This window comes from Tenacibaculum ovolyticum DSM 18103 (genome assembly GCF_000430545.1).
Taxonomy (GTDB): Bacteria; Bacteroidota; Bacteroidia; order Flavobacteriales; family Flavobacteriaceae; genus Polaribacter; species Polaribacter ovolyticus.
Window position 1 is genome coordinate 173,015 of the sequence record NZ_AUMF01000009.1, and the last position, 57,671, is coordinate 230,685.

Genomic DNA, 57,671 nt, shown 5'->3' on the forward strand with positions numbered 1-57,671 from the left:
GGGCGTAAAATTTACCACAGCCGTATGAACTTGCACTAAAGCTAAATTCGTATCCTTTATATTTTTCTTCTGAAGAAATTAACATCCATATTTTTTGTAACGAACTCATTAATAAGAGTTGTTTTATCTTTAAATCTTTTCCACAGTCAAAGACAAAATGAAAATTAACTTTTTTATTATCCTCTTTAATGTCTTTTAATTTCCTTATTAAAACATCTCTTCCATCTACATTTATCAGTTTATTATCGCTATGATTCCAAACATTTAAAGGTACAGTAGCCCATACAGAGTCCGTTGGTTGTTTCGATCTTTTATGATGTGCAGATACATCATATATAAATGCGTCTCCTATTTCACTTTTACTTATATGCTCATTATCTGTTTTCGTTTTTCCTAAAAAAGATAATGAATCTACTTTATTTATAGCATATACTTGTTGTTGGCCTATTTTTTTTAATAAAAAAGATGGAATCCACCCCATGGTTCTAGCCGTAGAGTCTTTTAACTGAAGAGTTGCTAAATTAGAAACCAATACTGCTTTTTTATCAACACTGTGTTTATACAAAAAAACAAATTGATTTAGCATTAACTTTTTAACACTCTTCTCTTTAAATAAAGGATCTTTAAATAGATGTACGGTATCTTTTTCAACAAATTTATCACTATTATACAAGGCCTTAACATCATGTACTCCTACAACATAACGTAACGGTTTGTAATTGCACCTACTTAGTTTTGAGTGTGCGTAATGTATTACATTGTTTTTATGAATCCAACCTACATATTTTGCGCTTTTACCGTCTTTAAAACTATATTTATCACCAAATATAAAAGAAAACATTCCTTTTGGCTTACCAAGTATTTCTGGGGCTGCTGTTGCGACTTTTAAATGATCGTTTTTTTGACCTAAAACATAATATGGAGTTAAAAAATCTTGATTCTCTCCTGACTCTTGTGAATATGGATCTAAATAAACAAGGTTTTCTGACCTATCTGAAAATACTTTATAAACATTTTCATCTATATACTGTCTTCCTGTTTTTCCTTTTACTTTTTCAAAGTTATAGCTATTTTTTATTCTCTTTTTAACAGTCGTGTAATTCTTAACTTGCCCAAAAATAGGAGTTACAACACCAGATAAGACACTTAAAAAAATCCCTAATAAGCATATCGTAAGAGTATTAAACTGCTTCTTTTTCTTGTACATTAAATGCATCATTGATTAATTATGCTTTGTGTTACTTGTATTTTTTTTACGCAATTAAAAGTATCTATCGCTACTTCATTAATAATTACGGTCTTTTTACCTTTACCTTCTAAATAGTGTAACCCTTGGCAATAACTATATAAATCATTGTATCTAGCTCCGTTAATCACTATAATCACCTCATCTCCTTGGTTACAAGTATACCTATTTTCTATATGTTTTAAACTTTTATAATAATCTCGTTTATTACTTATAGAGGCATCTGCTATCGTTTGCAATCTTCTTTTAATATCTTCTTGTGCCATAGATAAAGAATCTAAATGTTCAGATTCTTCAATTGCTTCAAATAATGGCAAAATTTGAATTAAATGGCTAACAGGGTATTTTGTAGTGTTTGTTTTTAGCTTTACATTATATATCCCTGGCTTTTTATAAACATAAATTACCTGACCTTTATAAGCATCTACCGTACCTGTTTCACCAAATTCCCAATACCAAGATTTTACACCTGGACTATACGATGAAAACACAAGTTCTTCTCCTACATATCCAACATCTACACCATGAATTACAGGAAGAGAATCTATTGCTTTTTCCTTTTTTAACGATATTACTTCTATAAATTTAGACATTTTAAATTTAGAGTCTACCTCTAGCGTTATACGGTACTTTCCTTTTTTATTGTAGATATAATTAACATCATGTGATCGCATTATTGTATCACCGTTACCCATATGCCATACCATATCTCTATTCTTAAAATCTAAACTATCATTTACTGAAAAGTTTAATTTTTCCTTTACCTCGTAGTGATAATTTCCATTAGAGTCATATATCGAAAAATCTATTGTATCAATGGCTGATTTATTTGGTAACAATACCGCTATAATTAATGTTATGATTACAGCAAGTGCAAGTATTATTAATATGATTTTTTTATTAAACCTCATTTTATTTTAAATATTAGCCTTACATTCATTAAGGTTATCCATTATAATTTTTTTGTTCTTTTTCATAGAACTATACTCTTCTCGTGTATCAAAATATATTTGCAAAATATTAGCTGATTGAATTCCAAAAAAGTATTTTGAATTCATTTTATTTTCTTTATACACAGATCTAACTTCAAATATTTTTTTATTTATTTCATCTTTTTTTTGTATCTGATGTATGTCAAATTTCATTACTTTTAATTCTTCATTAATCTTTTTTACTTTTTCGGTATATTCATTTTGCTTTTGTATAATTTTTTCATAATTACCTATTGTTTTTAATAACTCACCATTATTAACCGCAGGTATTTTCATTATAAATTTTGTTTGCAAAATATATAATAGAATAATTGACAAAGTAAATAGTAATATAAATTTTATCCTTCTCCAAAAAGATTCATCTAATGCATCTGTTTTCATATTTCTTATGTAATTTTCTCACACTAAAACTAGTACGTAATTCGTTTGGTTTTTATTTTTTTGACTTACCACCTTCTGACCTATATTTCTCTCTACATTTCTCTAATAACTCTTTATTGTATAAGTATTCTTCAGATTCATTTTCATAATCATCTACCACTTCCTGAATCTCTTTTATTTGTCTTAGTAATTCTGTATATAATTGAAACTGATATTCTATATCTGATGTTGTATTCTTTATTTCATTTTCAACATCAGTTCTCATATTAGATATTAAACCTTGAAATTGTTTATGCTCCCCCAGTGTTCTTTTTTTATTCTTCAATCGATACAAATACTTCGTCATTTCATCTATTTTAAAAGATATAAATGCTTGCTTTTCGAAAATATCATTATACTCTGAATGTTTTTTTTCTAAAACATTTATTCCCTTTTCCCCAGTATATATAGCAAATAGACTACTACAAAACAGCAGTGTAAGTGTTATTGAGAAAACTAACAAAAATCGCAATTGAGAAGCTCTTCTTTTTTTATAATTTAAAGGTTTCACGCGTTTATAATTTTTTAAACATTAGTAGATATTAGTCTGTTTTTAGATACATTAAAACTAATCTATTATAGACCAAGATTTGTTTTGAGGTTTCGTTTTAATACTCATACTCTCTTCACTAATTACAATATTATCTTTTCGTTGTCCTATATATTCTAAGTCACTTAATCTTTTCCATAATCGATCCATAATAGCCATAAAATAATCTACTTTATCTAACGTATCGTTTATTTCTTGATGATTATAATTCATATCGATTACGTTTCCTAATGTAGTTTCGAAAACTGAAGGTTTTATATCAATCCATTCATAGTAGTATTGCAGTAATTTTTCTTTTTCAGTTTCTTCCATAATGGTTAACTCATTTGACAAATAGTTCGCCAAAATAGATATTTTCTGAGCAATGTATACTGGTGGTTGTTCTTCTCCTATTTGATTAAATTCAAAAGTATGTTGACCAACAAAATCCATTACTTTACTCGTTAACAAAAATGTATTACGTACTAATGTATTACTCTGTTGTTTATCTCTATTTTTTTTGTTAATAATTACAGAGTAATTACGTAGTCTTACTAAAACTTGCCCTATATTTTTATAGAACTCGTGTAATGGTTTATAATATGCTATTCTAGATACAGCAGGTGTATAATCTTTATCTACAACAAAATTTCCGTTTCGCCAATACACTTTATTTGCTAGAAAAAAACTTGCATCCATAAAGCCATTATTAAATTGGTTTTTAGGTATTATTTTAAGTCCCACTTTTGGTAATACATATGGATGATGTAAAGGAATTACTTCTGGATCAGGTTCTCCTACAGGTAAAAGCTCAAACGGATTTACAGTTACCATAACATAAAACTCTAAATTACTATTAGTATCTATATCTTTAGATTCTATTTTTGCTGTAGGTACATCACCTCCATACATTTCTTTAGAAAAAGCTATTTTATATCCTGCCTTCGTAATAGCACTACAACCATGCAAAGCCAAAACTAATCGTTCTTCTGTAAGTGTATTAATCTCTATTTCTAGTGCAGGAAATTTTTCTTTTCCTGTTTCTAACAAACCATAATCATAACTATGCATTCTAGTTTTTACACTATCATTGATTGTGTTTATTGTATTAAAATAATTTTCAATAAAATGATCTTTGGTTAGCTTTACACCGTCTGTCCAATTGACTGGGAAATATTCTTTATTTTTCATCTGCTTATTTTTTAACTCTGATATATATTTATATCGTTATATATCTCGTATTATTCTGCTGTTGTTTTTGCTTCACCTTCTTTATTCTTAGAAACACGTCGTACATACAAAACAGTTTTGTTTTTTATTTTATTACCTATTACATCTCCATCAAAATCAAGCATTCTTGTAAAAATAGGCATTGGTAACCACTTGTTAGTATATAATATCCAACCATAAGGTCCGTTACCGTCTTCTAGTTCTATAATGTTATTTGGAAATCGTATGTTTTGATCGTCTATAAATCGATTAAACCATCTACCTAAGCTTACATCTTCTGGAAGTTTTACAGAAAAAGAAGCGTATTCCTTTGCTTCTGGTGATCGCTTAACTTTTACTGTTACCTGCATTAATCTAAAAGTATCTACGCTGTTCCAATACTCTTCATCATTAAGTTCATTATTAACAATCCATAGTTTATAAAACGGACTTGGTATTTGTAAATACATGCTTCTAGAAAACACATAAAAAGGCGGTACTAAAAACCACAAAACAGTTAACATAGCCCATAATTCATATCCTAATTCGTTTGCCCAAGAGAACACAAAATAGTATGCCCATGATGCTAATATTACAGCGATAAATAACCCCAATATCATTAACCATTTATTTTCTTTAAACCCTATGTCTTTAAAGAAATTTGTGGTAGAAAACCAGTTAAATAAAAAGCCTAGAAGTAAATAACAGCATATAGAAATAACTAACCCTCCCCATATAAATTCATACTTTAAAAACCCTAATAAACTAGGGAGTATTAACAATACTGCTAATAATAAAATAAAAATTATTAATTTTTTCAGCTTTAACACTGCTTTTCCTTTTGCAATTGTATTTAAAACTACCGTTGCAACAATCATAACGAGTGGTGCTAGTAAGTATTTTAAAAAAAAGAGTAATAATACATTCATTAGTTTATTGGTATATATATTTTAAATACTTAATATTATTTCTTGTTGTTCTTTTGCTTTTACTTTTACTTGTTGTTCTTTTTTATTAGCAGCCACTAACACCGTATCATACCCTAAGTAGTTTACTCCTAATTGAAACTCATTACTGTATAGAATTTGATGTTCTACTATAATCTCTCTATTAGAAAAAGTAAAAAATTCTAATATTTTTTTAATAATACTTCTATTTTTTTGCAGCTCCTTATATTCTTGATGTTCTTCTAGCAGCATAATAGCTTTAATATTGTCTTGTTCACTTATTACAGCTCCTTGAGTACCTATATCATATCCTAATATTCCTTCTCCCAAAGCCATAAAAGGGCTTTCATTTATTACACATAACTGATACTTTAATGCTACGCTAAACCCTAATATAGATCGCAATAGTATTTCTAATTCTGGTAAATTTTCTTTTAATTGCTCAGAATTACATAAATTAAGAAAAAGTTTATATAATTGTTCTTTTCGTAATGGAATGTCTTTTTTTATAATAGCTTTTGCAAAAGAAAATAAGTTTTCTTTTGCATAATCATCTGTAAAAATATTAAGATGCCTATTTGATAATTTTAGTTTTTCTTCAAACAAAAAAGTATCAAAAGGTATAAAAAAGTGAATATTTTCTTCTTCTTTTTTACGGTTTTCACGTATTGCATCTACCACCTCTTTATTACTCATCGAAGGTGTGCTAATAACTAATGGATGAAATAATATTTCGGGTAACTGATGGTAAATACTATTACGGCTTAAATGAATAAAAACACTATTCGCCTGGGGTATCATACTTAAAGGATCGTAACTAGTTAAATCTAGAACGTCTTTTGAAAATGCCCTACTATTCATACCATGATTTTGTATCCAAACATTACTGTTTTTCGAGTCTTTTAAAATGAACATAAGTTCACCATAAAACACTTCTGCTACAAAACTTGTAATTTCACTTTTCTTTATGTTATCCAAATCCATTACCATGAATTATTGCTTTTCCCAGATTAAACTATCGTCTTTATAATCTACCAACACAACATCATCAGAAATTACACTTTCTGACACAATCATTCTTGATATTGTTTTTTTAAGATATGTACGAATAACTCCTGATATCGGTCGAGCTCCATACGTTTTTGAATATCCTTTTTTAGATAAATATTTTAAAGCTTCTTCAGATAAATTAAGTGTTATGTTTTTTTGCTGCTTTAGTTGCTTTTGAAGGCTTTTAAATTGTAAACCAAAAATCATTTGTGCCACTTCTTCATTAATTGGAGCAAAAGGTACAACCTCAGTAATCCTTCCTAAAAATTCAGGTCTAAAGTGATCGCTCATTACTTCTATTAATTGATTTGAAGGTGGTATTTTATTTTCTTCGAATTGATCTGAAATCCATTGACTACCAATGTTAGAGGTGAAAATGATTATTGCATTAGAAAAATCTCCTTCACGTCCTAATTTATCATGAATATGTCCTTCATCCATAATTTGTAAAAAAACATCATATACAGAACTATGTGCTTTTTCAATCTCATCAAATAAAATAATCGAATATGGTTTTTCTCTTATTTTGTTAACTAACATCCCTCCTTCTTCATACCCTACATATCCTGGAGGTGCTCCATATAAAAGAGCTGCTGAATGTTCTTCTTTAAATTCTGACATATCAAAACGAATCATTGCGCTTTCATCATCAAAAAGTAATTCTGCTAAAGATTTTGTAAGTTCTGTTTTACCAGTTCCTGTTGGCCCTAAAAAGAAAAATGAACCTATTGGTTGTTTTGGATTACTTAAACCACTTCTAGATTCTATAATAGCATCTGATAAGGTGGTAATAGCATGGTCTTGTCCTTTTACTCTTGCTTGTAAACGCTCTTCAATATTTAAAAGTCGTTCTTTTTCTTCTGCTTGTATTTTTCCAATAGGAATTCCTGTTATACTTGCTACCATTGCAGAAATTTCATGTGCTGTAACTTCTTTAATTGGCTGTATTGCTATTTCTTTTGCTTCTGCTAAATACGCTTCTAAGCTTTGTACCAATACATCTTCTTCTTTTATAGCAAGAATATCATATTTACTTGAAATATTATTTAGTATTACAGGACTTACTTTATCTGTTGTTAGACGGTATAAAAAATAAAGATTGGTTATAGAGTCTTTCTCACCCAAAACCACACTTTTTAATTGTGCTTGTAATACTTCTATTTCTTTTAGCGAATTAGCATTACTAGTATGAACAGACGCTAGTGTTCTATCTAATAATTCTATTGCCCCATAAGGTAATTTGTTTTCTTTAAAATATCTTTTTGAGTATTGCACCGATTCGGTAATCGCTTCTTCTGATATTTTTAATTGATAGTATGCTGTTAATTTATATCTATGGTTGTCTAAACATTTAAGCAACACCATCATTTCTAGTTCTTCGAGCTTTATAACTTCAAGCTTACGATTAATAGAATGTTTCTCTACAGTTTTTCTATAGGCATCTGGATTAATAGATGCGATAAGGTTTATTCCTCCATTATTAAGTTCAGCTGAAATCAAATTACTAACCGCTCCAGATCCTCCTTGGGTTCCTTCAATTAGTACTTGTATATCATCAATAATAAAAAGACAATTTTCTAATTTCCCTATTTTATCAAAAGTGTCACTTAATTTCTTAGCTACATCACTTTCGTTAGCACTATTTGCTAATAACTTAGATGCGTTAAGTCCTATTATTTGCTTTTCAGAAACCAAAGGGTTTTCTGATTCTGCAATATGCTTAATTAAACCTTTAATAATTCCTGTTTTTCCAACACCAGAATCACCAACTAATAAAACACCTCTATTTTCTTGTCGTTCAAGACTTTCTAAAATACTTCTTATTTCTTTATCTCTCCCTAAAATTAAGGTTCCTTCGTCTAGATTTTTTTGGGTAATAAGGTTGGTACAATATGGTATTGACTCAATTAATTCAACCTGCTCGCTATCTGTTAAATTTTTTGAAGAAAAAACTGGAGATTCATATATCTTATAAAACTCTGCTTCAGTTACAGAAAGGGTTTCTAATTGTTTGTTTGTATATACAACACCTTCTCTAAGAATGGCTATAAATACACAAAGTCCGTCTATATAATCGGTACCTAATTTTAATTTTGACCTTTCTGACTCTTCAAATACTTTATCTACCTCACTATCTGGTAATGGTTCTGTTCCAGCTTGATCTTCTGATTCATAAATTTCTTTTCGCATTTCGAACCATTCTTGCAAGTAATCAACATCTTTACCCATACTAGATAATACGTCGCTTACTCCTGTCGATTCATATAGTAATGCTAGAGCTAAATGTGCCACCCCATATGTTGCGTGCCTATCTTTAGCTGCAAACGATTTCGCTAATCGTACTGCTGATACTAAACTTGCACTAAAATTATTCTCTATCATCAATTTTTTTTATATTATATTCACTCGATATGGCGTATTGTGTACAGATTTGCTTTCTAACTGTAACTCTAACGAATGGCCTAATCGTTTTTTATTTTCACTACTTAAATTACCTCCTTCATTTAATGAAACCTCTACATTTATAGTTCTAACTAATCCTTGTTTTTTGTTTACCGATATTCCAACTCCTGATTTTACCGATACACTTTTAAGAACATCGCCAATTGCTACATGTATAAATTCTTTAATATCTTCGTTAGAAACAATTCTATCTTTAGATAATAATCCATATCTAAAATTACTAATCTTTTCTTTTGCTCCTTTTTTTACAATTCCACCAACAGTATCTGTTAGTAATCGTATACTGTCAGACTCTAGTTCAATTGTTTGATATTGCGTTAGTAAAGTTCCTTCTTTTATATCATTTGCCAAACCAGCATTTGTAGTCCAATAAACACATTCATACGTGTCTGATGTTTTATATGGAATTGTTTGTAAGTAAACTTTTTCACTATTATTACTTACATCTTTAAATCTAAAATTTACTTTACGTTCTAGAGTATCTAACTTATCATTAAGGTCTTCTAAGTAACTATTTAATAAATCGTAGCCTACTGCCGAGAAAGAACTTCCTTCTTCCCTTACGGTTTGTATTACATCACTTAAAATAGATTTTGCATTACGTTCATCAAACTGCTCAATATCACCATAATAAAGAGAAAAAGCTCCCTCCATATTATTTATATCGTTTTTCAATGCGTTTTTATACTTTCTCCCTTGATTGTCAATAAGAGATTCTGCATTTAAAAAATATTCTTTTTCATTAAAATAAAGAGAAACTATTTTTCCATTTCTTTTTAAACTATGTTGCTTGTAAGATCTTTTTCTGTTAACAATAGGAAATGTATTTGTAGAAATAGCTATTTTTTCTAACTCTTCTTTTGTAAAAGCAATTGAAAATGTTATTTCTAACCAAAAAAGTTCTTTGTCATATTCTTCTATCTCTTCTTGGTTAAATAAATCCTTACATTTGTCTGTTAACTTTTTTCTTTTCTTAGCACTATTACTAAGATCTAAAGTATATAAGTAGTCTTGGTAATATTTTTGTATTGTAGCGTAATAATGTTCCTTATTTGTAGTTAAATCTTCCTCTTCTTGATATAGGTTTAGTTCATTACCTTCACTATCTTTCACCTTACTCATTTTAAGGTATGGATCGAGGTGAGAATCTTTTAATAAAATACTTATTGGTATTTTAGTGATATCGTTTAATAAAGACTCTTCTATATCAATACCAACCCAAATAGTATATTCTGGTATTTTACTTTCTTTATAAGAGTTTATAATATGTTTATATCCTTTATTTGTATCAAAAATTAACTGTCTGTCTAAAGCAGTACAATATACATTAGCTCTTAAAAGTGTTTGTTTTTTAATTGGTGTAAAAAAAACGTCATTTAATTCTCCCTTTACAATTTTTTGAAAGTATAATTGAGTCGTTTTTTCTATTTTACTAATCTGTTCTGATGGTTGAACGCTTAGTAATGTATGTGATGGTGTAGGCAATGACCAACTTTCATTAACCAATATTTTTGATATTCTTTCTAAAAGTTTAGCATCAGATACTTTTACTTCTTGATGTACTTTTGATAACTCATAAGAGAATACATCTAAAAACATCTCTACAACTGGATCTACTTTTTGAGTATTCTCGATACCCCACAGCTGCATAGATCGCATTTTCATGCGTTCTTTAATTTTTTTATAATTGTTATTAACCATATTTTTAGGTTATTAATTGAATTCTCATGATTGCATTCTATTTAGAACCTCCAGTTATAATCATCTCGTTAAACTCTTTTTTACTGAGATAAAGGACTTACGTACAAAGACGTATTAAAGTTAAAAGCAATTCCTGTTTGTATTATGTTTCCTGATACATTTATCACTGCTTTTCTTCTTACTTGAGAATACTTTTCTGAATCTATATCAGTATCAATTTCACTTAAACTTACACCTACTTTTATATCAGTAAGTCTTGTTTCGTATTTAACTATTGATTCTAGCAATGATACTCTCACACGTTCTTCCCATTCATAAATCTTCACTAATTGATTAAATTCGAGTTCCCATATATCTGATCCAAAATCTGTTCTTCCTGCTACCTCTCCATATCTACTGGTAATCTGCATCATAATATACTGAGCAATAGACTCTTCTATTAAACACCTATTTTGTGTTCCTCCTTGTAACATCCCAGAAAAATCTATCGGTAATTTTAAATACTTCATATGCTTTTAGATTTTAGTATATACAATCTAGTTTGTTTTAAAATATATAGTACAATACTTTATATAAAAAACAAATAACATATTATTGGAAAAAGGTGTGGTAATCAATTATAATTTAAAAGTCATCTTCTAATTACAACGATAAAGCAGTCTACTTTAAAAAGTTTTCACTTTGATTTACTGTTAGTATATTATGTAAAAACCATCTAAAATAAAAGATACATTAAACCTATCTTTAACAAAGGTTTTATATAAAGGATAAATTAACAATAGACAATGTATATTGTTTTACATAAAACATATTTGTAAAAACACCTAAAACCAGTAATACTTATTATTTATATTTTTCTAAAATCGAACTCATTTTAAAAAAACATACTATAACTATCATCTAAGTAAAAGTTATAAAACAATTTGAATTTAACAACTCATAAATGCTCCTTAACTTTTACTTAAAATAATAATTTATAAATAAATAGTATTCTTATCTTACTATTACTCCTGCTTATATTCACTATGCCATTCAGCATTTTCAGGTCCATCTCCTTTATGACCGTCTAATTGAATAACAAAACTTTTAGCAGGGAAGTATGGTGTGATATGTATATCTAACAACACTCTATCCTTTTGGTTTGGATCTTGTTCTATTTTCATTACCTTAAACTTCTCAATAAGCTTAGAAGGTCCTTGAATACCATCTAAAAACTTAACTATTTGGCTTCTTAAATCAGCCTCTGTACGAGTAGTCCAGTTTTCAAAAGCTTTTCTATTTAAGAAATCAAAAAGAACCTTAGTAATATGATCAAACACTCTTACTACAGAGTATGTTTGTAACCCTAAGTTGTCACCGTTAAATAACGTTTTAGCAGAGAACGCCATAACCTTACTATATTCGTTAACCATAGGAACTAATCCCATTTTTTCTAATTCTGAAATCTCACTCTTTTTAAGATCAAAACGAACACTTTCAACCTCATTAATTCCACCGAATTTTTTTCCAGCAACAACTTGAGACATTAAAGTACTGTAAATTTTTCCTGCTAATGCAGATGATGGTGGTACATATAAGTTATCTTCTTCACCTACAACATCGTCTTTTTTTCTACCTAACAACCAGTTACAAGACATTAATGTATTTGATTTAAATACATCTCCTCCTGTATGATTTGCGTTGAAAAAGATATCAACAACATCGTCTGGAGACTCTAAATCTTGAAAATCTGTTACTAGCATCGTTTTATTATCGTATGCTATTTTCGACCATTTATCTATAACAGCATTCGAACCTAAATATCCAGGGATATTTAATATTCCGTAATTACTTCTAAGATCTAAACGATCAAAATTTTGCTTTAACTCATTCCCAACATAATCAATAAACAACGTGTTATCTAAATCTTTTAATTGATCTAAATCAGCGTTAAGTATTGTTACATTTTTTATTTTATCTGATTCTGCATTCTTATAGAAAAGTGAAACTGACCTATAAGACCTCTCTAAATCTTCTGTAGCTTTAAGCGCCTTTTTTAAATTCGCATTTAATGTAAGGTCTGCTTTCTCTGAACGGTCTTTTGCAATATCACGCATTCCTTCAGTATCCTTTCCACTAGCTAACAATTCGATCCAAATATTTAATCGATTTGTTAAGTTTTTTCTCTCTGTTTCCCATTGTTCATCAGTAAGAAAGATATTTCTTCTTGCTTTTCTTTTTGGGTTAAGGTTAGAGAAACCATCGATTATATTTTCTAAAAAAGAAAAACCACCATATTCAGCTAATACTTCAACTGCAGGTTTTGAACTTTGAATTTGTTTTTCTTGTATAGACGCACTCTTTTTTTCTTTTGCTTGTACTGACATAATAATTTATTGTAATTAGTTTATTAAATTCTCAACTATTGATTGCTTTTCCCTCCTTCGATTTCACTTAAAGAGTCTTTTAACACTTGAGCAATTGCTGCTCTCGTTTCAGGGTTCTCTAAAGCTTTCTTCAATCCTTTATTAGAGGTAAGTTGACGAATTATTTTGGTGTTTTGTTCTTTTTCGATATCTAATCTATTTAAAAAGGCACTATTCTTTTTAATTGATTTAGATCCAAAATCACCAAGATTTTTAAAACTAATTTTTTCTTTTACATCTGTTCCTTGTTCGTCTTGAAATTCGACTTCAACATTTGGAGCAAATTCTTCAAACACTTCTTCTACTGTTTGAAGACCATAAACGGCTTCTGGAGTTACTGGTGCTTCATTTGTTAATTTTTGAATTAATAAAGTTTTGTTAGATGGGATATCCGCAATAGCTTCTCCTGCATCTTTTTTTACTTCATTACCACCTATACCATAGTTGTACATAGACATATTTTTTTTGTTTTTGAGTTATATATTTATTTGTAATTTTCTTTTTCTAATCACTTTTTATTTCATTGAAGAAACAAAAGCGGTGCTAAGATACATACTTTCTCATTAAAAAACAATACTTAACTTAGACACATTCTAATTAAATAACAGGTAAAATTAGACACCAATAACACGAAAAAACACAATTAAAGAGATCACATTAAAGCATAAAAAAAGTTAAAACCCATGTGAAACGCTAAGGTTTTATTTATAGAAGCCTAGTAAAATCTACTTTTTTTTTAAAAATATACTTCGATAAACACTTCTACAACTAAAGTCATAAAAATATTAATCATTTTTTTAGCAGCATATTATAGTACATTTTACGTTAAAAAAGTATCAAAATTTAAAGACAAGTATTTTAATACCGAAGAGTATTTAACTTCAAATTAACCAAAGATTAACACCTAAAAGCGATTGTTTTTATGGATCACATACAGTCATAAGTACAATTGACACCAATTACTAATAACAAGTTTAATAATAGACAAGAGAAACAAAACTTACTACCCAATATCTATTTAAATAAAAAAAACTGCAAGTTTACACTTGCAGTTTTAATTATTTTATAATAAACCAATAAAATTAAATACTCTCTCCTAATTCTTTTAGTTTAGATGTATTCTCTGCCATCATTAATTCATCAATAATTTTCTGAATATCTCCATTTATAATATTTGATAAATCATATAAGGTTAATCCAATTCTATGATCTGTCATACGTCCTTGCGGAAAATTATAAGTTCTAATTTTTGCAGATCTATCACCTGAAGTAACCATTGTACCTCTCTTTAAAGCATCAGCAGCATTTTTCTTTGCTAACTCCATTTCGTATAAACGAGAACGTAATACTTTAAAGGCTTTTTCCTTATTTTTATGCTGCGATTTCTGATCTTGACATTGCGCTACTAAACCAGTAGGAATGTGTGTTAAACGCACCGCTGAATACGTTGTATTTACTGATTGACCTCCTGGACCTGATGAACAGAAAAAATCAATACGTACTTCTTTTGGGTTTATTACTACATCAAACTCTTCTGCTTCTGGAAAAACCATACAAGTTGCTGCCGATGTATGTACACGTCCTTGTGTTTCTGTTTGTGGTACACGTTGTACACGATGCACACCTGCTTCAAACTTTAAAGTACCATATACATCATCTCCAGAAACTTCAAACTGAATTTCTTTAAATCCTCCATTAGTACCCTCAGAATAATCTACCGTAGAAACTTTCCAACCTTTACCCTCGCAATATTTAGTGTACATTCTAAATAATTCTCCTGCAAAAATACTTGCTTCATCTCCTCCTGCTCCTGCTCTAAGCTCAACTACTGCATTCTTGGCATCTTCTGGGTCTTTAGGGATTAACATAAATTTAATCTCATCCTCTAAAACAGGAATACGCTTTTTAGCATCATCCATTTCCATTTTAGCCATTTCAGTCATTTCCGGATCACTTCCATCAGCTATAATTTCTTTAGCTTCTTCAATTGAATCATTCAGGCTTTTATACTCATCACCTTTCTTAACAACCTTACCTAAATCTTTATATTCTTTACTTAACTTAGCGTAACGTTTTTGGTCCATTATAATATCTGGTTGGATAATTAAATCCGAAACCTCATCATAACGTTGCTTTATAATTCTTAATTTATCTAACATCTTCTAGCTTTTCTGGTTTGCGAATTTACATTTTTTATCGGAATTATTTTTAAATTTCATTTAACTATATTAGATTTAAAATCAATTACGAACTATGAAAACGTTAAAACTTTATTTTATTTTTTACAAGACCTCCTTTTTACCCCCACTGGCCTTAGCCATTTATGCTTTATTAAAGTTTAATATTATGTTACTTGCTACAGTTGCTTTAACAACAGCAACCTTTTTAGTTTGGGGTTATCAGCGTTTTATTAGTGATAAAAAAAAAGAAAAACTATATTTTTACTATAACCTGGGTATTACAGAACTAAAATTACACTTATTTGTTTTTTTTATAAATTTAACAATTCTAGTTGGCACCAATATTTATATGAAATGAATTATTTAGAAATTGATAATATTGAATTAAACTTTGGAACTACCGAAATATTAAAAGCAATTTATTTTAAAGCTGAAAAAGGAAAAATCACAGGAATCTTAGGAAGTAATGGCTCTGGAAAGACTTCGTTATTAAGAATTATATTTGGTGAGTTAAAACCAAAAAGCAAACTACTAAGAATTGATAATAAACCTATACTAGCCCCGCTATATAAAAAAGGATACATAAAATACCTTCCACAATTTCATATTATACCTAACAATATTTCTTTAAAAAGCTCATTTAGTTTTTTTAACACCTCTTTTTCTGATTTCTTAATTGATTTTCCTGATTTTGAGTATCAAAAAGATCTTTGTTTTTCTGATTTTTCAGGAGGAGAAAAAAGACTAATAGAAACTTATGTTATTCTAAAATCTGATGCAGAAATTATTTTATTAGACGAACCATTTTCTCATTTATCGCCATTATACATTAAAAAAATAAAAGAGATATTAGAAACAGAAAAAACGCATAAAATAATTATTATTACAGATCATTTGTATAAAGACATTTTAGATGTTTCTAACACCTTATATTTATTAAAGGATGGCTGGAATCGGTTATTAAAGTCACCCCAAGAACTCATTAAATACAACTACGTAAACACTTTATAAAAAATAGAAACTTTACACCTATGAAAAACGGAATTTTATTACTATTTATTAGCATATTACTTTCTTGTAACTCTAAAGAGAACCTAAAAAAACCTACCTGGTTAATTGGCAAATGGAAACGAACCAATGAAAAACCAACCAAAAGTACTTTTGATTTTTGGAACAATGATTTAACAGGAATTGGCTTCACTTTAAAAAACTCAGATACTATTTTTAAGGAGAAAATGAGTATTATTACTATTAAAGATACTTTACATTTAAAAGTTGAAGGTGTAAACGAGGCTCCAACATTATTTAAATTTACACAGCACTCAGATTCTTCTTTCGTATGCGAAAATCAAAAAAATGAATTCCCTAAAAAAATTCATTATTATTTAGATAAACAACAATTAAAATGTAAGATTTCTAATAATGAATTTTCTGTTGATTTTATTTTTGATAATATTAAAAACTACTGAAAATGAAAAACCATAATTACACCGTTAAAATTGAATGGACAGGTAATGAAGGAAATGGAACTCTAAATTACAAATCGTATAATAGAAATCATATTATTTCGGGAGAAGGAAAATACAATGAAATACTAGCTTCTTCTGATCCATCTTTTTTAGGCGATAAATCAAGATATAATCCTGAAGATCTTTTTCTTTCATCTTTATCATCTTGCCATATGCTTTGGTATTTACACTTATGCAGTGTTCATAAAATAATCGTAACTGATTATATTGATAATGCAACCGGAGTAATGGAAGAAACGAACAACGGTAGTGGTAAATTTAAAGAAGTCACCTTAAATCCATTGGTAACTATTCAAAATAATGACCACATTAAAAAAGCAAATGAATTACATATTGAAGCTAATAAAATGTGCTTTATTGCGAACTCTTGTAATTTTAAAATCAATCACAATCCTAAAACAGTTATAAAAAATAACAGTACTGGTGAAAAATAGACTTTAATGCATCTTTAACTCAATACGCATACAAACTTTTAAATTTGACTCTTATAATTTTATAAATTAACTTCGCTTACTCTACATTTAATAAAGTAAGTAAAACAAAAACGATGATTAAAAATTACGCATACATAATATTATTATTCATTTCAGTTTTACCAATCTTTAGTCAAGAAAATGAAAATTCTAAATTTTCAGATGGCCCATATATTTTCATAGAAAATAGTGAGCTAATTGAAAAAAATATAATAAACGGTAAAGTTTTCTCTAAAACTTTAAAGGAAAATACATACGATACCATTTTTAATTCTGAAAAATCAGTTTTTAATAAAGTAAAGAAAATTGCTGCATTAAGTGATATTCATGGAAAATACGACCTGGCAATTAAACTTTTAAAAAACAATAAAATTATTGACAAGAGTTTGAATTGGAATTTTGGCAAAGGTCATTTGGTTATTGTTGGAGATATTTTTGACAGAGGTGATAAGGTTAACGAAACACTTTGGTTAATTTACAAACTTGAATTACAAGCGAAAAAAAAAGGTGGTCGTGTACATTTTTTACTAGGGAATCATGAATACATGGTTCTTCATAAAGATTTAAGATATATAAGTCCTAAATACAAAACCACCTCAAAATTACTAAACTTAAACTACGCTGAACTTTATAACAAGAAAACAGTTATCGGTAGGTGGCTACGATCAAAACCGACTATTCTAAAAATAAATAATACTATTTTTGCTCACGGAGGTGTATCTAAACATTTTATAGATCAGAGTGATTTTAATATTGAAAATATTAACGAAATCATGAGAAAATCTATTGACAGGACTAAACAAGAAATGAAGTCTACAAATTTTTACAACACCTATTATGGTAAAAAAAGTTTAATATGGTATCGTGGATATTTTAATGATAATTTAAAAGATGCTGACATTTCAGGAATCTTAAAAAAAATAGAATCTGAACATGTAGTTGTAGGGCATTGCTCTAATGAAGTAATTGTTCAATTATTTGATCATAAAATTTTTGGTGTAGACTCTAGTATTAAAAAAGGGAAATATGGAGAAATTTTACTTATTAAAAACAACAAATACTATAGAGGAACTTTAGATGGTAAGAAAATAAAATTCAATAAAAAGGATAACTAATAAGCATTCTTAATTTTCTATCTATAAACTTTTAAAAATTACTAGAGTTTAAGTTTTTTTCAATTTTATTGATATTTATAACTTTAATATCATTATTGATTTTTATAATATTATAATTTAACTTCGCTTCCTCCTTAAAACGGACTCAAGTATTATACATCCCCAAAAACTAACCAATCAACAACGATAACATGAAAAAGTTAATTACAATCATAATCGTAATTTCTACCACCATAACAAATGGTCAAACTTTAAAAGATTCAGTTAACGTAATTTACAAGAACTATTTTGATCTTTTAAAAACAAAACAAAAGCTGGACACCATAGCCTATAAAATTAATAACTTTGAAGAGCTAATGGTTTCAAATAACAAGATTATTAAGGAATTATCCGACGCAGAACTTTTTAGCCTTAAAAAACAGCTAGAACAAAGAACAAAAAAAATAATAAATACCACTGAATTTGTTTTTGCTTCTAACGCTAGTTTAAATGCTATTAAACAATTAGACGCTACTAGCGATTACCTTACTCAAGTATCTAGCTTAAACAACCCTAATAATTCTGACTTAGGTTTTAGTTTATCTCATGATATAGCCAATATCGTTGAGAAAAACATCATTAAAAGAAACAAGAAGGTAAACGGAGTAAAAAAATCTAAATTTTTACTTTTTGTTGATAATATTATCAAATCACCTATTGCGCAAACAATATCTAGCGCAATTCCTGTTGTGAACTCAATAAAATCTATTGTAAACCTAGTTATGGGTAGCGCTCTTAAAGGTAAAGACATATCAATTGACGATGTTATTGAATTAAAAAAATCTTTAAAAGTTTACTTAGAGCATTATGAAGGTTTGGCAAAAGCACAAACTGAATTTGAACAAAATCTAGGTAATTTAGATATTAGAAAAGAAGGTTTAATTTTACTACTAACCCAATACACTAAAGAACGTGCAAATACTTTAAGTCCGAATAGTATACCTAATCAAGATAAAAACCTAACACTTACTGGACTGATTAATAAACATTACACTGAAAAAATGGTTCAGCAAAAAGTTAGTCAAATAATAAACTTAAAGCCATTAGATTATAATGTTCATCTTACTAATAATCTTTTATTATACCCGAACTATGCTTTAAATCAAGCGAAATTTATAAGAGATGAAATAGAGTCTTTAAGCAACGAATATGTTTCAATATTATCAACCTACCAGTCAACATTAAAAAAAGTTCTTGAAAAAAGTAAAAATATTGGAGATGCAAATAAAATTGATGTTAAAATATCTGAGTTAGATAAAAAACTAAAAGAAGTTAAAATCACTTTCTCAGACAATTTAAATCTTTATAAATTAAACACTACTTTTAAGACACTTATGGAGTACTAAATTACTTTAAGTAGCTACTGTATTTTTAATATTTCTATTTTATTTAAATAAATAGACTATTCATCTATACTTATCTTCAAGTCATCTATTTTTTTTTAATTAATTACTACATATAAAACTATCTTTAACATATAAATTTGAATTAAAAAGTTTCATTGTAGTTTTTTTAAATTGATTAGTTTTCAGAAAAGAAGTATTCTTTATAAGGGATTACTTCTTTTCTTTTTACTCATAATTTCTACGGCTTAATTAATATATATTTTACGGTTTTACCTTACTTATTTTATGGTTTATTATTCACTATTCTGTTTAATTCTATTTAATTTGGCAGCTCTTAAGAGACGTCTTAAGTTCTTTTTCATAGCAATTTCCCACCTCTCAAAGAAGTGGGTTTTTTTGTTCTAATTTCTACTGGTTTATTAATATTTATTTTACGGTTATACCTTACTTATTTTATGGTTTTTCACCTACATTCTTACTCTTAATTATTTAATTTTGAAATATTAAATTTTGTATATAGTTTTTTATCCGACAAAAAAACTTTATAAAATCAAGAGTTCAGAAATGAACTCTTTTTTATTGCTTTAACTTTATCACTTTTACTACTGTTATTTTATATTTTGTTAATTTTAGTTAAGTAAGGTTTTACCTTACTTTTTTTACGGTTTTTTCTTATTAATCTTATTTTCAATAACTTATATTTGAGAAATTAAAAACTCAAATTATGTTAAAGAACATTTCAAACTTAGGTTCAGTATTGAACAAATCAGAACAAAAATCTGTCAACGGAGGACGTAAATGTTTCCCGCTCGAGAGTTGCGATATAAATGAAGAATGGGATTTTGGTTCTTGCCAATGTGTATTTTCCAATTCATAATAATTTATCAGCGAACTTCAGTTCGCTTTTTTTATATCTCTTATTCTACTGTTTTTAATTCAATTTTCAGTCGCTCTAACTGCTACAATTATTACTTTCACTATTGTTCTTTTAATATTTGCTTTTAAGTTATAATACTCTTTACTATTCTTGGTCTTATTATAATATTCACAGGTGGATCTGGAATAATTTTCTTTAATGATTCAAACTCTTATAATAATTTTTTCGATAGTTTAGATATACCTATCAATGACTGAAAATTCCTTCATATTTTTAGAATAATATTCATAATAGGCTGGACAATTTCATTTATCTATATACTATATGGCATGTTTTTTTAATTACAATTTATTTATCCTTACTTTTTTATTTTTAATCGATACTTCAATGCCATTTATCTAACATTTAAAATTCATACCTCTTCTTAAATTATATTTACAGTATAGTTTTTTATATAGATAATTAAATATATAGAATTTGTAAATGAAACATAAAGTAAATCTCACCCCATAGAAAAGAGGTCACTAAGAAGAAACATTTATACATTTCTTAATAATATATTTAATTTTACCAGTACTAGATTTTTACATTCTAGTACTGTTTTTTTTAATCATATTTATTAATGATTTTACATTCATAATTAAATTACCCTTTAATTATTACTGTTTGTATTATCTTAATTATTTCACACATCCTTTATAATTTTTACAGGGATATAAAGAACAATTAGAATTACTACTGTTATTTTATAATTCGGTTACTTAAATTTTGACATAAAAAAAATCAACACTTGTTAGGTGTTGATATGCGCTAAGTAATCTTACCTGTAGGTAATAATTGACTATTATTTTGTTATTATGAATATTTTTTCACCTTTGAAAAGATAGATTATAATAAAAATAAGTACAGATATAAGCGTAGATGCAATATGATATGCAACCTAAAACCAAGAATACCTCTCTAAACCTTTCCATTTTTAATTTATTATTAAAATAATAATTGTCAAGTATTTCAACTAAAATGCCGCTTGAATAAAAAATATTAGCTATTATTCCCGAAAGTATTATTCCAAGTATATCAGATACAACAAATATGTTTTCAGTTGCTACATGTATTCCTTTAACTATTCCAAACACTCCAGAAAGTCCAACAAGCGAATTGAAAACCCACCTTTTAGATTCCCACCATTTAATTGCATCTATTATTTTTTTAGATTCGATATTTTCAAGTGTTTTACTCATTAATATTCAGCTTTATATTTCACGCAATAAAGATATATAATATTACCTACCACAATTACATCAATGAACTTTTTCGATTTTTAGGTATCACAGAACCTATAGTTATTTTATATTTGATTTATGATGCTTTATATTTCAATTCTAATCGTTATCGTTATAATTATTTTACCTTTTTTTTATATGACAATAACAAAAAGTAGATAAGAATCAAAAGCCTATTTAATGCTTATTATAATTTCGATCAACTATTATTCGTTTACTTAAATCTTGAACATAAAAACATCTTAATTAAAGTGTTTTGCAGGAAATATTATTTTTGTGGACAACAAGGAATATAATATAACACTGACCTATCAACACTCCATATGCTTAGTTATTGGTTATAGTTTTATTCCTTTCAGTTTATTAAAATCTACAAACTCATTATCTTCAGTTTCATAAATTTTATAAATTCTTTTAATTTTAGTTTTTCTCAATTTTTCAACTATAGAATTAATTTGTAATTCAGATATTTCTTTGTCTATAAATAAAGAATAATAAGCATTTATTTTAATCCATTTTTCTATTGTAGATTCATCTGTATCCGTATTAGTCCGTAAATCTTCAAGTTGATAAATGATATATGGACTTAAATCCAGAAGAAGTTTTTCTATATCGTTCTCAAGATTATCTAAATCTTCAGAATACTCAGATTTTATTTTTATTTTCCCGTTTATATTTTCGGCAAAAACTTTGATGCCATTTTTATTTTCTACTGGTAAATATTGTGATTTTTCACTTTTATCTAAATCTAGAGTTACATTGTTTTTTGTTAAAATAAAGTTAGTGAAATTTTCAGCTTTTATTAATTTGAATTCATCAAATTCAACTTTTTCATTGGTTTTAATTATTAAAGTATCATGGTTTAATTTAAATTTTAAAGAATTACTTTTAATAGAATCGTTAAAATCGTTTTTTATTAGAATTGATATTTTATTTTCATTAGCTTTCCATTCAAATTTCCTTACGGTTAAGTCTGAAAAAATTAAAGAACCTTTTTTAAACTCCAACTTGCTTGTTTCTTTAATTTCAAACCACTTTCCTATTAGTTCTTTTTCATGTTTATTTTTTTTACACGAAAATAGAATTAAAGAAAACAGTAAAATTGTAAGTGTCTTTTTCATCCTGTAAATTATAGCTAATGTTTTTCAGATATGGTTAAGTACGTATATAAAAGAGCTGTTCTTTAGATTAAGTAACAAAACCCGTATTAATTATAGTAATTACTGTAAATCGTTATTTTATCATTTCAAAGGAAGTATCAACAAAAGCAGTAAAGGATTTAGTCTTCATATAAGTCGCTTGAACTTTATACTCATAAAAACCTTCATTATCAGAAAAAATAAAAACAAGCTCCGATAAATCTTTTGATTTATTTTTAGGAGTATAATTAGCTCTAATTTTTTTGTTTGTATCAATATATTTATTAATCACAACAGACCATTTATCTTTTTCTGTACTTTTATTTTCAAAGTCAATTAAAGTTAAAGGTTTTCCTGAGTTTTTAATACTAATTCCACCAAGATCGAAGTCAAAATCTAAATTTGATGTCTCCAAGTCTGAAATAGTTATTATTCTCTTAAACTTTCCGTTGTTTCTTAGGTTAGAATTTTCCTCTATGTTTTTAGGTATTAGTAATAAAAGATCATCTTTTTGAACAATTAGAGATTCTATTTTTTTTGTTTTAAATTCTTTATGATGTAAATAATCGGGTGAATCATATTCCAGTTTACTTTTTTTATTTTTAATATTACTTATATAGAAAGTATTATTAATAATAGAATCAACTCTTTGAAATTCATCTTTCAAAGGGTAAGGTTTATCAAAAACCATATAATATGGAGGAGAAACACTATCTAATTCTTTATTTAGTTTTAAGTATCTTCTTTCAATCTCTGTAGCATATTTATACTTGCTTATTTTTTCTTGAATAATTTCAAAACCAACGTATAAAGTTATTGCTAATAAACAAATTATTGGAGCTAAGAATGAGTACCAAGGCGCATAACTTTTAGGATAAACTGATATTACCTTTTGTTCACAAACTTGATTTATTTTAAAGACACCTTTTTTGTTTCTTATAGTCCATTGAGTTTCTATTGGAAAAAAAGGAACGAACATTACATGAAAGTATTTAACTCTTTTCTCTATTTGTGGTATTTCTACAGATAAACTTTTATTAGTATTCCATAAATCAAATCCATCATATTCAACGGCAAAACTCTCTGCTTCATCTTTAGAAATATTGAATTTACCTAATTTATATGTTTTGACTTTTACTGTTCTAAATCCAAATCTAATTGCAGGCATATTTTTGTTTAATTATTTACAATGTTTAACTACGCGTAGTAAGAGATTAAAAATCGATTAAGCACTTAGCTAAAACTTTTTATTTTGTTTTATTTTTCTGTTCTAAAGCCAAATCAGAAAGATTTGGCGGATATTATAAAATACACTAAACTTTGGTTTATGCACCAAAACCCGTATTAATTATGGGCTTTGGTGCCAACTTTTGTTAACTTACAAATCAACAGGCTTAGTAAAAATAGCGCCAATTTTAACATACATTGCTATTGGAAAGAGAATATGATCTTCTTCATACATTAAACCTGAATCGATATGTTTATTAGATTCATAATTGAAATATGAAGGTATCAAAATGTTTTTACCATTCTCAGGGTTTGTAATATTAAACCCGAAAAAGGTAATTTCATCAAAGAATTTAATTATATCACTTATTCTAAATTCACCTCCTGGGTTTATTTTATTAAAGTAATCAGTTATTTTCTTTTCTTCATTTTTAATTGAAAAACGATAAGGTTTTGTTTTCCCATTGCTCATTTGCATTTTTGAGTCCATTATTTCAAATAATTTCCCTTTATAAGCATAAGTTAATTCATCTATATCAACCTTTTCATAATCTATTATATTAAGGAAGCTCCAAACATTTAATTCATCAACAATTCCTATCTCAGATTTTCCATCCTTGGTCATTTTATATTCAACTAAAGAATATTTCATTATTGAACTATCTGGTATTACTATAAATCTAAAACTTCCTTTTTCTAGAACTTTTGTATATACAGGTTTTTTTCCATATTCATTTGGATGAGCTAACCAATCTCCCAATCTGTTTTCAACATCAGCAGAATCTCTTTCAGGTAATTCTGTTTTTATTAATTTAGTATTACTTGATGAGTTGAAGAATTTGGAGAAGAATTTTATCATTTTTATCGTTATTTTTAAATTATTGGCAACGTTTCATGCATGTTGCGTTTGCTTCTCGAAGGGATCATATGCAATATACAAATTGTTGTTATGCCTATTTTCTTCGATAATTCTTTATTTTTAACCGATCTAAAATTTATTTTTTATTAGTTAAAATAAAGCGAGCAACGATAATGTCAAATCGCCCACCTAAAATCGTCTTTTGAATTGGATTTACTAAAGGAAAATCTGTTGAACTGGATAATCCTGATACGGTTACCGATCCATCAGCTCCCATAGCAATGCCTTCAAAAGTATCCGAACCGTTTCCTCCATATAAAGTTGAATAAAGGAGATTTAATCCATCTTTGTCTAACAAGGTAATAAAAGCGTTATCCTCTCCGTTTCGTTTAGATTGCGTATGAGAAGTTGTAGGGAAATTATCAGAGGAAGTCTTTCCAACAATGTATGCATTGCCGCATAAATCTGTTGCAAAATTCCTTGGGCGATCTCGTTTATTTCCTCCCAAATAAGTTGAATAAACAATGTTTGAATCTTGGATATTGAATTTGGATATAAAAATATCCATACCTCCATTAAGTTTTTTTTGAAGAGCATTTTGTGTTATGGGAAAATTCAATGAATGCGTAAACCCCATTGTGTATATATTACCTAAAGAATCAAAATCAATCCCCTTAAGCTGGTCATTTCCTTCTCCACCCCAATAAGTAGCAAAGTTAATAGCTGATCTATTCTTGTTAATTACGGCTAAAAAAGCATCATTATCTCCTTTATTTTTACTCTGTATAGCATTTTTGACAGGAAAATCAATAGAACTAGTTGTACCACCTATATAGATTTGACCAGTGCTGTCTAACTTAATTGAGAAACCAATATCATCACCAGACCCACCTAGATAAGTTGATGTCAGTATTTTTCCATCAGAATTAAGAATTGCAATGAATGCGTCTATTCCACCAGCGGATTTAGGTTGTAAAGCTTCATTCGTTGTCGGAAAATCTTTTGACGCTGTCCAACCAACAACATAAACATTACCATATTGATCAATATTTATATACCTACCATCTTCTTCATTACTTCCCCCGAGAAATGTTGACCACACTATTTTTCCTTCAGCGTTGATTTTAACAACAAAAGCATCTTTTCTTCCTCCAAAAGTTCGTTGAAATGAATTTTCATCAGCAGGGAAATCAGATGAAAAAGTAGTTCCAATAACATAGATATTGCTATCGGAATCAGAAATCACCCCTTGTACGGCTTCCCATTTTGAGCCGCCCATTTGAGTTATATAACCTATATCATTTCCTTCATTATCTAATTTAATTACAAATGCATCCATACCATTGTTAAGCGTGTAAGGGTATTTATCGATACCAGGTAGATTTTGAGAATTTGAATGACAGCCGAGGTAAGTATTACCTAAAGAGTCAACAGTAACGACATCGGCATCATCAACTCCAATATTCCCATAATAAGAGGAAAAGGTAACCTTTGGGTTTAGTTCCTGTCCTTGTATTTTAAATAAAATAAATAGTAGAAAAAGTAAAGTAAATGACTTATGTGAAAACAGTTTATTGTATGACGTTTGTCTTGATTGTGCAATTTCTTTGAATATCATATAGCAATTAAATAAAATTTTCGATTGATGCCGTTGTGTATACACAAAATTAAAGATAATTTCTCGTACGCATCACAAACGTTAAATATATAGAAGTTGGGCGGAAAATAAGCAATTACTTTCGGTTTAGCCACAAGCCAAATCTTTTGTGTTTTGTTTTAAGTTTTCTCTTTAATACCAAATCAAAAGATTTGGCGACTTTGCAAATAAGGTAATGCATTTATCTGCTATTGCTCATAATTTAAAGAAATACTTAAAATTCATTACTAAAAAGATTAAAAATGATACAGGAGTATCATTTTTAGATATTTTATCTAAATATGTCTTTAAAAGCAAACAAATGTTTGTTTTAAGCTCACTTAATTTCAACTTTTAGGAAGCCTGATAAAAGAATAAAAGCCCTAAAAAAGGCTTGTTTTATCGCTGTTTTTATAAAATTATAGGCTTGCGCAACGGTTACCATTGCTGTAAAACGTTTTTTATTCACATTTATAATCCGTTATAATCTCCTGATAAACATCCAGGGAATTGCATCACATAATTATTTGTTGAGCTGTAGGCTAATTTTGAATAACCTTTAGATTTTATTTTATTCACTGTTTTTTCATACAAGTTACTCTCTTTTATAACTTTCATATTAGCATCCATTGGGTCTAATCCGTTGATTTCATAAATCAGTTTATTAATTCCGACACAAAATCTAATCAATGCAGTTTCTCCACTATATTTTTCTCCATATTCATTTTCTACTGCGTTTTCAGATTCCGATATTATATCATCAATAGATAATTTTCCATTTTGAATGTAAACTATTTGAGAAAAAACTCCAGACATTTCGAGATATTGTTTCTCACTTATCTCGTTATCATTTCCAAAAATATCTTTTAAAGCATAATATCTTGATGCTATATTTTTAGTTGCAGGGTCTCTTTTATTCAAAAAATATAATCCAACTATTATTATCAATACAATTCCAATTATCCAACTCATTTTACAGTTTTCTTTAATGTTTTACAACCTATAAATAAACACACTGATGTGTTTATTTTTATTATATAGACACACTTGTATCTATCTCTTTCAAACATACTAATTAATTTTAAGCTGTAAAACATTTTAAAACCCAACAGCTTCTCTAAGTTTAATAACTTAGTGAACACAAATTAAAACGTTATAATATTTATTAGCTAACCGTATATTATGCTATTAATATACGGCTAGTTATACTTACCAAAATTATATCAATGATCTTTTCCGTTTTTAAAGGTATCGAGATACCTACACTTTTAATTAATTTTGTTTTTACTATTTTTACTTTATGGAATACAACTATGACCAACTTAACATCGGATTTGTGGAACCAAGAAAGACTTCTTTTTTCACCAAACTGACAGCTTTCTTATTAATCACAGCTTTTGTTTCAATACCTTTATCTCAAATTACTCCAGACTTCAAACATTGTATTACCGTTTATACAAATGGATGCTTAGGCATAATGCCAATTCCTAAATGCTTTTGCTTTTAACTACACTTTTTTTATATTGTTTATTGAATACACTTAGTACTAGGTACGTTTTACCCACACTTAGAAGATCCACAATCATTACAAGTTAAACAGCCTTCTTGGTAAATTAAATTATTAGAATTACAATTATCACAAGCCTGACCTTTTACTTCTGTACCATCTTCAACATAACGTTTTAACGCACGTACAACACCGTTTTTCCATGTATTAATAGACTCACTATCTAATTGTAAACTCTGAATCAATTCAACAATTTTATCAATTGGCATCCCATGACGTAATGTTCCAGAAAACAGCTTTGCATAATTCCAAAACTCAGGATTAAACTTGTGTGACAAGCCTTCAATTGTTGTTTTATATCCTCTTTTGTTTTTATATTGAAAATCATAACGCGAAGTACCGTCTTCATTTCTATTTTTTAAGATTAAACCATCCTCTACCGAACGCGGTATTAAAATACCATCTTCATCATCAATTAAACCTGTAAAAATCTCGTACGGATTACCATCAACCAAACCTATAAAAGCAATCCATTTTTCTTTTTTATTCTGAAAACGAACAACATCTGCCTCCAATACTTCTGGGCGTTTAATCGGGACTGAGGTTAACACATTACCTTTCTTTTCTTCCTTTTTTTCGTCATTAGAAATTAAGACTCCCGAACGAGAACCATCTCTATAAACTGTTACTCCTTTACAACCAACTTCCCAAGCTTTTAAATACAAATCACCTACCAAATCTTCACTAACATCGTTTGGCAAATTTATAGTTACACTAATAGAGTGATCTACCCATTTTTGCACAGCTCCTTGCATGGTTACTTTACTCAACCAATCAACATCATTAGAGGTTGCCTTATAATACGGCGATTTTTTTATTAAAACATCTAATTCTTCTTGTGAGAAATTTTTAGAGGAATCAATATTATTTACCTCCATCCACTGTTTAAATCGATGATGAAAAACCACATATTCTTCCCACGAATCACCAACCTCATCCACAAAATCTACCCGAGAACCTTTATCATTAGGGTTTACTTTTTTTCTTCTCTTATAAACTGGCATAAAAACAGGTTCTATACCCGACGAAGTTTGTGTCATTAAACTTGTTGTTCCTGTTGGAGCAATTGTTAACAATGCAATGTTTCTTCGACCGTGTTCTAACATTTCATAATACAGCTTACTATCTGCTTCTTTTAAACGTAGAATAAACGGATTCTCTTTTTCTCTTTCTGAATTATATATTGAAAAAGCACCTCGCTCTTTCGCTAAATTTACAGAGGCTCTATAGGTTTCTATCCCTAATACTTTATGTACTTTCTCTGAGAAGTCATTCCCCTCATCACTTCCATACCTTATTCCTAAAGCTGCTAACATATCTCCTTCGGCAGTAATTCCAATACCTGTTCTTCTACCTTCATGCGCTTTTTTTCGAATATTTAACCAAAGGTTCTTTTCGGTAGCCTTTACGTTGTCTAACTCAGGATCTGCTTCAATTTTCTCTAATATCTTATCAATCTTCTCTAATTCTAAATCAATAATATCATCCATCATTCTTTGAGCAATTACAATATGCTTTTTAAATAACTCGAAGTTAAATGCAGCTTTCTCTGTAAACGGATTTTCTACATATGAAAATAAGTTAATTGCTAATAAGCGACATGAATCGTACGGACATAAAGGTATTTCTCCACATGGGTTCGTAGATACTGTTTTATATCCTAAATCGGCATAACAATCTGGCACCGATTCGTTAATAATTGTATCCCAAAATAAAATTCCTGGTTCAGCAGATTTCCATGCATTATGCACTATTTTTTTCCACAACTTTTTTGCAGGCACCGTTTTTGAAACTTTTGGTGTTGCGCTAAAAACTGGATATTTCTGTATATAATCTTCCTCCTTTTTTACAGCTCTCATAAATGCATCATCAATTCTAACTGATACATTGGCTCCTGTAACTTTTCCTTGCGTTAATTTTGCATCGATAAAATCTTCAGAATCTGGATGGTTTATAGAAACGGATAACATTAATGCTCCACGACGACCATCTTGTGCTACTTCTCTTGTAGAATTTGAATACCGCTCCATAAAAGGAACAATTCCTGTTGATGTTAGTGCGGAGTTCTTTACAGGTGATCCTTTAGGTCTGATATGTGATAAATCATGACCAACACCTCCACGCCTTTTCATTAACTGCACTTGCTCTTGATCAATTTTCATAATTCCTCCGTAAGAATCAGAATCTCCATCATTACCAATTACAAAGCAATTAGATAGTGAACCTACTTGAAACGTATTTCCTATTCCTGCCATAGGACTTCCTTGTGGAACAATATATTTAAAGTCTTTAATTACTTCAAATATTTCTGATGCTGTTAACGGGTTTTTATACTTCTTCTCAACTCTTGCAATTTCTTTTGCAATCCTTTCATGCATGTCATTAGGAGTACGTTCATAAATATTTCCGTCAGAATCTTTCAGTGCATATTTATTTAACCAAACGCTTGCTGCTAAATCATCATTTTTAAAATAATTTAGTGCTGCTGTTAATGCTTCTTCCCTTGTATATGTCGTTTTAGAGGTAACTTTTATTGTAGGTTTCATTGTTTTTCTCAGAGAATTTAACTTTAAACTTAATAGCTCTAAGTTAAAAAAAATAAAAATAAAAAAGATGACTTATATCATAAAGCAAACAGAAACAAAACGCAATAACCTAACAAACAGCTAATTAAAAACTTACTAACAGTAAAATGTTTACAAAAAAAATATTTAAAAGCTTAAAGTAAATTAATCAACTCACTTCTAATTTATAACCAACACCATGAATATTTATCAACTTAATAGTTTTATCTTCTTTTAATTTTTTTCGTAATTTAGAGATGTAAGTATCTAAGCTACGCCCTACGAAAACACCTTTATCTTCCCAAACCTTCTTTGTTAACTCTTCTCTTTTTATAATTTGATTCGGGTTTGCCACGAAAATAGCCAATAGCTCACATTCTTTTTTAGAAAGACATATTTCTACCGCTTGTTTTACTAATTTATTTTGGTCTGGATAAAACTGAAAACTCCCTATATCTGTATGCCTTTTAACTTCAGCTTCAATATTTACTACTTTCTTCTTTTTAAAAAAGATAAAATCTATTACAAAAACAATTATTAAAAGAAACAATCCTATTAAAAAGAATAGACTACTAACAATAGAAGTTTCTTCTTTAATAAATTTAACTTGAATATTATAACAATTTTCAGGCAGAAGTCTTCCTGCACATGGTGTAATTACATCTTCTACTAAAAAACTCATTTGATAACTATACGCAACTTCGTTATCTGAACATTGTAAAACTTCTACTCTATAAGATTCAGACAACGCTACTTTTTTTAAACTCTCTTTAACAAGCGTAACTAATTTACCTGGATCAAAAGAAAGCTTACTCTTAAACGACAATCCATACTTAAAATTAGCTAATTCAACCACAGGTAAAACCAATGAGGTAGAATCTTTATTAATGAGTAATAATTGATTACCGACATCGCGTAAAGAAATTTTAACTTTCTCTGAAAAGTCTTTGTTTTTTTTATTGAATGAAGAAAATAGTAGCCCTAAAAAAAGAAAAAAAGCCAAGCCACTGTATATGTAAATCTTTGTTTTATTCATAATACCAGTAAATAACATACATTTTCATGACTTTTTGTAACTATTCACATTTCTTTTACACTTTTTTGACACTCTTTAAACGTATGAAACTTACTTTGATCATATTTCTATTACACTAGCTGTTTTTATAGGCTACAATAAGTAAACAATATAGTTGCAACATAAAAACCATTACTCAAATTAATATCGAGTAATGGTTTAGTTTAGAAATTTATTATAATCACAAAAACTACTTATTAACTATATGTTAATTTGCATTATTTTTAATTTTATAGCTATAAATTGTTTCAGAAATAGTAAACCAACAGAAGTAATATATTCCTCCTGAAAAGATAATATCTCCAATCATTCGAAGCCATTTCAAAGTTTGTACTACAGGTGAATATAATAGTTCAGCATCTCTAGCAAAAGAATATCCTTTTGTAATTGAAGTATATGCTTGAATTATACCTATTGGCAATAAACTAAATAACACCATGGCTACTAAGCCTATATTTAACAGCCAGAAAGCTCTTTTTAATTTTTTACTTTCCCATACTCTATTAGAATAAAAGCGTAAACAAATAAGAATGAACCCCATCCCTAACATTCCATATACACCAAATAAGGCTGTATGTGCATGAACTGCCGTAGTATTTAACCCTTGTATGTAGTATAAAGCAATTGGTGGATTAATTAAAAACCCGAATACACCAGCTCCTATAAAATTCCAAAACGACACAGCGATAAAGAAAAAGATTGGCCATTTATATCTTTGCATCCAAGGCTTACTTTTTAAAAGAGTCCAACTCTCTTTAATTTCAAACCCCATTAATGTTAAAGGAACAACTTCTAATGCACTAAAAGTGGCACCCAAAGCTATGGCTTGAACTGGAGTTCCTGAATAGTATAAATGGTGTAAAGTTCCTATAATACCTCCTGCTAAAAATATAGTTGCAGATGCTACTGAAACTCTCCCCGCAGTTCTAGCAGATATTATTTCCATTTTAGAGAAAATAAACGCAATTACTACAGTTGCAAAAACTTCAAAAAACCCTTCAACCCATAAATGAACCAGCCACCATCTCCAATAATTAATAACTGGCAAACTACTATTTTCACCATACATTAATCCAGAGAAAAAGAACATACCAATTGCCACTACTGATATTAATAAAATAATTAACAACTGTTTAGATTCATCATTTTTTCGAATAGCATACATAATATGTCTTCCAACCATAAACACCCATAATATTAAGCCTATACCAAGAAATATTTGCCAGAATCTACCTAAATCCATATACTCATATCCTTGATGTCCAAAGAAAAAGTTAGTTGTTAAATCTAAAAATTGGTGTACTCCAAGCCATTCTCCAAGCATAGACCCTAATACTATAATAAGTAGTGCTACAAATAAGAAATTGATTCCAAAATTTTGATATTTGAATTCCCTCCCAGAAATCATTGGCGCCAAAAATAAACCAGTAGCTAACCAGGTTGCTGCAATCCAAAACACGGCTAATTGCGTATGCCAAGTTCTAGTAATAGAATATGGTAAGTAACTTGCTAAGTCAAAGCCAAAAAAAGCTTGCCCCTCTACTGTGTAATGTACTGTTATGATACCTAGAACTACTTGTAGCCCAATTAAAAGTGAAATAACAATAAAATATTTTAGAACAGCTTTTTGTGAACCTACTAATTTCATTCCTACCAAAGGATCTTTTTCAGGCTGCGTTATAATATCTCCTTTTTCATGGTTCTTTAAATAATAGAAGGTTAAAATACCAATAAAAAGAAGTAATAAAACTATTGATAACCCAGACCATATAAGAGAATCTTTGGTTATAACATTATCAATTAAAGGCTCATGTGGCCAATTAGAAGTGTACGTATAATCTTCATTAGGTCTATTAGTACTAGCTGCCCAAGAAGTCCAAAATAAAAAGGCATTCAGTTGTTCTAACTTAACAACATCTGTTAAAGCTCCCTTAGGAATAGCGTACTCTTCTTTTCCTTCAGAAAAAATAGAGGTATAGTGCTTTACATTCGCTTTAATAGCTGCCAATCTTTCTTTTGATATTGTAACTGTTTTTGTAGTATTATTAAATGTATTAGTTTTAATATCATTAATCAAACGGGCTTTTATCGCCGCTTTATTTTCTACATCTAAATTATCATACGATGTATTAAAATCAGTATTAGACCAATGTTTTAGTAAAAAAACCGCTTCTTTATGTATCCAATCTGCTGTCCAGTCAGGAGCTACATAACTACCATGCCCCCATATAGAACCTACTTCCATACCTCCAATAGACTCCCAAACATTCTGACCTATTTGAATATCTTCTTTTGTATAAACAATATCTCCAGAACCTTTTACAACAACCTTATCAGGTATAGGTGGTTGTGTTTGATATACTTCAGTTCCAACCCAAATTAGTGCTATAAACGAAAGGGTTACAACGCTAATAAATGCTATCCATGTTTTTCTCATGTTTCCTTCTAGTTTTGTAGAGTTTTTTCTAATTCAACTCCTTTTTTAAATAAAATATTATTCTCTAAATGAATGTGCTTGTGCAAATCGTTTTCAAATTCTTGTAATAAAAGATAGGCAACTTTATATGTAGTACATGCATCTACAGGAGGTGCGTAATTGTTACTTAATTCTGATATTTTTCTAAATCGATGCCCCTCGTTATCATGCTCTTCATGCATCATTGCAATTGGGCTTGTAACACTATCAAATTGCGAACTAGAAACTGCTGTATTATTTTTACTAGCTTCAGCCAACTTTTTAAAATAAGGGAACAGTATAAATTCTTCCTTTTTCATATGTGTTGTTAAATCGTTCGCACTCTCAGTAAACAACTTATATATTTCAAATAACTCTGGATGTCCCACACCGTGTACTTTACATAGCTTATCTAGATATTGTTTAATTTCAGGCACCTTCTTTTCAATATATTTATGATGCTTATTATAAATATAATCTGAAAGAAAATCAATATCCCAAGATTGATAATTGTTTGTATCTGTTTCTGTCTTAAAGCAATCTGATAATTGCTTAATTAGTATGTTTTCCTTAACATTATTTGAGTTACATACAGTTTCTATACTTCTATTTCCGTTACAGCAAAAATCTATTCCATAAGATTTAAAAATGTTAGCAGACTTATAATTTTCTGCAACAATATTGCTTACTAATGTTTTATTATTAATATCCATTATTTAGTGTTGATTGATTTTAAAAGTTATATAGTTCATTTTTTCATTTAGCATCGTGCTAAATGACTATTCAGGATGTTTATATCATAAATATTTTTCAGTGGTTTTATTTAAGTTTTAAGTATTCTTTATAGGGTGATTCTATATATTCTTTGAAATATTTAGGGTAATCAGTAGTTATTCCTTGAAACTTCTTTTCATTCTATTTTATTTGTTATTTTTTTTAATTGGTTAAATCCAAAAAAGAAAAGACATATCATTTTTATTACCTCCAATAAAACAAACACAAAATGAAAATTACCTTTCTTTACTTCTATGCCTTGAATAATTAGTTCTGCTTGTTCATTTAAAATAGGTAACAACCAAAATGTTTGTAGTATTACTATAAAAATCACAGTGAGAAAAGTATATAAAAATTGTAGTTTTTGTTTTCTTAAAGGCATTACCAAACTTGCAATTATCGTTATTAAAAAAACGATCTCCATTATATTTAAAGCATTAAAAACAAGCCTTCCAATTCCTAAGCCAAGCTTAGTTGTTATACCTGGTGCTTGAAATTTCAACCATGATTCCATAAAACTTATAGCACCTACAAAACCAATCCAAATAAAGGTTATAATGATTGTTTTTTTCATAACGTATACACGGATCTTTTTATCCGTTTTAAATTTAATTTTTTTTTATCTTTTTAAAAAAAATGTATCAATACTCATATCGTTAACAAGCATTAACAACGTTGTGTTATTTAACATTGATTTCAGTTTGTTTCTAACCTCAACAAACTGATAATGAAGAGGGCAAGGTGATTTTGAATTACATTCACTTAAACCCAAACCACAACTCGTATAAATAGCATCTCCATCTAACACCTTAACAACATCACTTAGCTTAATCGTTTCCATTTTACCGTTTTCTATAATAAAACCTCCATAAGGTCCTTTTATCGATTTAACAATATTGTTTCTTGTGAGTTGTTGTAATACTTTAGCCGTAAACGCTTGCGGAGAGTTTATAGCTTCAGATATAGTAGATAGACTTACTTTAACGTCTTGTGCGCTCTGTTGTGCAATATATATTACTGCCCGAAGTCCATATTCACATGATTTTGAAAACATTTTTTTATTATTATAATGCAAATTTAGAGGATATTTTCATAACAGACAAACATATCCTCTATAAAATATTTATTGATAAAAAAATTGTTGCAATTACCTAAATGATTAATCTTATTTTATTAAGTATTAATACTATAAATAATTGCAACAATAAACGCTATAACTTTGTAAGAAACAGCACTATAAAAAGCTAGTGAATAACACCTTTAAACTCCCATTTTACAAGCTCTTCTGGGTCATTATCTATAAGATATTTAACAACACTACGATGCAAAACAACCGTAGACAACTCTTCTTTTAAACGAAACAACAACGTATCAACAACTTTTTCAGTATCAATAGCCAACTCACAACGAATACCATGTTTAGGTTTGTTTTTCTTAAATAAAGATGTAGGAAAAGCACCACATGCTATTACATCTAAAAAGTTTACTGCAAAGTAATCTTCCCACACAGTTTCGTCCTTTTTACTCTTTATTAACACAGGAAAAGTTTGCAATGAATCGACTCCAGCTTCTTTTAATAAATCAACAAATCTTTTAGACATCACAGGTATTTCACCTTCATTAAAATCAAGTAAAGCATCTCCTGATTTTGCATTAGTTGTAAACACTATAGGCGTATCTATAGATGCTGTAATTTTATTTCCTGATAAAAAATCTAACTGATTAGGCACTTCTAAAAGAATCTTATTTTGTAACGAATCATCTTCTTTTAATAAAAAGTACATGTTTTTATCTTCATTAGGCATTTTTTTAAGCTTATTAAAATATACTGTTAAAGCCTGTGCTTTAGAAATATATAATCGTCTAGTTACCTTTTCTTTTTCTCCAACACCACCAGTTGTATATGTAAACTCATGATCATCATTTTCAAACGAGAACGTTCCAGTATTATAAAAAGCTTTTACGCTTAGTTTCTTAAATGTATTCGTCTCACTATCTTCTATACATTCCTCTAATTCTATATTTTCTTTATGGTTTTGATTTAAAATAAATAAAAACAGTTCATTCATATGGTAATTAGCAAAATCACTTTCCTTAAGAAAATCATCTTTAGTATACTCTCTTTCTAATGCATTTATTACATAAGGTAACATCTCGTGAGTATCATTTACCAACGCATACATACAAGCGATGTTAAAACTCATAACTCCTCTTACCTTTCTAGATTCTTCAACCTTACTAAAATAAGGACTTAAAACTTCAACACCTTCTTTTAACTGATTACTTGCACAATAAGCAACAACTAGGTTTGCAATTATGTTATCTGCTAAAATTCTTTCAGGGCTAAATTGTTTCTTATGCGCTAAAAACACATCAATAGTTTCTTGAATTTTCCCAAGCCTAATTGAGCTCATAAAAAGAATATTTAAAGAGCTATTATTAACTTCTAATTGTAATGCATTTTTTGCGTAAATAGCAGCTTGCTCATAATTTGATCTTGAAAAATAATGCGCTTCAGCTAAACGTAAAACAACAGTAAAATCTTCTGGGTATGCTAAAATAATATCCCATTCTAACTCTAAAATTCTATCCCATTGTTTCTGAGAAGCACATCTTAAGAACTCAATTTTTAGAAGTTCCTCTTCAGGGGCAGTTGCTCCTACCTTAACCAACAAATCAATCAATTCACTATTGTTTGCCTTGTGCGCCAACATTAAAGGATTATTTCCATTATCACGCATAGCGTTTACATCAGCAGAAGCGTTAATTAATAATTTAGCAATTTCAACTGCTTTATTTTCTATCGCATAATGTAAAGCTGTTGTTCCTTTTTCCCATCCTTCACTAGTTACACTTATATTAGGATTTGCTTTATAAGCTAATAGTAAATTTATACCTTCTATATACACCTCTTCATCGCCTCTAGCATAAGAACATATACGCATTAAAATAGTTTTACCATCTTCATCAATATGATTTACATCAACCCCTTTCTTAAGTAAAGCTTCTAAAAGAATTTTATCTTCGGAAACAAAAAATAATAGATTCTTATTTGATTTTTTACTTATATAAGTAACATCTACTATATCTGACTCAATACATTCTTTTAATACCTCAACATTTTCAGTTGGATTATTAAATAAGTCTTCAATATTAAACTCCACTCCTTTTTCTTTGCATAATTTAATAATAGATAAATTCTTGCTTTCTAATGATATTTCGATAATCTTTTTAACAAGCCCTTTATCAGGAATTATCCCTTTCTCTAAGAATTCCTGTATTTTTAATAGATTAACCTCTTCTATTGCTTCTAAAAAAAACGCTCTACTCTCTTTTCTTTCATTTATTTTCTCAAGCCCCTTTTTTACGTTAACTGAAGCCGCTTCTAAAATATTTTCAAATAATTCATCAAAATATCCTTCGTAAACATACTCCTCTTCCTCATATTCTTTTTTATAAATTTCTAAAACGTCTAATATCTTTTGCTGAATTTCAACATTTTCTGTATTGTGTAGTGCAGGTGCAAAAAGTTCGTCCATACAGTCTCCTCCATCGGTGTTCAGAAAATCACCAGAAGCTTCTCGTAATAATTCAAGTAATGCTTCCGATTCAAATTTAGGGAAGTGAGAATCTATTAATTCATCTTGATTAGTTGAACTCCAAAATCGATGACCTGCATCATAATACTCACAAGCTTTATAAAATTGTTTTACAACAGCAAGTTGAGCTTTTAAATCTTTCCTTTTTATAATTTCTTCTAAAACAAAACTAGTTGCTTCAAAATTAAAATAAATATTTTGTAATGTCATTTTAAAGATAGAAACCAACGAAGAAGATGATAGTTTATCTATGTATTTTTTAAGGTATTCATCCAGTATTGAAACAGTAACTAAACTTTCATCTTTCATCTTAACTCCTAAGAATGTAACAAAAGGATGTTTATCGCTATTATAATAAATAGTCACTAGCTTTTTTAAAATGAGTATTCCTTTTTCAAACTGCGCTACATCCTCAGTCTTTAATTGCTCCATTGCAATTGAAAAAACAGAAAGTTCATTTGATGCTTCTACTTCTTTATAATCCTCTTCTAACTTCGTTAGAATAATAGCATCTACTTTTTGCTTTGCAATTTCTTTATTCTCAAAATCATTTATTTCTATGATCGGATATTGCCCTAATACACCACTAACAAGAATGTTATATTTTTTTTTAAGAGTTATTAAAAAATAGTGCGTTATTCCTTCTTTTTCTAAAGTGAAATATTTTTTAAAATTTTTCATTAAAATTATTTTTAAATATTGATAAGCTATAATTGCTTATTTCTATTCGTAAAAATACATTTATACATAAATATAGAGCCCCCTGTATATAGGGATTTTACCCTCACTATAAAGCGTATTTATACAACAAACAACTAAACTAAAACGTTCTCATTTTCAAACAAATACCTCATAACATTATTTAATAATTGCTTTCTTTTCACATTCTCCATTCATTTATTAAACAATATAAAAACACCTGTTAGCAAGGCATTTAGCACCATAACGCAACTAAATCGCAATAGTTTATCGCTATTTAGTTGCGTTAAGTGAAATAATTCTCTACTTTTGACTAAAACTAAATAAGAATAATTATTTTTTTTAATGAAAAGTGATCGTCTAAAAAATAGCATTACCTGTTTGCTTCTTGTTATTTTCATTTCTATGAAAATGGCAGGACTACACATGCTGTCTCACTCCGACGACAAAAATCATCCATTAGATTGTACGACTTGTGATCATGTCATTTCACACAACCTAACTCCCACACTTCCATTTAACATTATAGATTACACATTTAAAGAAATTAAATATAGTATTCAGATAGAGAAATTAGAAAACTATAATTTTCTTATCTCAAGCACTATTGCTTCTAATCAACTATTTTCTCGCCCCCCTCCTTTTTAACCGTAAGAGTTTTTCACTTACACCCCAACTTCATTATAAAATTTAGGCATATTTAAAATAACATATGCTATGCTTTTAAGCATGCTTAAGTTTTATAAATGAAATGAAAACAGTTTTTCTCTAAAAGAATAAAAGTGAAAACTGCTTAAAAACACAGGCTACACTATTGTTTTTTTAACCTACATACTTATTACACTAAAAATAAGCTAGTTACTAAAAAAATTTAAACAACACCTAATATAGGAAGGCCTACGCTTATCTATTTTTCACATATACAAAATAACGTTGCAACGAAAGGGGGAAACCGAAAACCCTATAATTATAGAGTAGGTATAATTTTTAAACATTATAGTCATGAAAACTAAAGAATCAATCATTTCTAAAATTTTAGCTAATAAAGCAAAACAAGCTAGCGGAAGTATGCACTGTAGTAATTGCGGTCACTGTCACCATACTTTATAGCATTAAAACTTAGGGGAAACCGAAAACCTTATTACATAGAGTAGGTATATAACTTGAAAATATTATAATTATGAAAAACAAGAAATCAATTATCTCAAGAATTCTAGCTAATAAAGCAAAACAAGCAAGTGGAAGCATGCACTGTAGTAACTGTGGACACTGTCACCATACTTTATAGTTCTGAATTAAAGCGGTAGAATTAATTCTACCGCTTTTTAAAAATTTATGAAATTCCTAAACCCTCAACAATAAGAATGAATAAACTAAATGAAAACCAACTAACTAAGTTATTATCGTTTACAGATGTGAATGTTATATCAAGGTTTATGGATACATACGATGTTCCAGAAAATGAAGTTGAAGATATCTTATCAGAAACACTTAAATTTTTATACATAAGTCAAATTCCAGGAATATTTATACCCGATGATTTGCTAATTATAGATGAGATGTGGCACAACCTTATCTTATTTACCCCTTTATATCATAAATTCAGTACAGAATATATGAACACTCCCTACTTTCATCATCTTCCTGCTACAAAAGCTGAAAAAGACCAGAAAAAAGAAGAACTAAAAGTTTCGCACGATACATCACGAGAAAATTATTTAAAAAAACTAGAGTTCCTCCTATCAACTACCTATGATTATTTCGGAGAAGAAACAGTAGAAAAATGGTTTGAATTGTACCCGAAAAAATACAGTAAAGAAAATATTAAAAAATTGAAAAAGTAAGTAATGAGTATTTTCCCAAAAAGAACCATACCAGGTAGTACTGTCACTATACACTGGAACTTCAATACCTCTCACTTAAAAGACACCCATTTATCTCCATTCGTTAAAATTGGAGTTAAAGACCCAGATGGTAACATAACCATGCTTTTTGAAAAGCATGTTATTGCCTTCCCTACCCCAAATAAAGATGAAAAAGAGCTAGAACCTATTAAAAAGCCTAAATATTTAAACAAAAACATTCCCCTATTAGTAATAGCTGATTACCTTCAAGGCCCTTGCAAACGAGAAAAACTCGTAGAAATACTAACAAATATACAATCTGGTCGTCATTACTATTTTACCTATAACGTTCCAGAAAATGCTTCTTTAGGTAAATATTCACTTATTTCTGAAATTCATAATAATGGGAATATAAAATATTCAAAAACAGCTCTTGATGATCATTTTTGGGTAGAAAAAGTTTCCCTTATTTCTCTAACAGAAAAAGGAACCGAAAAAACAGCTATAATTCATAACAATTCAAAAGAACCGACTCCTGTAAAAATTGTAAAAACAGCTATTGATTTAAAGGGGCTTATGAAAACTGAAGTGGAAGCTTTTGAAATGACTCCAGAAGAAACTAAACACATTTCAATACCCAAAGGAAAAACCTTTTTACTTTATAACGAAGAACGTGAAACACTTAATTTAACAGAGGAAACAAGTAATTTTTTAATCAGAAATCAAGAAATCCTATCTATAAGTAAAAAAAATGGATCGGATTGTTTACTAAAAAAAGATGATGATGAAGCTTTTTGGCTTTCACCTGAAGCTAAAGACTTATGGGATAAATCTGATGGACTACTAAATAAAGATAGTCTATCTGAAAAAGAAAATGATGTATTGAAAGAAATGCAAGAACAAGGACTCATTAAACAAATAAAATTATAGCAACAGAACCTCTATAATTTACAGAAGTTCTAAATATTAAAAATTTAATGAAAGTTCTAAAACTACTACTCTGTCTATTAATAAGTAATTACGCGTATTCTCAAAATAAGAGTATTACAGGAATAGTTACAGATGACAAAGAAATCCCTCTTACCGGAGCTCATATACAAATACTAAAATTAAACAAAGGAACCATCACCAATAAAAATGGTGCTTTCTATTTTAATAAATTATCAGAAACAAATTACACACTAGAAATTTCTTTTATAGGTTTTGAAACTAGCTATATAACAGTGAACACCTCTAAAGAAACTAAGGTTAAGATTGGATTAATACCTGAGAAAAACCAACTTAACGAAATAGCCATTACAAGTAAATCAAAAATTCAACAAAAAAGAGAAAGTGCCGCAAATGTATCAATAGTAAAAATGAAAAAATTTCGCGAGAGAAATACAAATACTAGTGATATTGTTAAGCAAATTCCTGGAGTAAATATTAGGCAAACAGGTGGTTTTGGTAGTAATGCAAAAATTTATGTGAATGGAATGACTGGTAAATCTATACCCTTTTTTATAGATGGAATTCCACTATCTTATTTCGGATCAGGTTTAGGCTTAAATGCATTACCAGCAAGTTTAATAGACCAAATAGAAGTTTATAAAGGCGTTGTTCCTGTTAACTTAGGAGCTGATGCTCTTGGTGGTGGTGTAAATATTCTTACTCGAAAATCATATTCCGATTACCTCGATGCCTCATACTCAGCTGGCTCATTTAATAGTCATAAAGTAAATCTAAATGGTCAATTCGTAAACACCAACAAAAATTGGATATTTGGAGTGCATTCATTTTACAATCATTCTGACAATGATTATAAAGTAGATGTTGAAATCCCTGATGAATTTGGAAATCCAAAACCTGTAACTGTCAAACGTTTTCATGATAATTTTTCTAATTATTTACTAAACTTTTACACTGGTGTTTATGATAAAAATTATGCTGACCGCCTCATTTTTAACATCCGTTATTCGGGACTAAAAGATGATATTCAACATAATGCAATTATGGCGCAACCTTACGGAGAAGTTACTTATGACGAAACTACTATAGGTACATCTTTAGAATATGAAAAAAAGGAAATTCTAAATAATACTGATATCAAATGGTATACTGCTTATAACAATACTAAAAGTAATTTTATAGATACTTCTTTAAATATTTATACTTGGGATGGTAAAGTTTTTGGTCAACGAACAGATGGAGGTGAAATTTCTACTTCGCGAAATAATTTAAAATTCACTTCACAAAACCTCCTAAACAGAATTAATATAAAATACAGTCCATGGCTAAAAGGTAATTTTACCTTAAATATATTTTCAGCCTGGTCTAAAAGAATAGGAAAAGACCCAATTGCTGCCGAGTTTTATGGAGAAGACTTTTTTGCAAACCCTACCCGTCTTTTAAAAAATGCTACTGGTTTGGCATATGAGCATAATTTTTCAAGAAATTTTACAACCTACACAGGTGTAAAGCATTTTTGGATGAATGCTAATGGCTATGCAATTCAGAATCTAAAATATATTCCAAACGAACAAAAAGCTACAAATTTCGGATTTCTGCAATCTCTTAGATACCGATTCTCTAAGAAATTTTTGGTAAAATCTTCTTACGAATATGCTACTAGGCTTCCTGATGAAATAGAGCTTTTTGGTAATTTCACATTAGTAAAACCGAACCCTTTTTTAAAACCAGAGCAAAGCCATAATTTAAATGTAGGTTTTCAGTTAAACTCAAAAAAAATTAATTGGGACACCAATCTTTTTTTCCGAAATACAAATAATGTTATTTGGCTACGTACTTCTAAGTTTTATGCGCAATATCAAAATTTACTAAAATCACGTACTCTTGGTATAGATACAGAAATACGCTATCGCCCATTCAAAACTCTTGATATAAAAGCAAACGCGACTTACCAAGATTTAAGAAATCGTTCTTCTAAAAGTATTACAGGAGCAGTAAACAATCGTTATTTCAACGCAAGGCTTCCTAATATTCCATATTTATTTGGAAATGGGGAGATTCGATATCATAGAAAGAAATTTCTAAGTACAAAAAATAATATTTCATTTTGGTGGTCTGCCAACTACGTTAATGAATTTTACCTTTATTGGGCAGTAGACGGAAATAAAGATTTTAAAAATATAATTCCTTCTCAATTTACTCAAAACTTAGGGGTAACTATTTCACATCCTTCTAATCATTGGGCGATTACCTCAGAAATCACCAATATTTTCGACAAAAAAGTATTCGACAATTTTAGTGCACAACGTCCAGGAAGGGCATTTAGCATAACACTCAGAACCTTTATTAAATAAATTAACCCTTAAACTCGAAAAAACGAGAGATTAAACACAGTAGAAAAAATGAAAAAACAATTTTTTAAGAAAATCACAGCACTATTATTTTACATCGCATTAACTATAACATTAATAGGATGTAGTGATGATACTCCTACTAAAAAAGATGACCCAAATCCTATTACTTTAAACTTTGGTATTACTACCGTAAGTGGTGCATGGCCTAATCAAACCTCATATATACAAGGTGTTGAAGATTTAAATTTTTCGACCATAGGAAATGAGAAGGCTTTAGAATTAAATGGAAATTCAGGTACTGTTTCTTACAACAAAGCATTATACGCTTCACCTTTTGGGGCTCCTGCAACTTTAGTTAAATATTCATTTAACGACAATGGAGATACTACTGAAGAAGAACGAATTGTGGTTCCTGGTGCTAATACTTTTTCTACAGTTTATTTTGAAAGTGAAAGTGTTGCTTACGCATCTGTTGCTGGTGGTATTTCAAAACTTATTATTTTTAACCCTACCACAATGCGTATTACAGGAGAAGTTCCTTTAACTTCAATTACCAAAAGATTTCCTGAAGCTACTCGTACTTATTATTTAGATATGATGGCACGAGACAGTAAATTATTTATGGGCTTGCATTACGAAAACAATTTCGCTCCTTTAAACGACTCTGCTTATGTTGCTGTAATTGATTTAAACCAAAAAGTGGTAGAAAAAATTATAGCCGACAATAGAACAGGGATGGTTTTTGGTGGACAGGCAGCTAATACTGGAATGATTAAAACTAGTAATGGCGATATTTACGTACAAGGTTTAGGAACTAAACTAAGTGGAGGTAACAGTCCTAGTGGTCTCTTAAAAATAAGTAACGGACAAACTTCTTTTGACCCAAACTATTTTATGGATATGCAAAATGCTACAGGAAATGTTTGCTACGGAATTTATCAAACACCTAATGGTAGAAGCTTTACCGCAAAGGTTGAAGACGAAACTGATTTTTATGAATTTAAAACTGGTGAGCCACAGTTTAAATATTTTGAGTTAGACCTAGAAAATAAATCAAGTTTAGGTGCTGTACCGGGGCTTCCAACAACTTATGGTTCTCGTAGAATGATAATTCTTCCTTACAAGGATAATAAATTACTATTTACAACAGCTACCAATGATGAAAATGCTGTATTCAGTTTTGATACTACCTCGAATACTTCTAGTAAATTATTTACTTCTACTGGAGGTTATATCTCAGGTATAGAAGATTTAAAAAAATAACCATTTAACCACATGCTAGAAGCTAAAAATCTCACAAAAAAATACGGTGATTTCACCGCACTAGATTCATTAAATTTAAAAATAGAAGCAGGCGAAATTTTTTGCCTGCTTGGGGCAAATGGCGCAGGAAAATCAACAACTATAAACTTATTTTTAAATTTTATAGACCCTTCTTCTGGAAATGCTTTTGTTAATGGTTTTGATGTTGAAAAGCACCCACAAAAAACAAAACAATGGCTATCTTATATCCCAGAAAATCTTCAATTGTATCAAGATATGACAGGGCTTGAAAATCTTCACTTTTTTTGTGGTCTTCAAGGTGGAAATCAAAAGAAAGATGAATTAGCTTTTTTACTTTCACAATCAGGACTGCAAGAAGATTTCATCTTAAAAAGAGTAAGTAGCTACTCTAAAGGAATGCGACAAAAGGTAGGTATTGCCTTAGCAAGAGCAAAAGGAGCTAAAATTTTACTTTTAGATGAACCTACATCTGGATTAGATCCTAAGGCAAGTAATGAATTTTCACAACTTTTACTAGAGATGAAAGAACAAAAAGTCGCCATTTTAATGGCAACTCACGATCTTTTTCGCGCCAAAGATACAGGTACTCACATAGGAATCATGAAAGAAGGTCTCTTAGTTGATTTAATGAAATCTGATCAAGTCTCTTTTCAAGATTTAGAGAAAAAGTACTTAAAGCATATGCACACTTAATATGAAGTGGTAATAAAAAACATTAAGACCAAACCAGGCTGTGTATTTAACAGATATCTATAAAAATTTAAATAGATGAAAAATCAAATCTTTTTAATTGCTAAAAAGGAGCTTACGAGTGTAATTAGGCAAAATTCCTTAAAAATTTTATTTACCATAATTATAGTTCTTTTGGGTTTTGCTGTATATGGAGGCCACATTGCTTATAAACATCAAACTGCAATGGTAGAAACCGCCCAAAAAGAAAGAAGAACTGAATGGCTAGATCAAGGACACAAACATCCCCACATTGCTGCACACTACGGTACCTTTGTTTTTAAACAAAAAACACCTCTTAGCCTTTTTGATTTTGGTTTAGACACCTATACTGGAACTTCTGTTTATTTAGAAGCGCACTATCCTCATGAGTTTATGTTTAGGCCTGCACAAGGTTACGGGAATATGATTCGTTTTGGTGAATTAAGCGCAGCCTTGGTACTTCAATTATTATTACCACTTCTTATTATATTTATAACATTTCAAACTTTTACTAAAGAAAGAAAAACAGGAACCTTTAAACTCTTAATTAGTCAAGGTACTTCAATAAGGTCTATTTATATAGGTAAAATCTTAGCTTACTTTGTAATTATTTTAGTAATAATGGTTCCTTTTTTCATAGGCTTATATACCGTAGATTTAAATGAAACAAATAGTTCAGCAATGAATGATATAGGGTTTCGCACCCTACTTCTTTTTCTTCTTTACATTGGTTATTTATGGATTTTTACAAATTTTTCGGTATGGATTTCTCTTAAAGCTTCTAGCTCTAGAAGTGCCCTTTTAACTCTCTTAATATTTTGGGTCGTAACAGGAATTATTATCCCAAAAACCTCAGCAAATTTGGGAGAAACGCTACACCCTTTACCTTCTATGAAAATATACAAAGAAGGTATACAACATGATATTGCAAATGGAATGGCAATAAATGAATCTAAAGAAGAAAGGTTAGTCAGACTAAAAGAAAATTATTTACAAGAATATAATGTTGACTCCATTCATAAACTCCCCTTAAATTTTAGTGGAATAGAAATGCAAGAGGGCGAAGAATATGCTAATAAAGTATACGATTTTCATGAAAAAAAACTTCATAAAAAGTTTGACCTTCAAAATAAAACAGAAAGTTTAATGAGTTTTATAGCTCCTTATATAGCAATTAGAAACCTTTCGATGGCCATCTCTGCAACTGACTGGCATAGTTTTAATGATTTTCAAAGAAAAACAAAAAATTACCGCCGACATTTAATACGAACAATGAATTATGATATGGCAAAAAACTCACGTTATGGTGAGTTTTATGAATACAAAGCTGGAAGAAACTTGTGGGAAACAATCTCAGATTTCAAATACCAAGCACTTATTGTAACTAAAACATTAAAGTATTACAAGATAGAACTAGCTTCATTAGCTCTTTGGTTTTTAGCAATACTCTTTCTAACACCTTCTACTTTTAAAAGCAAAATGATATGAAGTTAATTTTACTATTATGGCAACGTGAAGGTATTTCTATTATTAGAAACATCTTTCAAATGATTCTATTAACCTCGATTGTTCTTTTAGGTATCTACGCCATATATTATGGAAACTCTATAATAACAAAGCAGCAAGAAACAATCGAAAATGTTCAAAGTATTGAAAAAAATGAATTTGAAAACTATAAAAAAAGTTTTACTAACGAACACACATCTGTTAAAGAAAAACAACTGTTTAATATAGCTTCCGACCCTGCTTATGCATGGTATAGACATGAATATCATGCGGTTTTAAATCCTCATAGTTTAGCGCACATGTCGTTAGGACAAAGAGATATAGAGCCTTATTACCGTAAACTAACAGCTGCGAGTCTGTATTATCAATTATTTGAAAATGAATTAGCCAACCCTCTTAAACTATACATTGGAAATTTCGACCTTTCTTTTGTCCTTATCTACTTATTCCCCTTACTTATAATCGTTTTTACTTACGGATTGTATGCTGAAGAAAAAGAAAACGGAATGCTTCCGCTGTTACTGCTACAAACCGTAGGATTAAGAAAAATATTATTAATTAGAATTTCTTTTTACTACGTATTAATTGCAGGCATAGCATTTCTCTTATCTTCTATTGGTTTTTTAATAGCTACGAATGTAAAAATCTTAACCATTGCTCTATGGATAACCGCTATTTTATGCTACTTCAGTTTTTGGTTTACCTTAATGTTCTTTTTAGTTAGTCTTAAAAAAAACTCTTCTCTAACAGCTATTTCTGCTGCTGGGTTATGGCTTTTATTTCTAATTGTTTTACCTGCTGTAATAAATGTATATGCCAATATCGCGTACCCAATAGATAATATGTCACTTGCAGATATAACCCGAAGAAAAAGTCTTGAAAACGAAGAAGACATAAACGAAGCCAAGTCTGTAATTCGTGAATACCTAAACTACCGTGATGATTTAAAGGAAGCCAAAGCTTTAATTGATGTAAATACAATGTCTAAAGCTTATGCAGCTTTTACCGCTCTAAACGACAACCATCACAAAAAGAAAGTTGTTGATTATTTTAACCAAATTCAGTTACGTCAAAAATGGATTTCATTATTTCAATGGGCAAATCCCGCAGTAAATACTCAAAACATTTTAAATAAAATTACAGAAACGGATGCTGCAATTTTTCAAGACTTTCATCTGTCAATTACGAATTTCCATAAAGAAATTACTCACTTTTATTTTGACAGACTCTTTTTAAATAAACAAATAACAAATAACGATTATAAAAATCTCCCTGAATTTAATCTGAACACAAACAACTCATCTAAAATTAAAAACATTAGAAGTAGTTTAATAGAAATTATAAGTATCTCTTTTTTCCTTTTTGGTTTATCATTCATTTTTTTCAATAAAACTATTTTCACTAAGGCTTTTAAAAAATAGACTCCTAAAATATTTTTCAATGAAATTTACAATGCTAAAACCTAAAAAAAAGCCAGACTTTCTAAATGACAACCTTTGGAAACTTATGCTAAAACTTTCTACTCCTAGTATTTTAGGAATGATGGTTATATCTATTAACGGACTCGTTGATATATTTTATACTAGTTATTTTATAGGAGTTAAGGCCTTTACAGGAATTTCAATGTTATTTCCCTTAATGTTAGTTGTTACAAGTGTTACCGTTTTTGTAGCTGCTGGTTCTGCATCGGTTCTTAGTAGAGCTATAGGTGCAAATAATACTGAAATTCAACAAAAAATCATTCCAAATATGATAGCCTTATCCCTAATCGGGGCTGCTATAATAATCATACCTGGTATTATTTTTTCTCATGAAATAGTTTCTTTATTAGGTATATCAGCAGAATTATTTACCTATGCTTTAGATTATTATAGTATATATATTCTTGGTGCTTTTTTTAGTATTTATGGGCTTTCTGCCAATGGCTTAATACGTGCAGAAGGTAAAATAGGGCAAGCAATGCGCTTCACCTTAATTTCTGTAATTTTAAACCTTTTGTTAACCCCTTTATTTATCGGTGTTTTTAACATGGGAGTTGCTGGTGCTGCTTGGAGTAGTATTCTTACAATGGTTCTATATAGCTTATTAACATCTTTATATTTTATACGAAGAAAAGCAACTTTTAGCACCACTAAGTTTCGTATAAAATTAGAACCTAAAATTATTAAAAGTGTTTTAAGTATTGGTTTTTCAGCGTTTTCAATGCAACTATCTAATATATTTAGGCAATTTATATTGTTTAGGCTAGTTGCTTTATATGGAAACTTAGAGGCAATGGCATTTTTTAACGCTACTTTTAGATTGTTCTCTTTTTTAGCTATTCCTGTTTTGGGTCTTTTTCAATCAATGCAACCTGTTATCGGAATAAATTACGGAGCTAAAAAAATACATAGATGCCTTAAAGGTGTATCTATTTATAGGTTGGCTGGTACTATACTTGCCTTAATATTAGTAACACCTATATTTTTATTTCCTGAAATATTAATTAATATTATGCTACCAAACAAAGAGCTTAATCAAACAGAAATATTTAATTTACAAATGATATTGTGTATTTTGTTCTTTATTCCAATATCATCTAGTAGTATCGTACTTTTTCAAAGTATTGGTAAAGCTAAACTAGCTACTTTATTACCTGTAGGTCGCCAACTATTTCTTTTCGTACCCATTATATTCATTTTTACAAAATATCATGATATTCAAGGAGTATATTACGGTCTTGTATTAGAAAGTATACTCTATAGCTTTGTTTTATGGATTATATCTCGACGAACTCTTCAAAAACTATAACTAACTTCATAAAAACAGAAAGTTTATTCATTAAGGTAACTACCTTTTTTGAGCTACAACATGAAAAACATGCCAAAATTTTTCTTTACCAGATAAGGTTTTTCCTTTTTTGGTAGTTTCCTTAAAATATAACAATTCAAAATCTTCAAATAAATTCTTTACTCCTTTTTCATCATGAAAAATCATTTCATTATTAGAACTCCATGAATCTTCTTTTCCAAAAAAATGTCCAGAAAAGAAACCTTTAGCATTAATACTTTTAAGAATAATAGTCCACAAATTTTCAAATTTATTTGGATGGCAGAAAGGCAAAGAAAAGGTTGCATTAACCAAATTAACAGAAGGCAACTCTTTTAAACTTTCAAAAGAGGTGTTTTTAAAGTTAACCTTTGATGTGTGTTCAGTATTTATATACTTTTGTATATGTTGCAAAGAATCTGACTCTTTATCTATAGCCAACACCTCTAGACCTTCACTTAGCATGGCAAAAGTATCTACACCATTACCACAGCCTAAATCAATAGCTTTAAATTCACTTAAATCACCTTTACCTTTCATTAAAACTAATGCTTGGCTCAATGTATAAGCAGGAGGGTGATTTTCTTTACCTACTTTATCGTAATGTACTTTCCACATCTTTTTTATTCTTATTCTAAACAAAAATAACGAAGTAATCACTTTTATAGCAATATTTTATCGATTCTTTAACACCTTTTTTTGTACGATTTTAAAATTGCAAGCCAACCTATATTCAACTTCACTTACTCCTTTTTATTGGCTATTATTTTATCTACAAACCACATAAAATATCATTTAAAATTAACCAATAAAAAACCTAAACAATAAAAACATTGTTTAGGTTTAAATAATTTAATATTCTTAAAATAGTCGTTTAGGTACTTTTATTTAGTATTCAAAAGTTCCGAATTCACTATTTATAGTTAATTTCTTAGTTTCAGAAGCTTCCACTCTACCTACAATTTGAGCATTTACATTGTATGATTTAGAGATCGCTATAATATCTTCAGCTACTTCTGGAGATACATAAAGCTCCATTCTATGCCCACAGTTAAATACTTGATACATCTCTTTCCAATCTGTTTTAGATTGTTCTTGTATCAACTTAAATAAAGGAGGTATTGGAAACATATTATCTTTTACAATATGTAGTGCATCTACAAAATGTAAAATTTTAGTTTGTGCTCCACCAGAACAATGAATCATTCCGTGAACAGTATCTGAATTAAATTTTGATAAAATTTCTTTAATAATAGGTGCGTACGTTCTTGTTGGAGATAGTACTAATTTACCAGCATCAATTGGAGAATTCTCAACAGCGTCCGTTAATTTTGCTTTTCCTGAATATACTAAATCCGCAGGAACTGCTGCATCATAACTTTCAGGATATTTAGCCGCTAAATAATTATCAAAAACATCGTGTCTTGCAGAAGTTAATCCGTTAGACCCCATTCCGCCATTATATTCAGTTTCATAACTTGCTTGTCCAAAAGATTCTAAACCAACAATTACATCGCCTGCTTTTATATTTGCATTATCAACAACGTCAGTACGTTTCATACGAGCAGTAACTGTAGAATCTACAATAATTGTACGTACTAAATCACCAACATCGGCAGTTTCACCACCTGTAGAGTGAATCGTTACTCCAAAACCTTTAAGATCTTCAATTAACTCTTCAGTTCCATTAATAATTGCAGATAAAACTTCTCCAGGAATTTTACTTTTATTACGTCCAATAGTAGACGATAACATAATATTATCTGTAGCTCCAACACATAACAAATCATCAATATTCATTATTAAAGCATCTTGTGCAATACCTTTCCAAACAGAAATATCACCTGTTTCTTTCCAATACATGTATGCTAATGATGATTTTGTTCCTGCACCATCTGCATGCATAATCAAACAATAATCTTCATCGTTTGTTAAGTAATCTGGAACAATTTTACAGAAAGCTTTCGGAAATAATCCTTTATCGATATTCTTAATTGCATTATGCACATCTTCTTTAGATGCTGAAACTCCGCGTTGTGCATAGCGTTTAGATACTTCGTTACTCATTGTTATGTTGTTGTTTTGTTGCCGCGAAATTACTCTAAAAACAGCAAATATTCAAAGTTATTAAAACTTAAAAGACATAATAATTTAATTAAAACACTACTTCATTTAAAAATCTAAATTATTCACCTTGATATAATCATCAATTGTTGTTGACCATTCTTTGTTTGCATAATGAAAAACAAGACCACTTTCTTTTTTTCCTAACCAAGCAAATGTTTTTTCTTCTATTATTTTTTTATTGGAATAATCATCACGATAACTATATTTTATTTTTACCAAAGCTTCAGAAAACATAGCATCAATTTCATTAAAACTAAATTTCTCTTGACTGTAAACTAGTAGGCGTCTTTTTTTACTTGCGGGAACCTCTAAATTTTCATGTCCAGAATTTTCAAGAATAATATGCTTGTTTACCATTCTATTTTCTACAAACAAAATTATACTTGAAATTTTAAGGTTTTTAGCCTCTCTTTTTCCTTGATTTCGGAAGTCATATAATAACCTATAATGCTTAATATTATTATATACTGAATAACTTAAAGAAACATCTACATTAGGTTTTTCTGAATCAAATCTTTTCTTTTCAATCTTTAATTGCTCTTTTACTTTTTCTTCAAATAACTTTGTCTGCTTCAGAGTGTTTTTTAATGCTATATTTTGAACTTCCATATCTTTTTCAACATTACTTAGAATTTCATTCTGCTTATTAATATTCTTACTAAGAGTTAATGTCTTCTCTAAACTTTCATTTAAATTAGCAATTAAAGAATCTGCTTTTAACTTAATTTTTTCAGTGTTCTCTAGTGTATCATCAATTTTCACTATTTTACCAGCTTCTTCCTCACTTTTAACCACCTCTGACCTTATTGAAAAAAATAAACCTGACAAAATTAAAACACTTCCAATAAATAAGATAAAATACTTATCAGATTTATTATTCGTTAAATCTAGTATATAGCCTAAAATAACCAGTATTGCAGTAATGACGAGTGTTATTATAACGTATTTCATTATTTAATTTTATTTTTAATAATACGAAAATTTTAATTATGAAATAAAAAATCTACCTAGTAAATAACAACTCTCTGTATTTCGTTAAAGGCCATAAATTATCGTCAACCATTAACTCTAACTTATCACAGTGATAACGAATTTCTTCAAAAAATGGCTTTACCTTATCACAATAAGCATCTGCATTTTTTTGCCCATCAAACTTATTTGCTTTTTTACGCTCTTCAGTCATTTTTTCAATTTTAGAATTGATTCCTGCTATATGACTAGATATTTTCTGAATTAAATCAATCTGTTCTTTTGCATATTGCTCAAAACCTTTTCCGAAGATTTCTTTTAACCCTTTTACATTTTCTATTAATGTATTTTGATATTGAATAGCCGTAGGAATCACATGATTTCTTGCAACATCTCCTAAAACTCTACTTTCTATTTGAATTCGTTTAGAATATTCTTCTAGTTCAATTTCATGACGTGCGGCTACCTCTACTTTATTCATCACATTCATTTCTTCAAAAAGTGAAATTGCTTTTTTCGAAATTTTTGCTTTTAAAGCCTCAGGGGTTGTTTTATTATTACTTAACCCTCTTTTTACAGCTTCTTTTTCCCATGCATCACCATAACCATCTCCTTCAAATCTAATTTTCTTTGATGCTTTAATATATTCTCTTAACACATTAAAAACTGCTTCGTCTTTTTTAAGGTTTTTAGCATCAACCAATTCATCTACCTCAACTTTAAATTCTTTTAATTGCTTCGCTATAATGGTGTTTAAAACTGTCATTGGCCCTGCACAGTTAGACCAAGAACCTACTGCTCTTAATTCGAATTTATTACCAGTAAAAGCAAAAGGCGAAGTTCTATTTCTATCGGTATTGTCTAATAAAATCTCAGGTATTTTACCTACAATATTCAGCTTTAAATCTGTTTTTTCTTTAGGTGATAATTTACCTTTTGTTACATTTTCTAACTCATCTAACACTGCTGATAATTGCGAACCAATAAACACTGATATTATTGCTGGGGGCGCTTCATTGGCTCCCAAACGATGATCATTACTTGCACTTGCTATTGAAGCTCTAATTAATTCTTCGTAATCATGAACCGCTTTAATTGTATTTACAAAAAAGGCTAAAAACTGTAAATTTTTCATTGGTGTTTTTCCAGGACTTAATAGATTAACTCCTGTATTTGTTGCTAAAGACCAATTATTATGTTTTCCCGATCCATTAATTCCTGCAAATGGTTTTTCGTGGAATAATACTTTAAATTGATGACGTTGCGATACTTTCTCCATCACATCCATTAACAACGAATTATGGTCTACCGCTAAATTTGCTTCCTCAAAAATTGGAGCTAATTCAAACTGATTGGGAGCTACCTCATTATGTCGTGTTTTTACAGGAACACCTAACAACATACATTCTTGCTCTAAATCTCTCATAAAACTCATTACTCTATCTGGAATAGAACCGAAATAATGATCATCTAATTGCTGTCCTTTTGCTGGTGAATGTCCTAATAATGTTCTTCCTGTCATCATTAAATCAGGACGTGCAGACATTAAAGCAGTATCTATTAAAAAATATTCTTGCTCCCAACCTAACGTTGCATTTACTTTTGAAACATTTTTATCAAAAAATTTACAAACTGCTGTTGCAGCCGTGTCTACTGCTTGTAAAGCTCTTAATAATGGTGCTTTATTATCTAATGCTTCTCCTGTGTATGCAACAAAAACTGTTGGAATACACAAAGTTGTGCCATATACAAATGCTGGCGATGTAGGATCCCATGCTGTATAACCACGAGCTTCAAATGTATTTCTAATACCTCCATTCGGAAAACTAGATGCGTCTGGTTCTTGCTGCACTAATTGCCCACCATCAAAACGTTCCATTGCTCCACCTCCTTCAATAGTTTCAAAAAACGCATCATGCTTTTCAGCAGTTGCACCTGTTAATGGCTGAAACCAATGTGTATAATGCGTTGCTCCTTTAGATAAAGCCCAATCTTTCATACTTACCGCAATCTGATCAGCAATTTTTCTATCTATCTTACTACCAAACTCAACAGCATCCTTTACACTTTGGTACGCATCTTTTGTCATATACTGACGCATCGTTTCCGTATTAAAAACATTTTCTCCAAACAATTCAGAGCGTCTTCCCTTCTCCTCTATAAAAACGGGTTTTCTATGTAAAGTTTCTTTTAAAGCACTAAATCTTAAAGTAGACATTATATATAGTATAAGTTTCGATATCAAAAATACATATTTTAATCTATTTCACATCATACCCCTAAAAAAATAGGGGTAAAATTAAATTATCACTAAATTTTAAAGTTTAACCCCTTTAAATTTTAATATTAAAGATAAAATTCACATTTTTGCATAGAATTTAATTCTAAAAAATAAATTCTCATTATCATGGCAAAAATTAAGTTAGAGTACATTTGGTTAGATGGTTACAAACCAACACAAAACCTAAGAAGTAAAACAAAAGTTGAAGAACACGAAAATTTTCAAGGAACTATTGAAGAGTTAAAGAATTGGTCTTTTGACGGTTCTTCTACAAAACAAGCTTCAGGAGGTTCTTCTGACTGTGTTCTAAAACCTGTAGCAATTTACCCAGATCCTGCACGTGTTAACGGATATTTAGTAATGACAGAGGTTTTAAATTCTGACGGAACTCCACACGAATCTAACGCTCGTGCTACAATTAATGATGATGATAATGATTTCTGGTTTGGTTTTGAACAAGAATACTTTATTATGGACAGCGCTACTCAACTTCCTTTAGGATTTCCAGTTGGTGGATACCCTGGACCACAAGGAATGTATTACTGCTCTGTAGGTGGAAGAAATACACATGGTAGAGATTTTGTTGAGCAACATGCTGATTTATGTATTGATGCTGGATTAAATTTTGAAGGAATTAACCAAGAAGTTGCTTCAGGACAATGGGAATTTCAATTATTTGCTAAAGGAGCAAAAATTGCTGGTGATGAAATTTGGATCGCTAGATATTTACTAGATCGTTTAACTGAACAATATGGTTACTACATAGAATATCACCCAAAACCTGTAAAAGGAGACTGGAATGGTTCTGGAATGCACGCTAACTTCTCTAACACAACCTTAAGAACTTGTGGTTCTAAAGAAATTTACATGCAAGTTTGTGAAGCTTTTAGACCAGTAACTAAAGAACATATTGATATTTACGGCGCTTACAATGACCAACGTTTAACAGGCTTACACGAAACTGCTTCTATAACAGATTTCAGTTACGGTATTTCTGATAGAGGTGCTTCTATTCGTATTCCTATTTTAACTGTAGAGAGCGGATGGAAAGGATACCTAGAAGATAGAAGACCTGCCTCTAACGGAGACCCTTATAAAATTGCTTCAAGAATTATACAAACTGTAAAACCAGTTTGCGATAAACTATAATATTTTCCATTACAACACAACACACACTAACAACAAAAAAAGCCTTTAAATTAATTTAAAGGCTTTTTTGTTTTTTCTATTTGTTTTTTATGCTAGCTTTAAATAAACAAACACAACATAAGCTATTAATAATATAATTCCATCTTTCCAATTTAATCTTAGTTTTCTAGGAAAGAACACAAGTGGCAATACAGCAAATGATATTGCTAACATCCAATAAATATCGTTATTCACTAAACTCAACGCATTTTCCTTTAATTCTATTGGAGTTATCATTGCTGTAATTCCTAAA

The 57,671-nt window shown here is 29.3% G+C and carries 47 protein-coding genes (2 of these 47 running past the window's edge); 16 read left to right on the top strand and 31 right to left on the bottom strand.

The window, feature by feature from the left end; translation table 11 throughout:
* From tssR to prfA, 13 genes are all read right to left on the bottom strand, one after another.
* A protein-coding gene (gene tssR, locus H518_RS0102055; RefSeq protein WP_028887537.1) for a type VI secretion system protein TssR domain-containing protein crosses the window boundary here: on the bottom strand, positions 1 to 1,219 show its 5' portion. Its footprint begins 1,184 nt before the window's first position; the window shows 1,219 of its 2,403 coding nt (coding positions 1-1,219); it begins with the start codon at positions 1,217 to 1,219; the stop codon falls past the left edge of the window.
* Positions 1,216 to 2,157 carry a PKD domain-containing protein gene (locus H518_RS0102060; RefSeq protein ID WP_028887538.1) on the bottom strand — a complete coding sequence of 314 codons (942 nt, stop codon included), beginning with the start codon at positions 2,155 to 2,157 and terminating at the stop codon, positions 1,216 to 1,218. Before H518_RS0102060 ends, tssR begins: the two co-directional genes overlap by 4 nt.
* A 6-nt stretch (positions 2,158 to 2,163) precedes the next feature.
* Complete coding sequence (gene tssO, locus H518_RS0102065) at positions 2,164 to 2,619, bottom strand: type VI secretion system TssO (protein WP_028887539.1); 456 nt, start codon at positions 2,617 to 2,619, stop codon at positions 2,164 to 2,166.
* A 52-nt stretch (positions 2,620 to 2,671) separates the two neighbouring features.
* On the bottom strand, positions 2,672 to 3,169 hold the full coding sequence (locus tag H518_RS0102070; protein ID WP_028887540.1) for a type VI secretion system TssO: 498 nt from the start codon (positions 3,167 to 3,169) through the stop codon (positions 2,672 to 2,674).
* A gap of 57 nt (positions 3,170 to 3,226) precedes the next feature.
* Entirely contained in the window at positions 3,227 to 4,378 is a 1,152-nt protein-coding gene (locus H518_RS0102075; protein ID WP_028887541.1) for a hypothetical protein, read from the bottom strand.
* Positions 4,379 to 4,428: 50 nt separating this feature from the next.
* The gene (locus H518_RS0102080; protein ID WP_028887542.1) at positions 4,429 to 5,325 is read right to left on the bottom strand and encodes a TssN family type VI secretion system protein; all 897 of its coding nucleotides are present in this window, start codon (positions 5,323 to 5,325) and stop codon (positions 4,429 to 4,431) included.
* A gap of 21 nt (positions 5,326 to 5,346) precedes the next feature.
* Entirely contained in the window at positions 5,347 to 6,327 is a 981-nt protein-coding gene (locus H518_RS19045; RefSeq protein WP_051263633.1) for a hypothetical protein, read from the bottom strand.
* A gap of 9 nt (positions 6,328 to 6,336) precedes the next feature.
* The gene (locus H518_RS0102090; RefSeq protein WP_028887543.1) at positions 6,337 to 8,775 is read right to left on the bottom strand and encodes an AAA family ATPase; all 2,439 of its coding nucleotides are present in this window, start codon (positions 8,773 to 8,775) and stop codon (positions 6,337 to 6,339) included.
* A gap of 9 nt (positions 8,776 to 8,784) precedes the next feature.
* Complete coding sequence (locus H518_RS0102095; protein ID WP_028887544.1) at positions 8,785 to 10,557, bottom strand: type VI secretion system baseplate subunit TssF; 1,773 nt, start codon at positions 10,555 to 10,557, stop codon at positions 8,785 to 8,787.
* An 80-nt stretch (positions 10,558 to 10,637) separates the two neighbouring features.
* On the bottom strand, positions 10,638 to 11,066 hold the full coding sequence (locus tag H518_RS0102100; RefSeq protein WP_028887545.1) for a GPW/gp25 family protein: 429 nt from the start codon (positions 11,064 to 11,066) through the stop codon (positions 10,638 to 10,640).
* 495 nt (positions 11,067 to 11,561) lie between these two features.
* Positions 11,562 to 12,923 carry a DUF5458 family protein gene (locus tag H518_RS0102105; RefSeq protein WP_028887546.1) on the bottom strand — a complete coding sequence of 454 codons (1,362 nt, stop codon included), beginning with the start codon at positions 12,921 to 12,923 and terminating at the stop codon, positions 11,562 to 11,564.
* Between the two features lie 35 nt (positions 12,924 to 12,958).
* The gene (locus tag H518_RS0102110; protein WP_028887547.1) at positions 12,959 to 13,420 is read right to left on the bottom strand and encodes a hypothetical protein; all 462 of its coding nucleotides are present in this window, start codon (positions 13,418 to 13,420) and stop codon (positions 12,959 to 12,961) included.
* A gap of 624 nt (positions 13,421 to 14,044) precedes the next feature.
* Positions 14,045 to 15,121, bottom strand: a complete 1,077-nt coding sequence (gene prfA / locus H518_RS0102115) for a peptide chain release factor 1 (RefSeq protein ID WP_028887548.1) — start codon at positions 15,119 to 15,121, stop codon at positions 14,045 to 14,047.
* A gap of 94 nt (positions 15,122 to 15,215) precedes the next feature.
* Here prfA and H518_RS0102120 point away from each other — a divergent pair, with 94 nt between their 5' ends.
* From H518_RS0102120 to H518_RS0102145, 6 genes are all read left to right on the top strand, one after another.
* Positions 15,216 to 15,500 carry a hypothetical protein gene (locus tag H518_RS0102120; RefSeq protein ID WP_155995107.1) on the top strand — a complete coding sequence of 95 codons (285 nt, stop codon included), beginning with the start codon at positions 15,216 to 15,218 and terminating at the stop codon, positions 15,498 to 15,500.
* Positions 15,497 to 16,153 carry an ATP-binding cassette domain-containing protein gene (locus tag H518_RS0102125; RefSeq protein WP_028887550.1) on the top strand — a complete coding sequence of 219 codons (657 nt, stop codon included), beginning with the start codon at positions 15,497 to 15,499 and terminating at the stop codon, positions 16,151 to 16,153. Before H518_RS0102120 ends, H518_RS0102125 begins: the two co-directional genes overlap by 4 nt.
* Before the next feature lie 20 nt (positions 16,154 to 16,173).
* Positions 16,174 to 16,611 carry a hypothetical protein gene (locus tag H518_RS19050; RefSeq protein WP_051263634.1) on the top strand — a complete coding sequence of 146 codons (438 nt, stop codon included), beginning with the start codon at positions 16,174 to 16,176 and terminating at the stop codon, positions 16,609 to 16,611.
* Between the two features lie 2 nt (positions 16,612 to 16,613).
* Entirely contained in the window at positions 16,614 to 17,105 is a 492-nt protein-coding gene (locus H518_RS0102135; protein WP_028887551.1) for an OsmC family protein, read from the top strand.
* Positions 17,106 to 17,218: 113 nt separating this feature from the next.
* Positions 17,219 to 18,259 carry a metallophosphoesterase gene (locus H518_RS0102140; protein ID WP_028887552.1) on the top strand — a complete coding sequence of 347 codons (1,041 nt, stop codon included), beginning with the start codon at positions 17,219 to 17,221 and terminating at the stop codon, positions 18,257 to 18,259.
* A 191-nt stretch (positions 18,260 to 18,450) separates the two neighbouring features.
* Complete coding sequence (locus tag H518_RS0102145) at positions 18,451 to 19,644, top strand: hypothetical protein (protein WP_028887553.1); 1,194 nt, start codon at positions 18,451 to 18,453, stop codon at positions 19,642 to 19,644.
* 1,746 nt (positions 19,645 to 21,390) lie between these two features.
* Here H518_RS0102145 and H518_RS0102150 read toward each other — a convergent pair.
* From H518_RS0102150 to H518_RS0102215, 13 genes are all read right to left on the bottom strand, one after another.
* The gene (locus H518_RS0102150) at positions 21,391 to 21,762 is read right to left on the bottom strand and encodes a hypothetical protein (protein WP_043706354.1); all 372 of its coding nucleotides are present in this window, start codon (positions 21,760 to 21,762) and stop codon (positions 21,391 to 21,393) included.
* Positions 21,763 to 22,142: 380 nt separating this feature from the next.
* Positions 22,143 to 22,925 (bottom strand): hypothetical protein, encoded by a 783-nt coding sequence (locus tag H518_RS0102155; protein ID WP_028887555.1) that lies wholly within the window; start codon positions 22,923 to 22,925, stop codon positions 22,143 to 22,145.
* A gap of 112 nt (positions 22,926 to 23,037) precedes the next feature.
* Positions 23,038 to 24,111, bottom strand: a complete 1,074-nt coding sequence (locus H518_RS0102160; protein WP_028887556.1) for a hypothetical protein — start codon at positions 24,109 to 24,111, stop codon at positions 23,038 to 23,040.
* Between the two features lie 210 nt (positions 24,112 to 24,321).
* Positions 24,322 to 25,029, bottom strand: coding sequence for a hypothetical protein (locus tag H518_RS0102165; RefSeq protein ID WP_028887557.1), 708 nt, complete (start codon positions 25,027 to 25,029; stop codon positions 24,322 to 24,324).
* Between the two features lie 136 nt (positions 25,030 to 25,165).
* Positions 25,166 to 26,647 (bottom strand): SBBP repeat-containing protein, encoded by a 1,482-nt coding sequence (locus H518_RS0102170; protein ID WP_028887558.1) that lies wholly within the window; start codon positions 26,645 to 26,647, stop codon positions 25,166 to 25,168.
* 489 nt (positions 26,648 to 27,136) lie between these two features.
* Positions 27,137 to 27,637, bottom strand: coding sequence for a hypothetical protein (locus H518_RS0102180; protein ID WP_028887559.1), 501 nt, complete (start codon positions 27,635 to 27,637; stop codon positions 27,137 to 27,139).
* A gap of 585 nt (positions 27,638 to 28,222) precedes the next feature.
* Positions 28,223 to 30,778, bottom strand: coding sequence for an adenosylcobalamin-dependent ribonucleoside-diphosphate reductase (locus H518_RS0102185; protein WP_028887560.1), 2,556 nt, complete (start codon positions 30,776 to 30,778; stop codon positions 28,223 to 28,225).
* A 187-nt stretch (positions 30,779 to 30,965) separates the two neighbouring features.
* On the bottom strand, positions 30,966 to 31,832 hold the full coding sequence (locus H518_RS0102190) for a winged helix-turn-helix domain-containing protein (RefSeq protein WP_240472484.1): 867 nt from the start codon (positions 31,830 to 31,832) through the stop codon (positions 30,966 to 30,968).
* Positions 31,833 to 32,079: 247 nt separating this feature from the next.
* Complete coding sequence (locus H518_RS19055; RefSeq protein ID WP_043706356.1) at positions 32,080 to 34,308, bottom strand: nitric-oxide reductase large subunit; 2,229 nt, start codon at positions 34,306 to 34,308, stop codon at positions 32,080 to 32,082.
* Positions 34,309 to 34,316: 8 nt separating this feature from the next.
* The gene (gene ric / locus H518_RS0102200; RefSeq protein WP_028887562.1) at positions 34,317 to 35,039 is read right to left on the bottom strand and encodes an iron-sulfur cluster repair di-iron protein; all 723 of its coding nucleotides are present in this window, start codon (positions 35,037 to 35,039) and stop codon (positions 34,317 to 34,319) included.
* A gap of 197 nt (positions 35,040 to 35,236) precedes the next feature.
* Complete coding sequence (locus H518_RS0102205; RefSeq protein ID WP_028887563.1) at positions 35,237 to 35,674, bottom strand: hypothetical protein; 438 nt, start codon at positions 35,672 to 35,674, stop codon at positions 35,237 to 35,239.
* A 45-nt stretch (positions 35,675 to 35,719) separates the two neighbouring features.
* A complete protein-coding gene (locus H518_RS0102210; protein WP_028887564.1) occupies positions 35,720 to 36,154 on the bottom strand; it encodes an RrF2 family transcriptional regulator in 435 nt (144 codons plus the stop codon).
* A gap of 190 nt (positions 36,155 to 36,344) precedes the next feature.
* On the bottom strand, positions 36,345 to 39,380 hold the full coding sequence (locus H518_RS0102215) for an ankyrin repeat domain-containing protein (protein ID WP_028887565.1): 3,036 nt from the start codon (positions 39,378 to 39,380) through the stop codon (positions 36,345 to 36,347).
* Between the two features lie 429 nt (positions 39,381 to 39,809).
* On the opposite strand from H518_RS0102215, the gene H518_RS20965 reads away from it, so the two are divergent.
* The 9 genes from H518_RS20965 to H518_RS0102255 all read left to right on the top strand — a co-directional run bounded on the left by H518_RS20965 (position 39,810) and on the right by H518_RS0102255 (position 50,835).
* Complete coding sequence (locus H518_RS20965; protein WP_155995109.1) at positions 39,810 to 40,046, top strand: hypothetical protein; 237 nt, start codon at positions 39,810 to 39,812, stop codon at positions 40,044 to 40,046.
* A gap of 716 nt (positions 40,047 to 40,762) precedes the next feature.
* Positions 40,763 to 41,242: a glycine-rich domain-containing protein gene (locus H518_RS0102220; protein ID WP_043706357.1), complete on the top strand. Its 480-nt coding sequence runs from the start codon at positions 40,763 to 40,765 to the stop codon at positions 41,240 to 41,242.
* 3 nt (positions 41,243 to 41,245) lie between these two features.
* On the top strand, positions 41,246 to 42,172 hold the full coding sequence (locus H518_RS0102225) for a hypothetical protein (protein ID WP_028887567.1): 927 nt from the start codon (positions 41,246 to 41,248) through the stop codon (positions 42,170 to 42,172).
* A gap of 47 nt (positions 42,173 to 42,219) precedes the next feature.
* Positions 42,220 to 44,544: a TonB-dependent receptor gene (locus H518_RS0102230; RefSeq protein ID WP_028887568.1), complete on the top strand. Its 2,325-nt coding sequence runs from the start codon at positions 42,220 to 42,222 to the stop codon at positions 44,542 to 44,544.
* A gap of 48 nt (positions 44,545 to 44,592) precedes the next feature.
* Positions 44,593 to 45,807, top strand: a complete 1,215-nt coding sequence (locus H518_RS0102235) for a DUF4374 domain-containing protein (RefSeq protein ID WP_028887569.1) — start codon at positions 44,593 to 44,595, stop codon at positions 45,805 to 45,807.
* A 12-nt stretch (positions 45,808 to 45,819) separates the two neighbouring features.
* A complete protein-coding gene (locus H518_RS0102240) occupies positions 45,820 to 46,521 on the top strand; it encodes an ABC transporter ATP-binding protein (protein WP_028887570.1) in 702 nt (233 codons plus the stop codon).
* A 75-nt stretch (positions 46,522 to 46,596) separates the two neighbouring features.
* The gene (locus H518_RS0102245; RefSeq protein ID WP_028887571.1) at positions 46,597 to 48,027 is read left to right on the top strand and encodes a DUF3526 domain-containing protein; all 1,431 of its coding nucleotides are present in this window, start codon (positions 46,597 to 46,599) and stop codon (positions 48,025 to 48,027) included.
* Positions 48,024 to 49,466, top strand: a complete 1,443-nt coding sequence (locus H518_RS19060) for a DUF3526 domain-containing protein (protein ID WP_051263635.1) — start codon at positions 48,024 to 48,026, stop codon at positions 49,464 to 49,466. Before H518_RS0102245 ends, H518_RS19060 begins: the two co-directional genes overlap by 4 nt.
* A gap of 19 nt (positions 49,467 to 49,485) precedes the next feature.
* Complete coding sequence (locus tag H518_RS0102255) at positions 49,486 to 50,835, top strand: MATE family efflux transporter (RefSeq protein WP_028887572.1); 1,350 nt, start codon at positions 49,486 to 49,488, stop codon at positions 50,833 to 50,835.
* A 39-nt stretch (positions 50,836 to 50,874) separates the two neighbouring features.
* On the opposite strand, the gene H518_RS0102260 is transcribed toward H518_RS0102255, so the two are convergent.
* The 4 genes from H518_RS0102260 to H518_RS0102275 all read right to left on the bottom strand — a co-directional run bounded on the left by H518_RS0102260 (position 50,875) and on the right by H518_RS0102275 (position 56,167).
* Positions 50,875 to 51,471 carry a methyltransferase domain-containing protein gene (locus H518_RS0102260; protein WP_043706359.1) on the bottom strand — a complete coding sequence of 199 codons (597 nt, stop codon included), beginning with the start codon at positions 51,469 to 51,471 and terminating at the stop codon, positions 50,875 to 50,877.
* Between the two features lie 270 nt (positions 51,472 to 51,741).
* Entirely contained in the window at positions 51,742 to 52,920 is a 1,179-nt protein-coding gene (locus H518_RS0102265) for an AIR synthase related protein (RefSeq protein WP_028887574.1), read from the bottom strand.
* A 105-nt stretch (positions 52,921 to 53,025) separates the two neighbouring features.
* Complete coding sequence (locus tag H518_RS0102270) at positions 53,026 to 53,931, bottom strand: hypothetical protein (protein ID WP_028887575.1); 906 nt, start codon at positions 53,929 to 53,931, stop codon at positions 53,026 to 53,028.
* Between the two features lie 52 nt (positions 53,932 to 53,983).
* On the bottom strand, positions 53,984 to 56,167 hold the full coding sequence (locus tag H518_RS0102275; protein WP_028887576.1) for a glutamine synthetase III family protein: 2,184 nt from the start codon (positions 56,165 to 56,167) through the stop codon (positions 53,984 to 53,986).
* A gap of 189 nt (positions 56,168 to 56,356) precedes the next feature.
* Between H518_RS0102275 and H518_RS0102280 the strand changes: the two genes are divergently transcribed.
* On the top strand, positions 56,357 to 57,379 hold the full coding sequence (locus H518_RS0102280; RefSeq protein WP_028887577.1) for a glutamine synthetase beta-grasp domain-containing protein: 1,023 nt from the start codon (positions 56,357 to 56,359) through the stop codon (positions 57,377 to 57,379).
* An 87-nt stretch (positions 57,380 to 57,466) separates the two neighbouring features.
* Here H518_RS0102280 and H518_RS0102285 read toward each other — a convergent pair whose 3' ends face one another.
* A protein-coding gene (locus tag H518_RS0102285; RefSeq protein ID WP_028887578.1) for a calcium/sodium antiporter crosses the window boundary here: on the bottom strand, positions 57,467 to 57,671 show its final stretch. Its footprint extends 737 nt past the window's final position; only the last 205 of its 942 coding nucleotides appear in the window; its start codon lies off the right edge, out of view — the gene reads right to left on this strand; the stop codon is at positions 57,467 to 57,469.

Bases quoted from the DNA above. Each gene is read 5' to 3' on its own strand.
- H518_RS19055 (WP_043706356.1), bottom strand. From the start codon at position 34,308: ATGAGAAAAACATGGATAGCATTTATTAGCGTTGTAACCCTTTCGTTT.
- ric (WP_028887562.1), bottom strand. From the start codon at position 35,039: ATGGATATTAATAATAAAACATTAGTAAGCAATATTGTTGCAGAAAAT.
- H518_RS0102230 (WP_028887568.1), top strand. From the start codon at position 42,220: ATGAAAGTTCTAAAACTACTACTCTGTCTATTAATAAGTAATTACGCG.
- H518_RS0102165 (WP_028887557.1), bottom strand. From the start codon at position 25,029: ATGATAAAATTCTTCTCCAAATTCTTCAACTCATCAAGTAATACTAAA.
- H518_RS0102215 (WP_028887565.1), bottom strand. From the start codon at position 39,380: ATGAAAAATTTTAAAAAATATTTCACTTTAGAAAAAGAAGGAATAACG.
- H518_RS0102080 (WP_028887542.1), bottom strand. From the start codon at position 5,325: ATGAATGTATTATTACTCTTTTTTTTAAAATACTTACTAGCACCACTC.
- H518_RS0102275 (WP_028887576.1), bottom strand. From the start codon at position 56,167: ATGTCTACTTTAAGATTTAGTGCTTTAAAAGAAACTTTACATAGAAAA.
- H518_RS0102125 (WP_028887550.1), top strand. From the start codon at position 15,497: ATGAATTATTTAGAAATTGATAATATTGAATTAAACTTTGGAACTACC.
- H518_RS0102135 (WP_028887551.1), top strand. From the start codon at position 16,614: ATGAAAAACCATAATTACACCGTTAAAATTGAATGGACAGGTAATGAA.
- H518_RS0102170 (WP_028887558.1), bottom strand. From the start codon at position 26,647: ATGATATTCAAAGAAATTGCACAATCAAGACAAACGTCATACAATAAA.
- H518_RS0102145 (WP_028887553.1), top strand. From the start codon at position 18,451: ATGAAAAAGTTAATTACAATCATAATCGTAATTTCTACCACCATAACA.
- H518_RS20965 (WP_155995109.1), top strand. From the start codon at position 39,810: ATGGCAGGACTACACATGCTGTCTCACTCCGACGACAAAAATCATCCA.
- H518_RS0102185 (WP_028887560.1), bottom strand. From the start codon at position 30,778: ATGAAACCTACAATAAAAGTTACCTCTAAAACGACATATACAAGGGAA.
- H518_RS0102150 (WP_043706354.1), bottom strand. From the start codon at position 21,762: ATGAGTAAAACACTTGAAAATATCGAATCTAAAAAAATAATAGATGCA.
- H518_RS0102270 (WP_028887575.1), bottom strand. From the start codon at position 53,931: ATGAAATACGTTATAATAACACTCGTCATTACTGCAATACTGGTTATT.
- tssO (WP_028887539.1), bottom strand. From the start codon at position 2,619: ATGAAAACAGATGCATTAGATGAATCTTTTTGGAGAAGGATAAAATTT.
- H518_RS0102190 (WP_240472484.1), bottom strand. From the start codon at position 31,832: ATGAATAAAACAAAGATTTACATATACAGTGGCTTGGCTTTTTTTCTT.
- H518_RS0102140 (WP_028887552.1), top strand. From the start codon at position 17,219: ATGATTAAAAATTACGCATACATAATATTATTATTCATTTCAGTTTTA.
- H518_RS0102060 (WP_028887538.1), bottom strand. From the start codon at position 2,157: ATGAGGTTTAATAAAAAAATCATATTAATAATACTTGCACTTGCTGTA.
- H518_RS19045 (WP_051263633.1), bottom strand. From the start codon at position 6,327: ATGGATTTGGATAACATAAAGAAAAGTGAAATTACAAGTTTTGTAGCA.
- H518_RS0102090 (WP_028887543.1), bottom strand. From the start codon at position 8,775: ATGATAGAGAATAATTTTAGTGCAAGTTTAGTATCAGCAGTACGATTA.
- prfA (WP_028887548.1), bottom strand. From the start codon at position 15,121: ATGTTAGATAAATTAAGAATTATAAAGCAACGTTATGATGAGGTTTCG.
- H518_RS0102235 (WP_028887569.1), top strand. From the start codon at position 44,593: ATGAAAAAACAATTTTTTAAGAAAATCACAGCACTATTATTTTACATC.
- H518_RS0102180 (WP_028887559.1), bottom strand. From the start codon at position 27,637: ATGAGTTGGATAATTGGAATTGTATTGATAATAATAGTTGGATTATAT.
- H518_RS0102100 (WP_028887545.1), bottom strand. From the start codon at position 11,066: ATGAAGTATTTAAAATTACCGATAGATTTTTCTGGGATGTTACAAGGA.
- H518_RS19060 (WP_051263635.1), top strand. From the start codon at position 48,024: ATGAAGTTAATTTTACTATTATGGCAACGTGAAGGTATTTCTATTATT.
- H518_RS0102255 (WP_028887572.1), top strand. From the start codon at position 49,486: ATGAAATTTACAATGCTAAAACCTAAAAAAAAGCCAGACTTTCTAAAT.
- H518_RS0102075 (WP_028887541.1), bottom strand. From the start codon at position 4,378: ATGAAAAATAAAGAATATTTCCCAGTCAATTGGACAGACGGTGTAAAG.
- H518_RS0102260 (WP_043706359.1), bottom strand. From the start codon at position 51,471: ATGTGGAAAGTACATTACGATAAAGTAGGTAAAGAAAATCACCCTCCT.
- H518_RS0102265 (WP_028887574.1), bottom strand. From the start codon at position 52,920: ATGAGTAACGAAGTATCTAAACGCTATGCACAACGCGGAGTTTCAGCA.
- H518_RS0102280 (WP_028887577.1), top strand. From the start codon at position 56,357: ATGGCAAAAATTAAGTTAGAGTACATTTGGTTAGATGGTTACAAACCA.
- H518_RS0102225 (WP_028887567.1), top strand. From the start codon at position 41,246: ATGAGTATTTTCCCAAAAAGAACCATACCAGGTAGTACTGTCACTATA.
- H518_RS0102245 (WP_028887571.1), top strand. From the start codon at position 46,597: ATGAAAAATCAAATCTTTTTAATTGCTAAAAAGGAGCTTACGAGTGTA.
- H518_RS19050 (WP_051263634.1), top strand. From the start codon at position 16,174: ATGAAAAACGGAATTTTATTACTATTTATTAGCATATTACTTTCTTGT.
- H518_RS0102110 (WP_028887547.1), bottom strand. From the start codon at position 13,420: ATGTCTATGTACAACTATGGTATAGGTGGTAATGAAGTAAAAAAAGAT.
- H518_RS0102210 (WP_028887564.1), bottom strand. From the start codon at position 36,154: ATGTTTTCAAAATCATGTGAATATGGACTTCGGGCAGTAATATATATT.
- H518_RS0102160 (WP_028887556.1), bottom strand. From the start codon at position 24,111: ATGCCTGCAATTAGATTTGGATTTAGAACAGTAAAAGTCAAAACATAT.
- H518_RS0102105 (WP_028887546.1), bottom strand. From the start codon at position 12,923: ATGTCAGTACAAGCAAAAGAAAAAAAGAGTGCGTCTATACAAGAAAAA.
- H518_RS0102220 (WP_043706357.1), top strand. From the start codon at position 40,763: ATGAATAAACTAAATGAAAACCAACTAACTAAGTTATTATCGTTTACA.
- H518_RS0102205 (WP_028887563.1), bottom strand. From the start codon at position 35,674: ATGAAAAAAACAATCATTATAACCTTTATTTGGATTGGTTTTGTAGGT.
- H518_RS0102095 (WP_028887544.1), bottom strand. From the start codon at position 10,557: ATGGTTAATAACAATTATAAAAAAATTAAAGAACGCATGAAAATGCGA.
- H518_RS0102120 (WP_155995107.1), top strand. From the start codon at position 15,216: ATGAAAACGTTAAAACTTTATTTTATTTTTTACAAGACCTCCTTTTTA.
- H518_RS0102240 (WP_028887570.1), top strand. From the start codon at position 45,820: ATGCTAGAAGCTAAAAATCTCACAAAAAAATACGGTGATTTCACCGCA.
- H518_RS0102155 (WP_028887555.1), bottom strand. From the start codon at position 22,925: ATGAAAAAGACACTTACAATTTTACTGTTTTCTTTAATTCTATTTTCG.